The organism is Brucella ciceri, from assembly GCF_041930145.1.
In the GTDB taxonomy this organism is placed as follows: Bacteria; Pseudomonadota; Alphaproteobacteria; order Rhizobiales; family Rhizobiaceae; genus Brucella; species Brucella intermedia.
Window position 1 is genome coordinate 1 of sequence record NZ_JBHEEV010000016.1, and the last position, 54,885, is coordinate 54,885.

A 54,885-nucleotide genomic window follows, 5' to 3' on the forward strand; every position below is an offset into this window, starting at 1 on the left:
GGAAGTGCGGCAACGCATGCAGCTTACCGGTACTAATAGCTCGATCGACTTGATCACTCCCATTTACAATATCCATCGAACGAAGTTCGATGAAGGCAATATGGCAGTAGGGCAATAAGGCAATATGTTGCCTAAAGCCCTTAACCATCGCCTGCACAGAAAGACAAAGCACAAAGGCAAAGGACAGGCGCAGACCAAACATACTGCCCTATTCCCCTACTGCCTTACTCCTGAACCAGCTTCTCATTTGTGTTCTTCGCCGACCTGGTGGTTATGGCGGAGCGGCTGCACCCGATCCCATTCCGAACTCGGCCGTGAAACGCTCCAGCGCCAATGGTACTTCATCTTAAGATGCGGGAGAGTAGGTCGCTGCCAGGTCTGCTAAGCACACAAATCAATCCATCTTCTCAAACCCATGCAAAACAGACCAAATCACGCCCAAAGCGCCAAAAAATACCAAAACCGGTCATAATATCGCACCCATAACGCGGGGTGGAGCAGCCCGGTAGCTCGTCAGGCTCATAACCTGAAGGCCGCAGGTTCAAATCCTGCCCCCGCAACCAAAAATAAAACTCGTCGCACAAGCGGCGGGTTTTGGCGTTTAAAGGGGCAAAATAGCCGGATAATCGCTCGCATCCGCCGCAACCCAGAAAAGGAGCAGGGGCCGCAAAGCCCCACACAAACCTTGTTTGCACCGAAAATCACTTCTGTAAGTCCAGCCACTCATCCAAGCCGATATGGCTTATATGTTCGACGCGATGGTCATTCATGAACTGGTTGAACTGCTTCTCTTCCGTGTGGTGATGTTTAAAGCCACATTTCGCCTGGGCTTTGAAGGATTGCTCGTTTTCGGCGAAATAACCACACCACAGAGCCGCCATTTTCAGGTCTTCGAAGGCATGGCGCATCAGTTCCTTCACAGCTTCCGGAATAAGGCCCTTTCCCCAGAAGGGGACACCGATCCAGTAGGCAACCTCTGCTTCATTGGCGGCGATATCAAAATTACTGTCCTTGCCGATCAGTAATCCCACCATGCCGATGGCGACATTGTCCTCTTTCAGGGTGACGGCATAGACTTCCGGATGCGAAAACACGGTCCGGATAATTTCCAGACTTTCTTCCTCACTCTGGTGAACTGGCCAGCCGGCAATCGGTCCCACCCGATCATCGCTGGCATATTTATACAGGCTGGCTGCATCGCTATCTTGCCATGGCCGCATGATCAGACGTTCGGTTTCAAGCATGGTTCTTCTCATTTCTATCGAGGGTTGCTGTCCCCGGCTTTTAACGAAGGCAGGGAAAAGTTGACAATGGAAGGAACCGGGTGAAGTAGGTAATAATGAAAACAAACGGTCTTTATCTGAAGCGATTGCGCTGCAATGATGGACAAAATGAAAACAGGTTGCTCCTTGCGCCCCGCCGAAGGCGTCGAGTTCGGGATCGGGAAAGGTCGGCTCGAGGAAGACGATAACCAGCTATTGTCATTGAGCTATGTTGTGCTGCTCATTTGCCAGAATGGCTCGGCCGAATTCGAGGTGAATTTCCGAAGCTACCAGATGCAGAAAGACGATTTTCTGGTTCTTTATGACGATTCCATCGCTTCTGTGAGCAATAGATCATCTGATTTTTCCTGCTCTTATTATCTGATAGAGCGCTCCATAGCCTCGGATATTGCTTATGGATTGCCAAACGAGTTGTTTCTGTTTCTAAGCCGGCATCCGTTTTTTAAGGCCGATGAGCGTACCATTCGTTTTCTCTCGGTCTGGGAGAAGATGACCGCTTTCATTTACGAAGAGCCGCTGCAATATCAGAGAACCATTCTGGTCAATCAGTTTCAGAATCTGTTCTTGTGGCTTTCGCATAAGGCCGCCGGTTTCGATATTTCCGAGAAAAATGATTACAGCAGGCAGGAAGCGCTCTGCTGGAAATTCTGGGAGCTGATATTCCTGCATTGCAGACATCAGCGTGAAGTGTCCTTTTATGCGGGTCTCCTGAATGTGACACCTTATTATCTCTCGCAACTCACCAAGAGATTTTTTAATGATGCCCCGAAAACGTTGATCGATCGACAGGTAATACTGGAAATCAAGAAACAGTTGATGCAGCCAAAAAGGTCAATGCAGCAAATTGCACATGATCTTGAATTTGCAGATGCGTCTTACTTAAGTAAATATTTCAAACGCCATACGGGACTAGGCCCTACAGAATACCGAAAGAAGATTTCTTGAGGCCGGAGCGCATCCCGAAAACTGTGAAACGGTTCTCGAAACGCGCCCTAGAGCATTTCCAGCAAAAGTGTGAAACGTTTACGCGGGGAAATCAGTTCACTGGACTGATTTCTTATCCCGCTCCGATGCGTTGGATAATGCGACAAAACAAATAGTTAGAGCGGTTCCGGCGATTCTGTTAGAATAGGAACCGCTCTAATGGCACAGATTTCTTGTCCCTGCCGGTAGCGATGATGGAGCGAGCGCCAACTTCGATCCGCCGTTGAAACCTATTCGCGCCCTTTTGAATGCTCGCCAAGAAGCTCTTCGATATCATCGAAGATCGACTGCCATTCTTTCTGTGTCAGCTCGAACAGGTTGAAGCTTCTCAGCCAGAATGCGCCCTCATTGGCAATGAATGCCAAGCGCGCCCGCCGTCCTTCCGGCGTCGAAACATCTAGCCCGTCCCATTGCCTGCGATACCAGGCGCGGGTTTCCTCGAGATAATGGGAGTTGGGTATCAGGCTCGCCATCATGGCTGCAAACCGCGAATCGTCGTCTGCGTCGCTTTCGCGCGTCACCGCTATATGGGCCGCTATGTGTGAGATCGCGTCATTCTTATGCCGCTTGCGTGCCGCCACCTGATCGTCGAACCGGTCGCCCAGCCGTTCGATCATGGCTTTCATCAGCCCGTCTTTGTTGCCGAAGCAATATTGCACGCCGCCCTTGGTTACACCGGCGGCCTGCGCCACCGCGTCCATGGTCAGCGCAAGGATGCCGCCTTCCTCAACCAGCTTCTCGGCCATGTCGAGCACATGATCGCGGTCGATCGAGCGCGGGCGACCCGTTTTTTGCAATTTCTTACTTTCCATACGGACGGATTTATATTACGTCGGCACCTCTGACAAGTTTGAATACGACCGTATTGAAAAGGTATGAACCGATGTTGCCGCAAAATCGCTGGCTCGTTCTCGCAATTGTTTCCAGCGCGTTGTTCCTGATCGTCGTGGATATGACGGTGCTTTACACAGCCCTGCCGCGTCTTACCCATGATCTGGCGGCCAGCGCTTCGGAAAAGCTCTGGATCATGAACATCTACCCTCTGGTGGTAGCAGGTCTGCTGCCGGGCCTCGGCACGCTCGGTGACAAGCTCGGCCACAAGCGCATGTTCATGAACGGGCTGGCGGTGTTTGGCCTTGCCTCGCTCTGTGCAGCCTATTCGCCAAATCCGGAAATTCTGATTGCGGCGCGCGCATTCCTTGCCTGCGGTGCGGCCATGATGATGCCTGCCACACTTTCGATCATCCGCCTCACGTTCACCGATGAGAAAGAACGCTCGCTTGCCATCGGCATATGGGCGGCAATCGCTTCGGGTGGCGCTGCCATCGGTCCGGTCGCGGGCGGCATTCTGCTGGAATATTTCTGGTGGGGTTCGGTCTTTCTGATCAATGTGCCGGTCGTTCTGGTTGCGCTCGGGCTTTCGGCCTTCCACCTTGAAAACCGTCCGCTCGGCTCACAGCGCAAATGGGACCTGGTCGGGTCGATCCAGATCATGGTGGGGCTGATCGCGCTCACCTATGCCGTCAAGGAACTTGCAAAGCGCGATGCTTCCATGTCCATTTTTGCGGCAGCGCTCGTCATCGGCCTTGCTGCCACGACGATCTTCGTCCGCAGACAGTTTGCAAGCGCTGAACCACTGATCGATTTCTCGCTGTTCAGGACGAGACTGTTCTCGTTGGGCGTGTTTGCAGCTCTGGTCGCGTCGGGCTCGATGACCGGCATGGAACTGGTTTTCAGCCAGCGCATGCAGCTGATCGAAGGCATGACACCGCTCCAGGCGGGCCTGACCATTCTGCCTATCCCGCTGGCAGCTTTCGTTGCGGGGCCGCTTGCGGGCGCAATGTTGCCGCGCTTCGGTGCGGGCAAGGTGCTCTGGATATCGCTCGGCGTTACGGCGCTCGGGGTGATGATCTACATCCTCACCTACCGGATCTCGGCGCACTTCTATCTGGCGGGGCTTGCCGTCCTTGGCTTTGGCGTCGGCTGTGCGATGACCGGCGCATCATCCTCGATCATGGGAAGCGCGCCTGCCGAAAAAGCGGGGATGGCCGCTTCGGTGGAGGAAGTCTCGTTCGAGCTTGGCAATGCTCTGGGCGTAACGATCTTCGGCAGTATCCTGTCAGCGTTCTATACGGCGAGCCTCGTTCTGCCAGCCGGTTCAGGCATTCCTCCTGTTGTCCGCGACAGCCTTGATGAGGCGCTGCTTGCAGCGCAATCGATGGCCGCCGCTGACGCCCGTGCGTTGACCACGCTCGCTTCGCAGGCGTTCGAGAATGCCTATGTCGCTGTCGTGGTGGCAACGGCATTGCTGCTGTTCGCTGCTACCGTTGCTACCTATCTGGTTCAGCGTCGCACCAGACAGAAAAGCCTTTGCTGATTGAAGCATTCATCAGCCCGGGCGCGGAGAGCCGCCTCTTCACGCAATCACATTTCTGCACTATTCATGCGTGCAACGGTGGTTGGGAGGCGGCCCTTCATGAACACAGCAAGCGATGCGCGTTTCTGGGATCGGACATCGCGGAAATATGCCATGGGCAAGATCGCGGATCAGATCGGCTATGAGCGCACGCTGGACCGGACCCGGGCTTTGCTTGGTGCAAGCGACAAGGTGGTGGAACTGGGCTGCGGAACAGGAACGACAGCGCTTAAGCTTGCCGGTGCTGTTCAGCATTATCTAGCGACAGATTTTTCTGCCGGAATGATCGCGATTGCCAACGAAAAGCTTGCCGCTGCCCCGGTCCCGGCTCTCTCCTTCCGAACGGCGACTGCGCAGGCGCTTGCCTCAGAGGCGGCACGGTTCAACGTGGTTCTTGGTTTCAACTATCTCCATCTGGTTCGTGACCTGTCGGACACGCTGCGCTCGATCCACACTTTGCTTGAGCCGGGAGGCTTGTTCATTTCCAAGACGCCTTGCGTGGGCGACATGAACCCGCTCATCCGGCTGGCATTGCCCGCGATGCGCCTGATCGGCAAGGCGCCCTATGCGGGCGTCTTCCCGGCGACGGAACTGAGCCAGCAAATATCTGCGGCGGGCTTCGATATCCTTGCCGTTGAACGCCACGCCGCGAGGGGCAACGATAATCGCCCCTATATCGTGGCGCGCAAGAGGTGACATGAGCGGACGAGACTGCTGGAAGCCAGCCACGCCCGGCATTCCATGTCCAGCATTTGCCGAGCCCATGTCCCTCGTTCCCCGGCTTATGGTTGCGTTTCAGCAGAGAGCTCAACGGCATGTGACTGAAGCGAAATCAGCCATGTGACCGCGAGAAATGCGACCATCGCCCAGGGAAGATAGCCTGCGCCCAAACCGCCGAGAACAAGGCCGCCGATCAGTCCCCCTGCGGCAATGGCGAGATTCCAGAAGGTGACGAGCATTGCTTGCGCCACGTCCGCCGCGCTGCCGGCAGCTTTGGCGAGCGCTGTCTGAAGCAGCGTTGGAACGCCGCCAAAAATCAGTCCCCACAGGCCGGCGGTGGCAAGAACGATCAGCGGCGAGGTGTTCCAGACCCCGAAGGCGATGGCGCAGACGGCAACAACGATGATGCTGCCTTGCATCATTGGCCACAGCTTGCGGTCGATGTACGTGCCGACGACCCAGAGACCGGCAATTCCCGCAATGCCGAAGATGAAGAGCACCATGTCGGCGCGGGCCGACAGGCCGGAAAGGCTCAGGAACGGCGACACATAGGTGTAAAGGATATTATGTGCGATCACGAATGCCAGCGTCATGCCGAGTATCTTCAGCACGCCCGGTATGCGCAGTGTATCCGGCACGGAAAACCGCTGTTCCTGCTTCTGTCCGGGAAGGTCCGGCACGATGAAGTGGATCATGATGGCGAGGGCAAGCGCGAGAAGGCTCATCAATCCGAAAGCGAGCCGCCATCCGGCCAGCGCACCGATAAATGTGCCTGCCGGAACGCCGAAGGAAAATGCCAGCGGCGCGCTGATGCCGACAATGGCAATCGCACGTCCGGCAAGATGCGATGGCGCAAGCCGGGCTGCATAGCCAACAAGCCACGCCCACACCAGGCCGGCGGATATTCCGGCGCAGAACCGGGCGATGAGCATCAGCGCGAAGCTGTTGGAAAGGGCGGTTACGGCATTCACCACCGCGAAGCCGACGATCGCCATGAGCAGAAGCGGGCGACGGCGCAGTTTTTGCGTGAAAGTGATGAGCGGAATGGCGGTGAGAAACGAGCCTGCGGCGTAAACGGATATCATCTGCCCCGCCAGACTGTCGGTAATGCCGAGGCTGGGGCTGATCTGTTGAAGAAGGCCAGCGGGCATGACTTCGGTCATGAGCGTGATGACGCCCGCCATGGCGAGGGCCAGCAGCGCCCCGACGGGCAGCCTTTCCGTGCTTTGTCGAGGGGTGGAGGTGGATGTCATGGAGCAAAATCCTATTGGTAAATCGGGTTGGGGAAATTGCTCAATCTCGCCAATCAAGAAAAGTAGGCTATAATTCCAAATACTTTTGACATTTATGTCGGGCATGGAGGCTCAGAGGATGGACAGTCTTGGCGCATTGCGCGCTTTCGTGCAGGCAGCCGAAACCGGAGGTTTCACGGAGGCGGGGCGTCGGTTGAGCATTTCGCCGTCTGCTGTAAGCAAGGCAGTGGTGCGGCTGGAGGAACGGTTCGGCACAAGGCTGTTCCATCGTTCCACCCGCAGCATTTCGCTGACGCCGGAAGGCGTGAAGTTTCTCGACCGATGCCACCGCATCCTGTGTGAATTCGAGATGGCCGAAAGTGAATTGTCGCAGACCTGTCAGGAACTGAGCGGCAGGCTCCGCGTCAGCCTGCCGTCGCTGGGCGCATTGTTCCTGCCGGCCATTGCGGTTTTCGCGCGCCACCACCCGCAAATAGAACTGGAACTCGACTTTACCGATCGGCTTGTGGACGTGATCGAGGAGGGGTTCGATGCCGTGATCCGTACAGGCCATCAGGGCGATTCCCGTTTGATGGCCCGCAAGCTCGGCTCCTATCGCCGGGCGGTCGTTGCCTCTCCGGATTATCTGCGCAGGAATGGTGTGCCGGAAAAGCCGGAGGATCTGGCGCGCCATTCGTGCCTGGTTTACCGCTTCCCCACGACCGGCAAGCTCGACCGCTGGCGTTTCAGAAGGCAAGATGAAATCTTCGAAGCCGACCTGACCGCCCGCATGGTGCTGAATTCACTGGAGCCGCAAATATCCCTGGCGGAGCAAGGCATCGGCCTTGTTTCCATCCCGGATCTGAGCGTACGCCCCCAATTGGCGAACGGGACACTGGTCAGCGTTCTCGAGGATTATCTCGATATTCCCACGCCCTTGCAGGTCATGTGGCCGTCGAGCCGCCATCTCTCGCCGAAACTGCGGGCGTTCGTCGATTTTCTTGCCACGGACAACTCATGGCGAAGCGGTCCGGTCCCGAACGACGGGGCCAATGGAGCGGACAAAATGACAGGCAGAGAATGAACGCGAATGTTATTACCGCTGATATCCGATATACGGACTGGCTGATCAGCCATGACCCGCACGTGCCTGCGCACTGGGTGAAGCGCTGTCTTTCCGCTGGCGAGTATATCATTACTCTTACCGATGCGGAGCCTGCCGGATTTCTTCGCTACAGCTGGTTTTGGGGTGTTATCCCCTACATGGATATGATCTGGGTCATTCCCCAATACCGGCGGCGCGGCATTGGCGGATTGCTGTTCCAGCGCTGGGAAACCGCGATGCGGGAACAACAGGCCACGCAATTGATGACATCGAGTGTTGCCGACGAGAAGGAACCTCAGCAATTTCACCGGAGCAATGGCTTTCGCGAGGCCGGAGCCATTTCCTTTGGAAAGTTTCAGCCCCAATCCGAGGTCTTTCTGATCAAGGACCTCTGATTATGCGTTTTCCAGAGCAGTCCTGAGCCCAATGGCAGGTGAGTGAGCCTTTGCCTAACGTCGAACCTACCGGCGGAAGGACATTCGGTATTCGCGCGGGGACATGCCGCGCAACCGTCTGAACTGCCGGTTGAAATTGGCGAGGGAAGCGTAGCCGACTTCGGCGGCTATGTGCTGGATGGGCTGGTTCGTACCCGAAAGCCGCGAGCAGGATTCGCCGATCCGCAAGGCGATCACATATTCGGAGACGCTCATCTGAGTGTGCCGCTGGAACAGGCGATGCAGGCCCGAAATGCTGAGGAACGCGATTTCGGCAAGCTCCTCCATGCGCAGGGGCGCGTGATAGTGCTTATGGATATGCACGAGTACCCGGTCGATCCTTGAGCGGTCGCCCACATGCTGCTGGGGAATGACGGACGAAAGTGGCTGTCTCGTGCGCTCCTCCGCGAGCTTTGCCAGTATCGTCAGCAGGCCGATCAGCCGCTGCGCCGGCGGATGCAGGAACAGCGCCTCGAAATCCGCCGACAGGCGACGACCGAGCGCCGGATCAAACGCCAGAGCCGTGCCGGCGTCGGATATCAGGCGACGGATGGGAGCCAGCTCCACCGATCCCCCCGTCAGGCCATCTATCCATTCCCTTCGAAACCAGAAGACAAGCGCCACGTGCGGTTTTGTCTCGTCGAGTTTTTCGCGCGAGGCCCATGTGTGCGGCAGATCGGGGCCAATGAGGACGAGATCGCCATGGTCGTATTCGGCGACGTGGTTTCCGATGAAGCGCTGGCCGCGGGAATTGAGCGTCAGCGTCAATTCAAACTCGGGATGATGATGCCATTCGAAGGGGATCGCATCGTCGAGACGCCGATTGAGCATGCTCCAGGAAGCGTCCGGCGATGCGGGCAAATGTTCAAGAAGTGGCTTCATGTTGCCTTGGGGTACAGGTTCGACGCTGGAATAGTATCAGTTTTGTCCATTTGGGCGCAACATGGCGCGCGGGAAACCATTAGCTTTCCTGCATCCCCGGTTCCGGGCAAGCATATGATGGGAGAACGATATGCAGGACACCACAATGACCAAGCGCGACAGCCATCCGACCGCAGCCGCGACGATCCAGTTGAAGGACATCAGGAAGAACCTGCCGCTGCGCGTCCTGTCAAAGGCCGATTGGGAACATTGGACGACAAGGGGATATGTCATCGTCCGTCAGGCCGTCCCGGCGGCCAATGTTGCGCGTCTTGTCGATCTGCTCTGGGAATTCGACGAAAAGGACCCGAAAGACCCTTCAACCTGGTATGCGCCGCAGCGGCGCGAGCACAAGATGAAGGAGCTCAACAATACCGGGATGCTGGAAATCTACAATCACCAGTATCTTTGGGACAATCGTATGGAGCAGCGTGTCTATGACGTCTTTGTCGATATATGGGACAGGGAGGACCTCTGGGTCACCATCGACCGGGCCAACCTCAATCCGCCAAAGAAGATCAAGGGCAACCCGCACGGCTTCATTCATTGGGACGTGGACACTTCGATCCGGCCTCTGCCAATCGGCGTGCAGGGTGTGCTTAGCCTGCAGAAGCAGGATGGCGATGTGGGCGGTTTCCAGTGCGTGCCCTATCTGTTCGAGCATTTCGAGGAATGGGTGAAAACACAGCCGGACGACCGCGACCCCATGCATCCCGACATGACCGGGCTCGAAGTGGTCAATATCGACATGGAGCCAGGCGACCTGATGATCTTCAATTCGCTGCTGGCGCATGGCGTCAGGCCGAACCATTCCGACAACCGGGTGCGCATGGCGCAATATATCTCCATGCACCCTGCCGAATGGGAAAACGAGACCGAACGACTGGAACGCATCCGGCTCTGGCGGGAGCGCGATCATCCAAGGCGCGACGCTTTTCCCGGTGATCCGCGCGAATGGGAAAAACACAACGCCGAGACAGTCGCGCTGACCCTGCTTGGCGAGAAACTGCTGGGGTTGAAGCGCTGGTGAGAAAACCCGCACGTCAGCATCGCGCCCTCACGGCGCCTGCGACACTGGCTGAACCTGAAGCGCGGTGCCTGCGGGCGCCGCGCTTCTTCGCGCGGTTGCTTACAGCCGTGCGTCCCATTTCCAATCCCGGATTTCCGGCATGTCTTCGCCATGTTCCCGCACGTAACGTTTGTGAAGAACCAGCTTTTCCTCGAACGTGGCGATCAAAGGACCCGCCACGTCATTGCCGATTGGCAGCCGCCTGACAGCCGCCATGGCCAGATGAAACCGGTCCAGTTCGTTCAGCACCGTCATGTCGAAAGGCGTGGTCGTGGTTCCCTGTTCGATAAAGCCGTGCACGTGGAAATTGGAATGGTTGGTGCGTTTATAGACCAGCCGGTGAATGAGATAGGGATAACCGTGGTAAGCAAAGATGACGGGCCGGTTGGTCGTGAAGATGCGGTCGAACTCGTCGTCGGCAATGCCGTGCGGATGGTGTTGCGGTGATTGCAGAACCATCAGGTCCACGACATTGACGACGCGGATGCGCAGATGCGGCAGGGACTGGCGCAGGAGAGAAACAGCGGCGAGAACTTCCATCGTTGGCACATCACCCGCGCAGGCCATCACGATGTCGGGTTCCAGACCGTCCTCGGTTCCGGCCCAGTCCCATATGCCGAGACCGGCTTCGCAATGGCGCACGGCCTCGTCTATCGACAGCCATTGCGGTTCAGGCTGTTTTCCCGCCACGATGACGTTGATGCGATCCCAGGTTTTAAGGCAGTGATCGGCAACCCACAGCAGCGTGTTGGCGTCCGGGGGAAAATAGACGCGGATGATATCGGCGCTCTTATTGGCCACCAGATCGACAAAGCCCGGGTCCTGATGGGAAAAGCCGTTATGATCCTGACGCCAGACATGAGAGGTCAGAAGATAGTTGAGCGATGAAATCGGTTTTCGCCATTTCAGTTCGCGCGCGACCTGCAACCATTTTGCATGCTGGTTGAACATGGAATCGACAATATGGATGAAGGCTTCGTAGCAGGAGAAAAACCCGTGCCTTCCGGTCAGCAGATAGCCCTCCAGCCAGGCCTGACACAGATTCTCGCTCAATACTTCCATGATGCGGCCATCGGCCGACAGATGGTCGTCTATGTCTAAGGTTTCAGCCATCCACACGCGGTCGCTGGCATCGAAGACCGCGCCGAGACGGTTTGAAGCGGTCTCATCGGGACCGAAGACACGGAAATTCTTCTCCCGCTCGTTCAGCTTCAGCACGTCGCGCAGATATTCACCGAGTATTTTGGTGGATTGCCCTTCCAGCGCTCCCGGTTCGGTGACCTCGACGGCATATTGCCGGAAGTCGGGCGTGTGCAGTTCCTTGCGAAGCAAGCCGCCATTTGCATGCGGGCCGGCCCCCATGCGCCGTTCGCCCTGCGGCGCGAGCGCGCGCAGTTCGGGCTTCAGCGCACCTTTTTCGTCAAACAGGTCCTCCGGGTCATAGCTTTTCATCCAGTTTTCAAGAATTTTGCGATGCGCATCATTTTCGCGGCAATTAGCGACGGGAACCTGATGCGATCGCCAGTAATTCTCTACGATCAGCCCGTCGACCTCCTTCGGGCCGGTCCAACCTTTCGGGCTTCGCAGAATGATCATGGGCCAGCGGGGGCGCTCCGGTGATTTCACATCGGCACTTCGCTTTATCGTCTCGACCCGGGCGAAGATCGCATCGAGGGTTGCTGCCATCTGTTGGTGCATGGCCTCGGGTTCGCTGCCCTCGACGAAGAACGGCTCATAGCCATAGCCCCTGAAGAGACTGGTGAGGTCGTCATCGGAAAGGCGGGCGAGGATGGTGGGATTTGCGATTTTATAGCCGTTCAGATGAAGGATCGGCAGCACGGCGCCGTCGCGTGCGGGATTGAGAAACTTGTTGGAATGCCACGAGGCGGCAAGGGTTCCCGTTTCCGCCTCTCCATCGCCGACCACACAGGCGACCACCAGATCAGGATTGTCGAAAGCGGCGCCATAGGCGTGCACAAGCGCATATCCCAGCTCGCCGCCCTCATGGATCGAGCCCGGGGTTTCCGGCGCGACATGGCTTGGTATGCCGCCGGGAAAGGAAAACTGCCGGAACAGTTTGCGCATTCCTGCCTCATCCTCGCTCACGCCCGGATAGATTTCAGAATAGGAACCTTCCAGATAGGTGTTCGCTACCATGCCCGGTCCACCGTGCCCCGGCCCGCATATGTAGATTATGTTGGCATTTCTTTCCCGAATGATGCGATTGAGGTGCGCGTAAATGAAATTCAGGCCGGGCGTCGTCCCCCAGTGGCCGAGCAGTCGTGGCTTGATATGCTCAGGTTCCAGCGGTTTGCGCAGCAGGGGATTGTCCATCAGGTAGATCTGCCCCACCGAAAGATAGTTCGCCGCTTTCCAGTAGCGATCGATCAGCGCGAGCTGCTGAGGTGCCAGGGGGCCTTGGGCCGGTGCTTTGGTCATTCTCTGTCTCCTTCGCGGATGGTTACGCAGATGCGGCGGGCGCTGTAACTGCGGGGTTCCGAAGAGCGTCCAGCGTTTCGGCGGCGATAATCTGTTCCTCGTCGGTAGCAAACACGAAGGCCGCTGCCGGCGAGGTTGGGCGCGTGATCCGGAAAGCATTGTTTTTGTTGGCGGCAGCGTCGATTTCAAAACCAAGCCAGGAAAGACGCTCGCAGACCGCCTCTCGGATTGCGGGCTGGTGCTCCCCGATACCGGCGGTGAAGATCAAGGCATCCAGTCCGCCGAGCGTCGCGGCGAGCCTGCATATTTCACCGGCAATGCGCGCGGTGAAAATGTCGATGGCTTCCCGGGCACGGGCATCATCGCTTGCGAGCAGGTCGCGTGTATCGCTGCTTATCCCGGACAATCCGAGAAGGCCGGAGCGATGATAAAGCAGGTCGGCAAGCGCATCCGCCTGCATGTTTTCCTGCTGCAACAAATGAAGGAGAACGCCGGGATCGATGGTTCCGCAACGGGTCGCCATCGGAATGCCGTCAAGCGTGGAAAAGCTCATGCTGGTGTCGACGCTTTTGCCGCCGTCCATGGCGCACAGGCTTGCCCCGCTTCCCAGATGTGCGGCGACGATCCTCCCGCCAGCAAGCTCCGGCACTCGTCGGGAAAAGTTCGCGATGATGGATTTGTAGGACAAGCCGTGAAAGCCATATCGCTTTATTCCGCGTTCGTGGAGGGCGATGGGAACCGCAAAACGCCTGATCTTGTCCGGTATGGTCTGGTGGAAGGCGGTATCGAAGGAGGCCGCCTGCGGAAGATGGGGGAGGAGTTTCCGGACGGCCTTTATCAGAGCTGTGCTTTTGGGCTGGTGGAGCGGCGCGTAAATGGAAAGGCTCTCGATGGCTTCGATATGTTTGTCGTCTAACAAGACCGGCCCGGCGAATTGATCCCCGCCAAAGACGACGCGGTGACCGACGCCGAGAATGTTGCCGGGGCTGATATGATCGGACAATCGTGCGAACAGTTCTTCCAGAATGCTGACGATATTCCCGGCATCCGCAGATGCCAGGGCAATGTCGAGGTTCCCGCTTTCACCGCGCAATCGAAAGGTCACGGGAGATTCGTTCAGATCAATCTCGCCCCGCGCCCGTTTTCGGAGTTGCTGTCCGTCAAAGGCGAAGGTGCCGATCTTGACGGTCGACGAACCGGCATTGAACGTAACAAGCTGCTTGTGCACGCGCGGCCACTCCCTTGTTCGGGGCTGATGCGTAACAAGATAGGGGATTGTTTCGGGCTGGCGATATGTCCGGCGCAGAACATCAGGCTGATTCCGGCACGTCCGATCGGCACGCGCCTAGCTGCACAGATGCGCGATCAAGACACGCTGAAACTTTCTGTTACAACTTTATAGGGAACAAAACCGCTTCATCTTCATTTACTTCGAGCGTTTGTCCGGGAATCACCGGATGATTTGCTGTGTCCAGGTTTCCGATCGTCCTAAGTCGGGAGTTTGGGGGCATATCGATTTTTCAACGATTGGAGTTCGTGATGGGGATTTTCGACAAGATTAAGAACGCCATTTGGGGAGAGGCGCAGGCTGCAACGCCTTCCACGGAAACCGCTGCTTCGCCAGCGCCGACGCCAACCGCATCGCCGAGCGCTGCCGCTCCGGCACAGTCGGCACCCGCTGCTGCGGGCAGCGTCGACGTAGGCGCTATTCTTGATGCCGCCGTTGCCAAAAGCGGCCAGAAGCTCAACTGGAAGACTTCGATCGTCGATCTGATGAAGGCTCTTGGCCTCGACAGCAGCCTGGAGCACCGCAAGGAACTTGCCAAGGAACTGGGCTATACCGGTGACACGGGTGATTCCGCGACCATGAATGTCTGGCTGCACAAGCAGGTCATTCAGAAACTGAAGGATAACGGCGGCAAGGTGCCCGCCGGACTGTAATCAGGAGGGTTCTCGATGGGAAGCGCAGGAATAGGCTGGATTGCGGCAATCATCATCGGCGGTCTGGCCGGCTGGATTGCCTCCAATTTCATGAACAGCAATACCGGGATATTCATGAATATCATTCTCGGTATCATCGGCGCAGCCGTAGCGAGTTTTATCTTCGGATTGCTCGGTGTTTCGTTCGGCGGCTGGCTGGGCTATCTGATCGCGGGCTTCATCGGCGCCTGTATATTGATATGGGCTGGTCGATTGATAAGTTAGGAAAAAGGCGCCGAAAGGCGCCTTTTTCTTTCGCAGGCTGATGTGGTCACATCGATGATGCCGTCGACGGTGAAGCCGGTATCGCCATCTGAAGCTCGGCCTGACGGCCCAGCCTTGTCATCCATTCCGTAAATTGCGGGTTGCGTTCGATCTGGCGGCCGTAATGCCTGCGCAATGCGTCGGTCAGTTCGCCTTTACGCCCAAGCTGCTCGTCGGCAAAGCCGATCATCTGTGAATTCGGCCAGGCCTGCGGGCGAATGGCGACAAGGCGCGCAAAAAGGTTTTCAGCGTTTTCGTCGGGATTGCCCTGCGCCATGAGCGAAACCATGGCCGCCGTCGAACGCGACACGCCCATATGGCAATGGACCAGCAGGTGGCGCGGCGCTTCCCCGTTCTGTGCAGCGAGGAAGTCCGAGCCGAACTGGAGGATCGAGCTCATATGATCCGGCGTTGGCATTGTGTGATTGTCGGCGGCATTGATGATGTCGTGAAAGCGCAACGTCACGCGATGATGCTGCTCGAAAGTCTGAAACGCATCCAGTTCGGGAAGGTCTGGATCGACCAGCGACAGAACATGGGTGACCTTTCGCGCTCGCTGCCCGGCCAGTTCCTCAATCCCGCACACCGTCAGCTGCGGGGCAAATTGCACGCTCATGCCAGTCTCCTTGAATTCCATTTATGCCGCCTGCCTTGATGACCCTATGATGGTGTCAATCAGTCCACGGGATTGGAGCATTTTCTTGACGCTCAATCCAGCTTCTATCCGGGGCTCCCATGGCGTGAGCAGTAGCGGGGACAACCCCCCGGGCTTGCAGCTCGGGGCTTTTACAATTCTCGGCGGAGCCTAAAGCATGTCTCCCAAAAGTGGGAACCGGTTTTGGGATAAAGACATGCACGAAAGCTTAAAGCGTGTTTTGTGAATATGATAAATGCGACACGCTTTAGCTCGCTGAATCAGGAATTCCCCACGGGCAACTGGTTCAGCAAGGCAAACAGAATGGCCGACAGAATTGCGGCAGCGGGAACCGTTACCACCCAGGCTGCGGCAATCGTCAGCGCGTGAGAACGGCGAACCAGCTTGCGGCGGCGACGCTCTTCAACCGGGATGGATTCAAGCGGCAGGGCCTGGCGCGCCTTTTTCAGCCGGCGTTCCGTATCCCATTCGCGAAAGAATCCGACGCCGAAGATCGCACCAATGGCGATGTGGGTTGAACTGACCGGCAATCCCAGCCAACTGGCGAGAATGACGGTGATCGCGGCGGAAAGCGACACGCAATAGGCCCGCATCGGGTTCAGCTTGGTGATCTGATTGCCAACCATCCGGATGAGCTTCGGACCGAACAGGCACAGGCCGAACGAAATGCCACAAGCGCCGATCAGCATGACCCAGAGCGGAATCTCGACACCGTCAATCAACGTGCCCGTCTGCGATGTCTGAACAATCGCCGCAAGCGGACCGACCGCATTGGCCACGTCATTTGCACCATGGGCGAAGCTAAGCAACGCCGCCGAAACAACCAGCGGAATGCTGAACAGGACTTTCAGCGATTTGTTGCGGTTTTCGAGCCCCTGCGACTGGCGGCGAATGACCGGGATCAAGGTTAGCCAGCTTGCAAGCCCGAAAGCCAGCCCGATGGCGAGAGCGACCTCGATCGATACATCGACCAGCTGCTTCAGCCCCTTCATGATCAGATAGGTTGCAAAGGTGCCAGCCATCAGACCGACAAGAATGGGCACCCAAACGCGGGCAGCGGCAATCTTATCCGCGCGGTAGACGATACGGGCTTTGATCAGCCAGAGAAAACCGGCGGCTATGATCGCACCCAGCACCGGCGAGATAACCCAGCTTGCCGCGATTGCGGCCATCTGCGACCAGTTCACCGCTCCAAAGCCAGCCGCAACGATACCCGCCCCGACGACGCCTCCGACAACCGCATGGGTGGTTGAAACGGGAGCGCCGATCCAGGTGGCAAGATTGACCCAGAGCGCCGAGGCGAGCAACGCCGCCATCATCGCCCAGATGAACATGACCGGGGTTGCGAGCGTATCGGGCGCAATGATGCCGGTCGCCACCGTCGAGACGACATCGGCCCCGGCAATGAGCGCACCCGCACTTTCAAAAATGGCAGCAATCGCAATCGCACCGCCCATGCTCAGCGCATTGGCCCCGACAGCGGGTCCCATATTGTTGGCAACGTCATTGGCGCCGATATTCAACGCCATGTAAGCGCCGAAGACGGCTGCGGCGACAACGATGAACATCTGGCTGGAATGACCCAGCAGCATCGCCGCTCCAAGCCCGGCAAGCATGATGAATACAAGAGCGATGCCGGGCGCCACGAGCGGACGGGAGACGTAGCTCGCCGCCGTTTCCAGCTTGACGAAGCGGCCAAGGTCGCGATCAAGAGTCTCCAGATGCCGAGCTTCGAGATCTTCGTTTGCCATGATTTACTCTTGATTTCTTACGCAGCGCACCGGGTTACGCGGTCGCGGGGGGATTGATCCATTACAGGAATGTGACAGGTGTTTAAATGCGGCCATTTTCAAAAGTCAATGATTCGAGTCTGGGCCGTTTGCAAGGAATCCAGTCTCCCCAGGCTTCTGCCATCGGCGCTCGTTCGGTTTCCCAATCCTGTCACCCGTTCATTCAGATCAGCGGGGATAACGGCCCGGACGTTCCGCAGTGCGATGGCGATCGATAATCATGGAGGATGATGTGGACGGACGCAGACAGGTCGTTCGGGCATCCTGGGAACGATATGCTTCGGTCTTGCGCGGGAAGGGGAAGCCGGAACTAATTTGATGCACGACCTTGTTTTGAACAAGATGTGCGCCTATATGGCTGTCATAGGCATTGCTTAAGAGCGCTGGAACGCGTCTGTCGCTCGCAATAGCCTTCATCGCTTGATGCTTTTGACCACGGATGTACTGGCACTGGTAGTAAAGCGATGATCAGGAAGGTCGGTGCGTTTTCGCCCCGGCCTTTTTTGTTGTTTGCGGTTTTCCGAGAAACCCAACCACCGGCCCGCTGAATTCCTCCACCGGGCCGTTCGTCTGGAAATCAGGCAGCGAGTGCTTCGTCTTCCGAGGTCGGGACTTCAGAAATCGTCTTCAGGACCTGCGAAGCGATCTGGTATGGGCAGCCCTGTGAATTCGGGCGGCGATCTTCGAGATAACCGCGATATCCATCCCTCACGAAGGAGTGTGGAACGCGGATCGAGGCGCCGCGGTCGGCAACGCCATAGGAGAACTTGTTCCACGGAGCGGTTTCGTGCTTGCCGGTCAGGCGCATGTGGTTGTCCGGGCCGTAAACGTCGATATGGTCCTGCAAATTCTTCTCGAACTGCGCCATGAGGGCTTCGAAATAATCCTTGCCGCCCACTTCACGCATGTATCTGGTCGAGAAGTTGCAGTGCATGCCCGAGCCGTTCCAGTCGGTATCGCCGAGCGGCTTGCAGTGGAACTCGATGTCGATTTCGTACTGCTCGCAAAGACGAAGCAGGAGGTAACGGGCGATCCACATCTGGTCTGCGGCGTTTTTAGAACCCTTGCCGAAAATCTGGAATTCCCACTGGCCCTTGGCCACTTCCGCATTGATGCCTTCGTGATTGATGCCCGCATCCAGGCAGAGATCGAGATGCTCCTCGACGATCTTGCGGGCGATGGAACCGACATTCTTGTAGCCGACGCCGGTGTAATACGGTCCTTGCGGGGCGGGGAAACCCTGTTCCGGGAAGCCGAGCGGACGACCGTCCTTGTAGAAGAAATATTCCTGCTCGAAGCCGAACCATGCATCATCGTCTTCAAGGACGGTTGCACGGCTGTTGGACGGATGCGGCGTGATGCCATCCGGCATCATGACTTCGCACATCACGAGAGCGCCGTTCTTGCGGGCAGGATCGGGATAGATCGCGACCGGCTTCAACACGCAATCCGAGCTGCGGCCTTCAGCCTGCATCGTGGAAGAACCATCGAAACCCCAGAGCGGCAGTTGGTCGAGCGTCGGGAAAGCATCGAATTCCTTGATCTGCGTCTTGCCGCGCAGTCCGGCAGCAGGGGTGCATCCATCGAGCCAAATGTATTCGAGCTTGTACTTGGTCATCGGCTAGTCTCTCTGTCATCCTCGGTTGATCGATCACCACAAGTCATGCGGTGTCGCGCGGCTCGGTGTTCGATTTTAGAGAAGCAAGGACCGTGCCAGTCTTGCGATGCCGGTGGTTTCGAGGCGACAAAGGCATAAGGCAACGGGCGAATGGCTACCGCTCAGCGGGAATCTGCTCAAAAAACAGGCAATGGATCAGAATTTCATCACGTGCTGGATGCAGGTTTCATCAGACCAGTATCTTCGCCTGAAATGCAGGAGCAAAAGCTCCGAGTTTCAAAGGCATAAAGCAAAATCGAACAGGCGGACAGAATAAGTCGTTGGACGCTCCCGCCACCATTCTCCACCTTGTTCTCAAACAAAAGGGGAGTGACTGATGGCACGTCTGATCAACAGAAAATCGGCTTTTCTGGCGAGTTTAGCGTTGAGTGTTTCGGCTCTGACTGTTTTCGCAGCCAATGCTGCGGAAATTACCGTAATGGGTTATCGCGGCGCATTTCAGGACAATTACGTCAAGGCCGTCATCGAACCGTTCCAGAAGGAACATCCCGACATCAAGGTCACTTATTACGGGGTGCAGAATGCAGCGACATCGCTTGGCAACATGCGTGCCCAGAAGTCCTCGCCGCAGACGGATGCGGTAATCTACGATCTCTCGGTCGCCAAGATAGCCGATGAGGAAGGGCTGGTTGAAAAGCTCGACCCAGCGACGCTCAAAAATTATGCGGATGTGGCTAAGCTCGGCAAGGAACTCGCCGGCGCTGCAATTCCAATCACATATGACACGCTTTCGCTGCTTTATAATCATGATGCATTTGGGCAAGGTGCGCCGGATAGCTGGGAAGCGCTCTGGGACAAGCAGCAAAGCGGCAAGGTCATCATCCCGGCGCAGGGCGGTGGCGATATTCAGGCCATCCTGCTTACGATCATTGCAAACCGGCTTGCCGGTGAAGGCGATTATACGAAGACCGTAAAGCCCGGCGTAGACAAGCTGGTGGAACTGGCGCCTGCCGTACAGACGTGGGAACCGAAGCCCGATGCCTATACGCTGGTTGCAAACGGAACGGCGACCCTCTCCATCGGTTATAATGCGCGTGCGCAGTTCTATTATGATCAGACTGGCGGAAAGCTTCAGTCGGTCGGGCCGAAGGAAGGCACGGCTGCGCAGGTGAATGTGATCAGCGCCATTGCCAACGGCAAGAACATGGATGCAACCAGGACCTTCATCGATTACGCGATAAGCCCCGAGGCGCAGGCCCGTTTCGCCGAGATCATGTTCTATGCGCCATCGAACACGAAAGCGGCTGTGAACGACGCAACGAAAAAGCGCATCCCGTACATGGATACGGCTCAACGCGAGAAGCTCATTCCGGTCGACTGGATGACTATCGGCGATATGCGCGACAAGTTGCTCAATCCCTGGCGGCGCCAGATCATTCCGGCTGGTCGTTAAACCTACCTCACCCTGAAATTTACGCTTCCGCCCCGTTTTTTCGGGGCGGCACCGAACCCTTGCAGGTTTCGATATGGCAGCAGAAAGCTCATTTCTACAGTTGAAAGCCCTCACCAAGCTTTACGGTAACAATTACCGGGCAGTGGACGATCTTCATCTCGATCTTCCCCGCGGAAAACTGCTCGGTCTCCTCGGCCCGTCCGGTTGCGGCAAGACCACGACATTACGCATGATTGCGGGTCTCGCATCGATTTCGGACGGCAACATCCTGATCGATGGCAACGATATTTCGCATAGGCCGCCCCATCAGCGCGATATCGGTCTGGTTTTCCAGAACTATGCCCTGTTCCCGCATATGACGGTGGCCGAGAATGTCGCTTTCGGCCTCGATATGCGCAAGGTTGCCAAGGCTGAGGCGAAGAAGCGGGTGGAAGAAGCACTCGAAATGGTGCGGCTTCCCGGCTATGGCTCGCGCAAGCCCAAGGAAATGTCCGGCGGCCAGCAGCAGCGCGTGGCGCTTGCGCGCGCGCTGGTCATTCGTCCGCGTATTCTTCTGCTCGATGAGCCCCTGTCCAATCTGGATGCGAAGCTGCGCGACGACATGCGGATCGAAATCCGCGAGATTCAGAAACGCCTCGATATCACCACGGTCTTCGTCACGCATGATCAGGTAGAAGCGCTGACAATGTGCGATGTCGTGGGCGTTATGGATAGCGGCAGGCTGGCGCAACTTGGTTCGCCGGAAGAAATCTATGAAAAGCCATCCTCGCTGTTCGTCGCCAAATTCGTCGGTCGCGCCAATGTCCACAATTGCGAGATCCTCGACGAAAATGTCTGCCGTCTCGGCAGCGCCGCCTATCGCTGCAACACGCATGGAAAGTCACGCGGGTCCGGGCAGATCGCCATTCGTCCGCATCGCATCAATCTCACGCCCAACCGCGATCGCAATCTTGTTAGCGTCGTAACCAACAGCGCGCACGGCGTGGTTGAGCGTACGACCTATATCGGCGACATCGTTCAATACGACATCGAGATCGAGGGCGCCTGCCTGAAAGTTGAAGTGCCGACCGCCAGCGCGGGACATGCATTCCATACCGGTGACCGGCTGCTGTGCGAATGGAAACCAGAAGATATGCTGGTTTTCGGGAGCTGACGTCATGACAGCGATCACATCAACCGGCATCATCCCGGCAAAGCCGTCGAGACGCAGGCGTTACGGTCTCGTCGCCGTTGCGCTTCTTCTGCCGATGGCCTTGATCAATCTCATCGCCTTTATCGCGCCGGTTGCGCATCTGGCGCAGATATCTTTCCTGCAAAGCGAGAGCGGCGGTGTCCTGACAGACCGCTATACGTTCGAAAACTACATCAACTTCTTCACCGACAGCTTCAACTGGGGGCTTGTGTTCAACTCGCTCTGGCTGAGCGCATTCATCACGCTGGCAACGCTCGTCTGCGCCTATCCGATTGCGCTTTTCCTGCACCGTGTTTCACCCGTATGGCGCAACTTTCTTTTCGTGGTGACGGTCTCGCCGCTGCTCGTCAGCAGCGTGGTGCGCACCTATGGCTGGATGGTGCTTCTAGGGGATCAGGGGCTCGTCAACGGAGCCTTGATGAACCTCGGCGTCATTTCCTCCCCCATCAGGCTCGTCAACAATACGCTTGGTGTGTTCATCGGCATGGTGGAAATCCTGATCCCCTACATGGCGCTGTCGCTGATTGCCGGTTTCGGGCGCCTGAACGCTTCGCTTGAGGAGGCTGCGGCATCCCTCGGCGCCAATGCCTTCACCCGGTTTCGCCGCATCATCCTGCCGCTCACCTTGCCGGGTATCGCGCTTGGCTGCCTGCTTTGCTTCGTGCTGGCAATCAGTTCCTTCATCACGCCCAAACTGCTTGGCGGGGGGCGCGTGTTCCTGCTGGCGACGGAAATCTACGATCAGGCCGTGATCCAGCTTGAATGGCCGCGGGCCGCCGCAACCTCCGTCATTGTCCTGATCATCTTCGGCCTCGCTCTGATGGTCTATTCCCGTATCGCACGTCGCATCGACTGACCGGCAAGGAGAAATGAGATGATCGGTTCAACTTCATTGCCATTCCGCCTTCTGGTCGGCCTGCTTTACCTGTTCCTGCTGGCCCCCATTCTGGTGGTGGTGCCGTTATCGTTCAGCAACGATAACTATCTGACGTTTCCGCCGCAGAGCTGGGGCGTGCGGTGGTATGCGGAAATGCTGCACCATGAAACGCTCATCCAGGCGTTCTGGATCAGCCTTGGCATTGCATCGGTCGTTACCGTCCTGTCGCTTCTGGCGGGTATCCCGGCAGCCTATGCGATCCGCCGTTATCAGTTCCGTGGACGCGAAGCGGTGCTGAACCTCTTTACCGCGCCGCTGCTTCTGCCATCCATCGTGCTGGGCCTCGCCATTCTGTTGGTCTTCGTGCGGCTGGAACTTCTCGGCACATTTACAGGTCTTGTGATCGCCCATCTGATCGTGACGACCCCTTACGTCATCCGCATCATGATAACCGCGTTCTCCACCTTGCCTCCATCGGTCGAAGAGGCCGCCACGATGCTGGGTGCGTCCCCGTTCACGGTGTTCCGTCGCATCACACTGCCATTGATGATGCCGGGTCTGGTGGCAAGTGCGGCTTTGTCCTTCCTCCTGTCCTTCGATGAGGTGGTGATCTCGCTCTTCATCACCGGGCCACGCATGACGACGCTGCCGGTCGAAATCTTCAATTATGTCGAAAGCCGCACCGATCCGATGACCGCTTCCATCTCGGTCGTGCTGATCGCGGCGACGCTGCTCATCATCTTCGTCATCGAACGCACACTCGGATTGTCACGCACAATCGGCAAATAACCTCCCAACTGAAAGTGACTTCAAGCATGGAAAATATCGCCCTCTGGATGTCGCAACCGCATTTCAGCTATCTCGAAATTGCCCGGACCTGCGGCTTCTCGTCCTTCGTCCTCGAACTCGAGCACGGAACCTTCGACCTGTCGACACTGGACCAATTTCTGGCCTTTACCAAGGCGCAGGGTCTTTCCACCCTGACCAAGGTGCTGGCGCCGACGCCAGAAGCCATTCAGCAGGCGCTGGACTTCGGATCGGATGGCGTCATCGTTCCGCATATTCTGGGCGTGGAACATGCACAGCAGGTTACGAAAGCGGCAAAATATCCGCTGGTCGGCACGCGCTCTTATACTGGCGGCCGCATTTTCGGTTATGCCCGCCCGGCCACCGATGCCTTCGAGAAAGAGAACAAGCGCACCAAATGCTTCGCCATGATCGAGACGGCGGAAAGTCTTGCCGATGTCGAGAAGATCATTGCGCTCGATACGGTTGACGGCTTGTTTCCCGGCCCTTCGGATCTGGCGCTTGCGCGGGGGCGGGGAGCCTACGCTTTCAATGATGACGACAAGGCCGACCTGCGCCGCTGCGCGGCTGCTGCACGCGCTGCCGGGAAGCCGTGGATCATGCCCGCCTGGACCGAAGCCGAACGGCGCTTCGCGCAGGACGAGGGCGCCGCGATGCTGGTCGTCGCCACCCAGAACATGACGCTTCGCCAGGGCATGGTCTCGACCGTAAACATGCTGAAAAGCGAAGCCCTGGTTGCCTGACTGAACTGATTACTAACCCATTCGCTGGAGGAAAAAATGAAGATCACCCTGATCCAAACGAGCCCGCAGGCCGACAAGGCCGAAAACCTGCGCATTACGCGGGGATTGATGGAAGATGCCGTGCGCACGGATTCTCCGGACCTAATCGTGCTGCCCGAATATTTCGAATATTACGGCGGTACTTCGGAAGAAAAACTTGCGGCAGCCGAGAGCGTTCCCGGTGGTCCTGCCTACAAAATGGCGCAGGACTTTGCCCGTGAGCACAAAGTCTTTGTCCATGCCGGTACCCTGATGGAAAAGGTTCCGAACGAAAAGCGCATCTACAATTCCACTTTCGTATTCAATCGCGAAGGCCAGGAGATCGCGCATTATCGCAAGATCCATATGTTCGACATCGTCGGGCCGGACGGGACGGCCTATAAGGAATCCGCCACCGTCAAGCCGGGCGAGAATGTCGTCGTCTATGACCTCGACGGGTTCAAGATCGGCTGCGCGATCTGCTACGACATCCGCTTTGCCGAACTTTATCTGGAGCTGGAAAAGGCCGGTGCCGATGTGATCGTTCTTCCCGCCGCATTCACGTTGCAGACCGGCAAGGATCACTGGGAGGTGCTGGCGCGGGCCCGTGCCATCGAAACCCAGACCTATTTCGCGGCCTGCGGCCAGACCGGCAGCACCGTTTCCAACGGCGAACGGCGTCATACCTATGGTCACTCGCTGGTCTGCGATCCGTGGGGTCATGTGGTGGCGCGCGCCTCCGATGGTGTCGGCTTCGTGACGGCCCGCATCGAGCGTGCCCAGATCGAACGTGTGCGTTCACTCATCCCGATGGTCAGCCATCGCCGCATCGGCAAGCAGTTGCAGGCCTGCGCATAGGAGGCGCCTTATGTATACGATCAACCCCATGCCGGAGCAGATAGCTGAAAGCGATCTCAAGCTCCTGTCGGGCGTCGAAACAGCCACCGTCGGACACTGGCGTTTCTTCGGCTTCATGCACCGTTCCATCCAGCCGCTCCTCCCGAAGCGCCGCGTGGTGGGCACCGCCGTCACCATCGCCATACCGGGTCCGGATTCCACCTTGCTTCACCACGTAACCGGAATGCTTCGCCCCGGCGATATTCTGGTGGTGGACCGGATGGGGGACGACCGCTATGCGTGTTGGGGCGGCGGTGTGACCATCGCGGCGAAGGCGGCGGGGGCCGTCGCCGGCATTGTGGATGGCCCCTGCACGGACCTGACGGAAATCGAGGATTCCGATTTTCCGATGTGGGCCAGGGGCATCTCGCCCATCACCACCCGGCTCTATGATCTGGGTGGCGGCATCAACATTCCGGTCTCCTGCGGCGGTGTCGTCGTCAATCCGGGTGATGCCATTCTGGCCGATGAGAGCGGTGTTCTCGTCCTGCCGCGTGACGAAGTGAACGCGGTCGCCTCGCGTGCGCTGGACATACAGGACAAGGGCAAGGCACGCGAAGCTTCCGTAAAGACCGGTCTCAAGCTGGGTGACGTTTCAGGCGCAACCAGGAAAATCCTCGCTCACGCGGAAGGCTGATCTGACAGGGCCGGTTTTGGCCGGCCCTGTCGTTTGTGGGATTGAATATGACTATTTGCTTATTTTCATCCCGCAAGTGTCTTAGAAGGAAAGGACGAATCTGGCTGCCCGGAGCGCAATAAGGGACTTCAAGAAACGCGCGCGGGTAACTGAAATGGGAAGGGACATGCCGGTCCATGAATATCCGTTTTCTGGAAACGGTGATCTGGTTGTCGGAACTGCGTAATTTCCGGGCGACGGCGGCTCGCCTCAACATGACGCCGGCGGCAATATCCAATCGTATCGGCGCCATGGAACAGGAACTCGGTTTCCGGCTTTTCGACCGCGACGCGCGCGACGTCAACCTGACGGCGGAGGGCGAAGCTTTTGTCGAGGGCGCGCGCGATGTCGTGCGGCGTTACCATGATCTGGTGGAAAGCCTGAGCCCGCAAAACGGGCTCGAAGGAACGCTGAAGATCGGCATCGTTCCAAGCCTTGCCATGACCATATTGCCGGGTATTCTCGATATTGTGCGCCAGCGTTATCCGAAGATACGCATCTCGATCACAACCTCATCTTCGAAGGGGGTCGTGCAGAAGCTGGAGCAACGGGAGCTCGATATCGTTTTCGCGATCAAGCCCGAACCGACGCCCAATCTGCGTATTGTCGACATATGCACGTTCGGCATGTTCTGGATATCGCGCAGCAACCAGTTTCCGGGCGGTGCGGAAGATGTTCTGTCGCGCGATGATCTACTGGGCCGCAATCTCATTTCCTATGAGAGCGGCTCCTATAATTATCAGCAGATCATCAATTACTTCACCGAGGAGCGGTTGAAAGACGCAACTGTCCACTATTCCAACTCGCTCACCACGACGATCAACATGATTTCGGCGGGCGTCGGTATTTCCGTCATTCCCCCCGTGGTGATCCAGAAAGAGCTTCGGACGGGCGAGCTTCAGGTGTTGAATACCAACGCCGCTTTCCCCGCGACCAGCTATAGCGCTATCTATCTCGAAAGCGCGGCGACACGCCTGATCACGCTTGTGGCCAATATCGCCCGCGAAGCCGGGCGCAATTTCAGCGGCAATTTCAGCGATAGTCTCGCCTATCAGGATTAAACGCGCTTCGGCCCCAATGGATTTCATCCACGCAACAGAGGTTGACGGTTTATTCGGCGACCCGATGCTGCGTACTCGCATTCCGCATATCGTCCAGCTGCCGCAACGAGGAAAACAACGACTCCCGATCCCGGAGATGTTCTTCATAGAGTGACAGGAAAATGGAGTTCGTCGTCACGTGCGGTCCGGGCGCGGACCGAGCGCGGCGCAGGCTGCTATTCGCCTTGCGCTTGGCGTCTTCGACTTTCGCTTGCAATTCCCGAAGCATGCCAGAATTGCCAAAAGCATGAAAACCGGCTTCCGGTGCGACTGTATTGGGTGTCGAGTGGATCATGGTCTGCATCTCCGATGGCAAGATATAGAGCTGATCGTGGCGTCCGTTTATGATAGAATCGTGGTGTAAACCGTACGAAATTACATTCTTGTCGTGGTATGTTTCGGGCGCAGTTTTTAAGACCAATTCCATTTCTTGCTGGAGAATTTTTAGCACCGCAAGCGTCCGGGAAACGAGGCATTTAATGCCAAAACCTCGGGGGAACAAGGAAAAAACTCACGGTCCAGCTGTAACCGAACAGATTTCAGGCCGTATGGCTCGAAGGGGTATCAATCAGCGTCGTGATTCATGAAAGGGAGCATATCGACCGTGTCGAGGGTCGTGGGCTCGACGGGTTCCCCGTCCGGCTTTGCAAAAACAATCACCCACAAGCAGTAGATTAGAAATACCGCCACACCAATCGCTAGCAGGCTGACAAATATGAGTGGCCAATCGAACATGCCTCATACCTTGACGCAGTTTGGGCGCTAACTCAACCGTGTTAAATTTGGCGCGCACGAACGGAGCTGCGTCCAAGGGGCACACTCTCGAAGCGATCCCGGTCAGCTGGTTCACTTCTTATGGGTTTCGATCCAGGTAATACCGAAAACGACAGCGCTGACGGCCAGGATCGCTACGATCTCAATCCAAAAAATCAACTGCATGGCCATGTCCTCCAGCATGGTTAACAAAAACCTAACGAAAAGGTTCATTCACGCTGAGTGACCGAGTCTACGCCGTCGTTGCCGGCGGGCGGCCCCGACAGGAGGCGCTGTGGGCGGAACCCGTGCGATCCCTGGACTATTCAGGCAAGAGCGGCTCATGGGAGCCGCTTTTTGATCGCTCTCGCCAACCGTCTTTTCGCACGGCTAGCGCACCTCAAGGACTTCGCCGGTGCGACGATCTATGACAACACGCATCTCGTCGTCGCGACGGTCCAGTCCTCGGACAACATAAACGTTTCTGCGCCTTGAGATGCTTTCAACTTCATCCATCCCTTCGCTGCGCGCGATCCGGGCGGCCCTGCGTTCGCTGATTTCCTCGCGACCGTAACGTCGATCTCCATCCGGATTGACCTGGATACCGTTTGGGCCGATTTCAATACTCTGCGCATGTGCGGGAACAGTTGGAATGAAAGCCGATAGTACCAAAGCTGCGATTGCCGGGAACTTGTACATGGCAGTTATCCTTGCTCGTTTCACGCCCGCCGTCGACATCAACCGATAAGTGCGTCACCAGTTCCCGTGGTGGCGGTCAACTCCTTCTAACACTGCGAAGATATCGTGATGAGAAGTGCAATCGGTTTTGCTGTGTCAGGTCTGTCATGGGGCCAGAACCGTGAACGCTTCCCTCTATCTTGCCGTCTTGACAGTACTGCATACACAGCACTACGCTGCAGTAACACGGCAGATTTTTACTGAAGTGAGGGGAGGAATTCATGAATAAAAGTTCAATTATTACAGGACTGGGTCGGGTTTCAATTTCACGGCGCCAGTTTATAACATCGAGCGCACTGGGCACCGGTGCTCTGCTTCTACCGTCCTTGCCGTCTTTTGCCGCGGACAAGCCCAAAGTGGGTCTGGTCATGAAGTCGCTCGCCAATGAGTTCTTCAAGCAGATGCAGGCAGGTGCCGAGGACTATGCCGCCAAAAACACCGACAAGTTCTCTTTCGCCGCTGTCGGAATGAAGGATGAACGGGATTTCGCCGCACAGGTCGATGCAGTCGAGAATTTCGTCACGCAGCAGTTCAATGTGATCGTGCTGGCTCCGGCGGATTCCAAGGCGATGGTAACGCCGGTCAAAAAGGCTCTGGAAGCCGGCATCAAGGTCATCAACATCGACGTGGCGCTGGATGAGGAGGCGAAAAAGCAGGCCGGTGTCGATCTTGCCTTTTTCGGTCCCGATAACCGCGAGGGTGCAAAGCTCGCAGGCTTGGCGCTTGCCAAGGAACTGGGCAAGGGCGGCAAGGTGGTTATCCTCGAAGGCAATCCCGAGGCCGACAACGCCAAGGAACGCAAGAAGGGGTTTGACGATGCCGTGGCCGAGGGCGGCCTGACGCTGCTCGATTCCAAGACGGCGCATTGGGAAACGGAAGAAGCCAACACGCTGATGACCAATTTCCTGACGCAATATCAGGACATTCAAGGCGTGATGGCAGCCAACGACTCCATGGCGCTCGGCGTGGTGAAGGCGCTGGATGCCGCTGGAAAATCGGGGCAGATCAAGGTGGTGGGCTTCGACAATATTCCCGCCGTCCAGCCGTTGATCAAGGATGGCAAGATGCTTGCCACTGTCGATCAGTTCGGGGCGCAGATGGCAGCCATGGGCATTGATTACGGTCTCAAGGAGCTGGCGGGCGAGAAATTTTCCGGCTGGGTCAAGACGGATATCAAACTCATCACCGCCAAGGATCTCTGAAACATGCCAATCATAGAGCGGCGCTCCAAGCGCCGCTCCGCTTCACCCGGCAGGCAGGAAAAGACATGCAGTCAGCCGACGCCATTTTAAGATTGGAAAATGTCGGCAAGACCTTTCCGGGTGTGGTTGCGTTGAACGGTATCACGCTGGAACTGCAGCGCGGCGAGACACATATCATCCTGGGCGAAAACGGCGCCGGAAAGTCCACCCTCATCAAGCTTCTCGCCGGCATATATCAGCCCGATTCCGGCGAGATTTTTCTGAACGGCCAGCCCTACAACCCAAAGACCCCGCACGACGCGCAGGTTCAGGGTATTCGCATCGTTCATCAGGAACTCAACTTGCTGTCGCATCTTTCCATCGCCGAAAACCTGATGCTGGAAAGCCTTCCGAGGCGCTTTGGGATCATGGATCGGGCAAGGCTGAACCGGCGCGCCGAAGAGCTTCTCGCCGAGGTAGGTCTGGCGGTCGATCCGCGGATGCCGGTCTCGGAGCTGGGCGTTGCGCAAATGCAGTTGGTCGAAATCGCCAAGGCGCTTGGTTATGACAGCAAACTACTGGTTCTGGACGAGCCGACGGCGACGTTGACGCCACCGGAAATTGAGCGGCTGTTTGCGATCATCAAGCGCCTGAAGGCGAAAGGCGTCACCATCATCTACATCTCACACCGTCTGCACGAGGTCTTCGAGATCGGTGACCGCGTAACGGTGTTGCGCAACGGGCGGCTGGTGGAGACACGCGACCTGCAGGGGTTGAGCGTGCCGCATCTGGTGCGCATGATGATCGGCCGCGACATCGCGGATGAATACGGCTTCAATGCTGATATCAAGCCTGGTACCGTCGCCTTGTCGGTGAGGAATGTCAGGCGCAACAACGGCGCCCCGCCGGTTTCGTTTTCGGTGCGCCATGGAGAAATTCTCGGCGTCGCCGGTTTGGTCGGATCAGGCCGCACCGAGGTGATGCGCGCAATCTTCGGCGCCGATCCAAGATCGGCAGGGGAAATCGATATCGATGGTAGGCCGGTAGACATCCGTGATCCGCGCGATGCGGTGCGCAACGGCCTTGGCTTCCTGACCGAAGATCGCAAGACCCAGGGGCTTCTGCTGGATATGCCCGTCTATATCAACGCCACGATCACCGACCTCAAAAAAATCTCGAATGGCGGTCTGCTGGACCGTAGCGTCGAGAAAGGTGCCGTGGCTGAGCTGGTCGAGCGGTTGCGCGTCAAGACGGCATCCATCGACACGCCGGTGCGTAATCTCTCCGGCGGCAATCAGCAAAAGGTGGTTCTGGCAAAATGGCTGTTTCGTGGGTCGTCCACGCTGATACTCGATGAACCGACACGCGGGGTTGATGTCGGCGCCAGGCGCGAGATTTATCAACTCCTGTGGATGCTTGCCGCCAACCAGAAGGCAATCATCATGATTTCCTCGGACCTGCCCGAGCTTATCGGCATGTGTCACCGCATCATCGTCTTCTCCAACGGCAAACTGGTGGGGGAACTTGACCGGTCGCAATTCGACCAGGAACGTATTCTCTCGCTCGCTTATCAGGAGCATGTTCACGCATGACGGAACCCACTTCTCCATCTGTCCAACAATCCGACGCTGTCGATCGCCAGAAACTGAAGCGCTTCCTGCTGCGTGATGCGGGTGTGTTTCTGGCGTTGATCCTGATAACGCTGGTATTTTCCTTCACCGCGCCCTATTTCGCAACGCCGGGCAACGCGCTCAAGATTTTCGTTCAGATCGCCATCAACACGGTTCTTGCGGCAGGCATGACCTTCGTTATTCTGACCGGCGGCATAGACCTTTCCGTTGGCTCGGTGCTTGCCTTATGCACGGTCGTGGGCGCACTTATCATGACCTCCGGTCTGGAGCCCGCCTTGTCGATCCCGCTCGCCGTTCTGGCATGCATTGCCGTCGGTGGGCTTTGCGGGTTCATCAACGGCAAGGTGTCGACCTACTGGAAAATCCCGTCGTTTATTGTCACGCTGGGCATGCTCAATATCGCCGCCGGTGCGGCACGTGTGGTGTCGAACAACTCCACCATTACCGGGCTTCCGCAAGGGTTTGTCGATTTCGGGAATCTGATAGTCGGTGGCTTCCTGCCTTCGATCTTCCTGATCGCGGTGGCAGTGATCGCTGTCGGCTGGTTCGTTCTCCGCTTTACGGTTTTCGGTCGCATGATCTATGCGGTCGGCGCCAATGACGAGGCGGTGCGCCTTTCGGGACATAATCCCGATGCATACAAGATCGCTGCGTTTGTCATTTCCGGCGTCACCGCCGGTATTGCTGCGATTGTCTATCTGCTGCGGCTGAACATTGGAAGCCCGATTGCTGGCGTCGGTTATGAACTCAACGCGATAGCAGCCGTCATCATCGGTGGGACGAGCCTGTTCGGCGGCAAGGGATCAATCGTGGGGACGCTGGCCGGTGCCTGCATCCTGCAGGTTTTGGCTACCGGCCTGCAATTGCTCGGCATCGGTGACAATTACAAACCGATCATTATCGGTACGGTGATCATCCTCGCGGTTATTGTCGATACCTATCGCGAAAGGTTGTTGCGGCGTATTCGCTGACCGCACCATGAAAGGCTTCAACCCGGCGTTTTGCGTTTCGCACCGCGCCGGGTTTTGGATTACGCCTATTTCTTTGTGGCGGTTGTCAGGGGGACAACGATCTTTTTCCAGAACTTGTCTTCGTCGATGTAGTTCTGAATGGCGGCCTTCTGAGTGCCTACCGGTCCCCGTCTTGCCTCACCATTGCCTCCAATATCGTTGTTGGTGAACGCAAGGCTTCGGCCATAGTCCAGGCCCATCTCAGTGTTCACGTCCACATAAACGCCGGTAGCAGGCGCAGATGTTCCATCCTTGGGACGAGGCGCATTGTTCCATGCGAGCACAATCGAGGGGTCGATGACATAAGCGGCTGCAAACAGGTCCCATACATTGTCGGGCCCGAAAGTGGTTCCGCCTTCCGCCTTGATCCGCTCCTCCCGGGCAAGCCAGAGTTTCTGAATGCCCGGAACGCTGCCGTCGACCATTTTTCGATAGAGGTCTTCCGGCATTCCGCCCGTATGTTCATTGGCCTCCAGACCCGAAATCACCTGATTTCCATACGCCTTGAAAGTTTCGGAATTTCGATCGCCCCATTTCGACCGGACGCTGATCTTGGCGGCTTCAGGGTCGGCCCACCAGTTGAACTCCGCCGATGCTGACGAATTTCCGGGTACATAGAAAGCACCGCCCATATAGACGATTTCGGCGACCTTCGACGGAAAGCTTGGGTCCTTGAGAATGGCGCGTGCGATATTGGTGAGTGGGCCGATGGCTACCAGTTTGACCTGGCCGGGATATTTATTGACTGTATCGACCAGAAAATCGACGGCGTCCCTGTTGCCATCCGGGTCGGGATTATCCAGGCCATAAACCCGCTTGTAGGATGGCGCTTCGCCATATTTGTGTTTGTAAACGTCGGACCATTTTGCCGTGGGGTCGGCATCGATCTCGTTGCCCGCATCCGGTCGCAGATAGCCGCCCCAACCGGTGATGGGGCTGATCTGCAATTCTGCCGCGAGCACTTCCGGCGTGGCTTTGTTCCCTCGCCAGTTGCGAATGCCGTATCGGCTGCCTTCATAGATAGGCACGTCGGAGCCAAGCGCCTCCAACTGTCGGACACCCGCGGCCACGCCGGCCGGCATGGGCGTGTTTCCGGACACGACCGTCACGCCGAGCAGGTCGATGTTGGGAGCCCGCTCAAGCAGAAGCATGGCGGTGCCATCGTCGAAGAGTTCGACCATGTCCGCGTCCAGAATAACTTTTGTGCGGGATTCCTGCGAGAATGCGACGCCGGATACTGCCAGCGAGCAAGTCAAAGTCCAGGCAAAGATAGACGGCCTGATATCCATTCTGTCCTCCCTCTATGGTAAGTCGCGTGGGTAAAACGCTGCATCAGAATAGGATATCATGCAGTTTTTCTTGTCAATGTAAGTATATTTAAAATTATATATCGTAAAGGACTGCAATTAAGTGGTTTGTGAAATAAGGGCCTAATCTTGAGACCCCATTACCGCGAAACAATCCGACGTGGGTCGCCGGTCGGCGTAACAGGCCGACCGATGAAGTTTTTTACCAGCCTTACTTTTGCCAGCTCTTGACCAGTTCATCGTAATTGACGGTGATTGGCTTTTCCTTCTCGTTTTCGATCTTCAGCTGCGGAGCGAGATTGCCCTTGGAAACGGCATCCTTGTTCCAGAACTCGATGTCATGTTCCTCGGCGAGCTTCGGTCCGATGTCACCCTGAACCCCGGCGCGCTCCAGACGAGAGAGGACTTTTTCCTGTTCGGCGCAAAGGGAATCCATCGCTTCCTGTGCCGTCTTTGCGCCGGAAGACGCATCGCCGATCGCCTGCCACCACAGCTGAGCCAGCTTCGGATAGTCGGGTACGTTAGTGCCGGTCGGCGACCATTGCACGCGGGCCGGAGAACGATAGAACTCGACCAGACCACCAAGTTTCGGTCCGCGATCCGTGAAGCTTTGATGATGGATCGTGGAATCGCGGATGAAGGTCAGTCCCACATGGCTCTTCTTCACATCGACTGTCTTCGACGTGACAAACTGCGCATAGAGCCACGCGGCCTTGGCGCGGTCATCTGGCGTGGACTTCATCAGCGTCCAGGAGCCAACGTCCTGATAGCCAAGCTTCATGCCGTCTTTCCAGTAAACACCGTGCGGCGAGGGGGCAACGCGCCACTTCGGCGTTCCGTCCTCATTCACGACGGGGAGACCTGGTTTGGCCATGTCCGCAGTGAATGCCGTGTACCAGAAAATCTGCTGGGCGATGTTGCCCTGCGAAGGAACGGGACCGGATTCGGAGAAGGTCATGCCTTGCGCTTCCGCTGGAGCATAGGCCTTGATCCAGTCCAGATATTTTTGGATCGCATAGACTGAAGCTGGTCCGTTGGTGTCGCCGCCGCGTGCGACGCACGAACCGACCGGACGCGACTGGTCATCGACCTTGATGCCCCATTCATCGACCGGCAGGCCGTTCGGCAAGCCCCGGTCACCGTTGCCGGCCATGGAAAGCCACGCATCGGTAAAGCGCCAGCCGAGTGACGGGTCCTTCTTGCCATAGTCCATATGGCCATAGACCTTCTTGCCATCGATTTCGCGACCGGTGAAGAACGCGGCAATATCCTCATATGCCGACCAGTTAACGGGAACGCCAAGGTCATAACCATACTTCGCCTTGAAGTCGGCCTTGTTCTTTTCATCGTTGAACCAGTCGTAACGGAACCAGTAGAGGTTCGCGAATTGCTGGTCGGGAAGCTGATAGAGCTTCTTGTCGGGAGCGGTGGTGAACTTGCTGCCGATGAAATCGTCCAGATCAAGGCCCGGATTGGTAACGTCCTTGCCCTCATTGGCCATGAAGTCGGTCAGGTTGCGGACCTGCTGGTACCGCCAGTGCGTGCCGATGAGGTCGGAGTCGTTGACCCAGCCGTCATAGAGATTCTGACCGGTCTGCATCTGCGTCTGGATTTTCTCGACGACATCCCCTTCCTGGATAATGTCGTGCGTGACCTTGATACCGGTAATGGCGGTAAAAGCGGGGGCCAGCACCTTGGATTCATAGTCGTGGGTGGTCAGGGATTCGGAAACGACCTTGATGTCCATGCCCTGGAAGGGCTTGGCTGCATCGATGAACCATTGCATTTCCTTTTCCTGGTCGGCGCGCGAAAGGGATGAAAGGTCACCGATTTCCTTGTCGAGAAACTGCTTTGCCTCATCCATTCCTGCTGAAGCTGCGCCTGTCATTGCCAGCACGATGAGTGCCGTAGTCGTCATTAGATGCCGTCGCATGTTGATCCTCCCAAAGCTTGCGAGTGCATATCGACTTTCGGGCGCGGTATGTCCCCCGGGCCCACTACTGCATGAAGCGGACGTATTCCGCTTCGGACACCTTAAACAAAGCGAAATACGCCAATGGCGTAGACCACCGAGAGGGCGACAGCCCACCACAGGTTCGGACCAACCAGTCCAAGCCATGCCAGATTGATGAATGCGCTGCCGAGTAACGAAATGAACAGACGGTCGCCGCGTGTGGTCTCGAACCCCAGGATGCCGTTGCGTGGTGCGCCTCCGGGGGAAGCATATTCCCAGACACCCATTCCAACGAGCAGGGCGGCGATACCGCAGAAAAAAGCGGCGGTCTGCCAGGTCCAGGCCATCCATGAGAAGTCGGGCAGATGAAACATGTCAGACCCTCCCCAGGGCGAAGCCCTTGGCGATGTAATTGCGGACAAACCAGATCACGAGTGCGCCGGGTATCAGCGTCAGAACGCCAGCGGCAGCGAGCAATCCCCAGTCCATTCCGGCAGCCGAAACAGTGCGTGTCATTGTGGCCGCGATGGGTTTCGCGTCCGTGGTCGTGAGGGTTCGTGCAATCAGCAGCTCGACCCATGAGAACATGAAACAGAAGAAGGCTGCCACGCCGATGCCTGATGCGATCAGCGGCATGAAGATCTTCACGAAGAACTTTGGAAACGAATAGCCGTCGATATAGGCTGTCTCGTCGATTTCTTTCGGTACGCCGGACATGAAGCCCTCGAGAATCCAAACGGCCAGCGGCACGTTGAACAGGCAATGCGCCAGTGCGACCGCAATATGCGTATCGATGAGCCCGAATGCCGAATAGAGCTGGAAGAACGGCAGGGCGAACACTGCCGGAGGCGCCATGCGGTTGGTCAGGAGCCAGAAGAAAAGATGTTTGTCTCCCAGGAAATGGTAACGCGAGAAGGCATAGGCCGCCGGTAATGCCACCGAGACTGAAATCACCATGTTCATGACAACATAGATGATCGAGTTGATATAACCCGAGTACCAGGCGGAGTCGGTGAAGATGGCGCGATAGTTTTGCAGCGTCGGCTCATGCGGAAACAGCGTCAGCGACGTCAGGATTTCCTGATTGGTCTTGAAGCTCATATTGATGAGCCAATAGATCGGGATCAGAAGCAATATGATGTAGATTGTCGGTATAAGCCAGCCGAACCGCGACGTCTCGCGTCTGCTTACGTGCTGTCTGACGGCGCTGGCATCCGGTGCAATCGCATTCACGCGGCCCATAGAGGCTCCATGTACGGCGTTCATCTCATGCCTCCTGATCGTGGCTGGTCATGACGGTGTAGAACACCCATGACAGCAGCAGGATGATAAGGAAGTAGATCAACGACATGGCCGCCGCCGGTCCAAGATCGAACTGCCCCAGCGCCATCTTGACCAGATCGATCGACAGAAATGTCGTCGAATTGCCTGGTCCGCCGCCCGTCACCACGAACGGTTCGGTATAGATCATGAAGCTGTCCATGAAACGGAGCAGTACAGCAATCAGGAGAACGCGCTTCATCTTGGGCAGCTGGATGTAACGAAACACCGAGAACCGCGAGGCTCCGTCAATCCTTGCGGCCTGATAGTAGGCATCGGGAATGGATACGAGGCTTGCATAGCACAACAGCACCACGAGGCTGGTCCAGTGCCATACGTCCATGAGGATGATCGTCACCCAGGCATCGAACGGATCGTTGACGTAATTGTAATCCAGCCCCAGCCAGTTGGCGTAATAGCCGAGCAGGCCGATGTCACTGCGCCCGAAAACCTGCCAGATCGTGCCGACCACGTTCCATGGTATCAGCAGGGGCAGTGCCATGGTGACGAGGCACACCGGAACCCAGAAACCCTTTTTGGGCATGTTGAGCGCAATCAGGATGCCGAGAGGTATCTGGATAGCCAGAACGATGAACGAAAAAATGAGATTACGCCCGAGCGCATCCCAGAAGCGGCTGGAGTGAAGAATCTGTTCGAACCAGTCTGTTCCGGCCCAGAAGAACTGATTATTGCCAAATGTATCCTGCACCGAATAGTTCACTACCGTCATCAGCGGAATGACTGCGGAAAAGGCGACCAGCACCAGCACCGGCAGGACCATGAACCAGGCTTTGTTATTCCAGCTTTTCTCCATGGTCAGCCCTCCATCCCCACACGCCAGGAATCCGCGAATATGCCGATAGCCTTCGGATCGAAGGTCACACGCGGGTCTGCGGGTATGTCCTCATCCTCGCCGACCACCACTGCCAGTTTCTGCCCCTCGAAGCCCGCGCGCACGATGCGGTAACGCCCGATATCCTCGATCTTGTCGACACGGATTGGCATGCCTTCACGACCGAGCTTTACAAACTCCGGTCGGATGCCCAGCTCGATTTGTGTCGAATGGCCAATCTGAGGAATGCCAGAAAGTGAGATGGTTTGCGCGCCGACCCTGGCAGTTTGGCCGTCAATCCGGGCGGGCATGAGGTTCATGCCTGGAGAGCCGATGAAATAGCCGACGAATGTGTGCTTGGGGCGTTCGAACAGTTCAGCGGGCGTGCCGATCTGCACGATTTCTCCATTGTGCATCACCACTACCCTGTCGGCGAATGTCAGCGCCTCGGTCTGGTCATGCGTTACATAAACCATGGTGAAACCCGATTGACGGTGCAGCCGCTTCAGCTGCGAACGCAGGACCCATTTCATATGTGGATCGATAACCGTCAGCGGTTCATCGAACAGGATCGCGTTGACGTTTGCGCGTACCAGACCTCGACCCAGTGAGATCTTCTGCTTCTGATCCGCGGTCAGTCCGCGTGCCCGTCGCCCGGCAATGCCGCCGAGATCGGTCATTTCGAGAATGTCCTTCACGCGGCGCTCCACTTCCGCTTCCGGCATGCGACGGTTGCGCAGGGGAAAGGCGAGATTGTCGAAAACAGTCATCGTGTCGTACACGACGGGAAATTGGAAGACCTGCGCGATGTTACGGTCCTCGGTCGCCAGGCCGGTCACGTCCTGTCCATCGAAGAGAATGCGCCCCTCGGTCGGCTTCAGAAGACCGGAGATGATGTTGAGCAGGGTCGTCTTGCCGCAACCGGACGGGCCGAGCAGCGCATAGGCACTGCCGTCCTCCCACTCATGATTGACCATGTTCAGGGCGTATTCGCCTGCGGCCTGCGCCTTGGCATTATAGGCGTGGCGGATATGATCGAGAGTGATACGTGCCATCGCCGTCCTCCTATGCCGCCAAGCCGGCCGCGTGGCCGACGGCGCGACCGGTCTCATCGAATGCCATCAGATGCCGCGTGTCGAGGTAGACTTCGATTTCGCGGTCCGGTTCGATGATCTGGATACCGTGCGCCAGCATGACCCAACGGTCGCCTTCGTAATCGAGATGGATGAAGCTTTCCGATCCGGCGATTTCGGACACCAGCGTGCGGGCCCGAATGGGAACTGTAGCATTTTCCGCTGGACGGACGAGCAGATGATGCGGCTGGAACGCGATGGTCAGCGGACCGTCACTTATATGGGCCAGTTGGCCCGGCACGGCGATGGCCGGGCGATCCGCCCGCAGGAAACGATCGCCTGACTTGACCATGCGAGCCGTGTTCAAAGGCGGATCGGCAAATGTGCGTGCTGTGATGAGGTCGAGCGGGCGGCGATAGACGTCGATTGTTCTGCCAAACTGTGTGATGTGGCCTTCCGAAAGCGCAGCCGTATTGCCGCCGAGCAGCAGCGCCTCGGAAGGCTCGGTGGTTGCGTAGACGAAGATAGCGCCGGATTCGGCAAAGATGCGCGGCAGTTCCTCGCGTAGTTCCTCCCGCAATTTGTAGTCGAGATTGGCCAGCGGTTCATCGAGCAGGACGAGATCGGCCTTTTTCACGATGGCACGCGCAATCGCAGTGCGCTGTTGCTGGCCGCCGGAGAGGTTAAGCGGTGTTCGGTCAAGATAGGGCGTCAGCTTCAGAAGCTCTGCGGCCTTGCGAACCTCACTGTCGATTTCCGACTGGGACTTTCCTGCGATACGCATCGGCGAAGCGATGTTTTCATAAACGGTCAAGGCCGGGTAATTGATAAATTGCTGATAGACCATCGCCACATTGCGCTTCTGGACGGGCATGCCGGTAACATCCTGTCCGTCGAACAGAATTGAGCCTTCGCTTGGCTTGTCCAGTCCAGCCATGAGGCGCATGAGGGAGGTCTTGCCGGACAAGGTTGGTCCGAGCAGCACATTCAGGCTCCCGCGTGGCAGGACCAGATTTGTCGGATGGATGTGCGTGGCTCCTCCGACCGTCTTCGAGATATTTCGCAGTTCCAGCATATGTCCCGAGGCCTCCTCCAACCGTCGGAATTATTGCGCTTATTGGCATATCCTCTCAATATGGACTTCAAGGGGCTGTGCCTTATCCCTTATGAGCAACTTGTGTCCTGCAGGCCGTTTCCGTGCTTCTTCGGAAAACATGCATATTCCAGTGCCATTCCGAACGCTGCCGAAGATGTGTTTCGCCAAAGGCTCCGCCCACCTTACCACAACCCCGGGCCAGGTGCTCGATGCGCGCCAGTCAGCAGGCGCAACCATGGGGCCCCGGCCTATGCTCGAGCAAACTCGAGGCGGATTACTTGGATAAGCATATAGCTTGCAGCTTTTGTCTAAGAAGAGGGCATGCGCATTAGCAACTGACATGTTCCTCCACCTGATCACACGTTCAGCCTTTGCGAGTGTGAAAGCCAAACAATGAAAATCGAAAACAAAAGGAAAGTCAAATGAAGATAATTGTTGCGCTCATGAAGAGGGGCGACCATGGCCTCGCTTCGCGACTAATGAGCGACCAAAGCCGGTCGCAGACCCGCTGACGTCAGCCTATCGAGACAAGCTCGCGCGGAAGGGTATTCATCGTTTCCGCTCCGTCTGCGGTGATGAGGAATTGTTCCTCGATCATCAGCGCCCCCACGCCGTTTGCGTAGAACGGCGCTTCCACAGCCAGCACCATATTGGGTTCAAAGACCATGGTGTTGGCATGCGAAATAAAGGGCCATTCCTCTATTCCGAGCGCGGAGCCGACGGAATGCCCGAAATGGCCGCGATAATATTCGCTGAAACCATGACGCCGCATGGTGGAGAGCATTGTTTCGTGGACCTGTCCGAATGTATTGCCGGGCTTCAGCAAGGCGATACCGGCATGGAACGTTTCAAAAAGCGCGTCGTAAATCTGCTTGGCGAGCGGCGCAGGCTCACCGTAGACATAGGTGCGCGCGCCATCTGAAGAATAGCCGTTCACCAGTGTGCCGACATCGGCCTTGATGAGGCCGCCCTCCGCCAATTGCGCCGCCGGGTTCTGAAGGTCAGGTCCGGTCGAGATATAAGCCCAGTGACCTGACAGGCGCTCTCCGTTTGCTTCGGCGGCGCTTGTCGCTCCGGCCAGCCAGGCGTCGGAAAGCTCTGCCGCCGTGACGCCGGACCGCGCTGTCGCCGCCATTCTCTGCAAGCCGCCTTCCGCATAACGGGCGGCATTGCGCAGAAACTCGATCTCGCGGGCGCTCTTTATCAGGCGCAGTTGCTTGACGATGCGAGAGGCGTCGCGCCATTGCACCGAGGGCAGGACTGCTTTCAGGCGTTCAAAATCGGCAGCCGGTACGAATTCGAGGTCGATCCCGATGCTCGCCCGCCCGAGGCCCCGTTCGGCAATCACGTCGGCAAGTAGCTGAAAGGCTGCCTTCTGGTCGAAGGTTTCCGGGCGCGGGCCGATATTGCCGCTCTCGCGATAGGCTGCGTTAATGTCCTCGATCGTGCGCGCGCCATGAACCGTAACGGCATCGATCCAGATTCTGTGCGAGCGAAGGTCGATGGCATCAGTCGTGGTACCAGCTGCCGCCAGAGCCTGGTCGCTGATAATGGTGCTTGAACGTGTCGAGGCATCTGCCGGAACAAGCGCTATGGCAGAGCCGGCGCGCCCCCACATTGTCGCCACGCCCGCCGCAATCCCTGTTGCATAGCGAAAGTTTTCAGGCTGAAAAAGCACCAAAGCCTCCAGGCCTTCCGCAGTAAGCAGTTCCTGTGCGCGGTGCCGGTCCATATAGCTCATGGCTGATCTCTCGAGGTTGGTGCTTTGTCGGTGTGGCTTATATCGGATGGTCCGAGCTGGCGTCCGGATGGTTTATCCAATCGATTGACTCTTTATAGAATAAATTTCTAATAATTCTCACTATCTCATCGTGTCGCCGCTTACCGATGCTCTCTCCGTCGCGGTATAACCGTCGTCAAGGCATGTTTCTCGAAAGCGGTACCGGTTTCGAAATAAGACAGCGTAAAAACAAATGGATAGAGCATTCCCGATAAAACGGGAAATGCTCTGACGGAGAGCCCGGAAGGGCGCTTTCCACGCAGGAGAATAATATGGGCGGCTTCAACATTCGCAATCGCAAATCGGGATTGGCCTACTGGGGGCTGAGTGCGGCATTGGCCGTGGCCCTTGGTGCGGGTTCGTTCGGCCAGGCGCTGGCACAGGAAAGCGACCCCGACGCGACAATCAATATAGGTTCGCTCTATGAGCCGCAGAACCTCGATAATACGGCAGGCGCAGGGCAGGGCATCAACGAAGCGTTCAACGGCAATGTCTATGAAGCCCTCTTCCGGCTGGCCGATGACGGAAAGGTCGAGCCGGTCCTGTCGAAGGATTACAAGGTCAGCGATGACGGGCTTACCTATACGTTCAAGCTGCAACCGGGCGTGACGTTCCACTCGGGCGCGCCGCTGACTTCCAAGGATGTGAAGTTTTCCATCGAGCGCGTTGCCGCGCCGGAATCGAAAAGCTCGCGCAAAAGCAGCCTGAAATCCATTTCGGCTATCGAGACCCCTGACGATGAGACGGTTGTCGTCAAGCTGTCGTCGCGCTCGATCTCCCTGCCATACAATTTGAGCTATGTATGGGTGGTGAACGATGAAGCGAAGGACTTGCAGTCGAAGGAAGATGGAACCGGACCTTACGAGCTGGAAGACTGGCGTCGCGGTTCATCGCTGGCCATGAAGCGCTTCGATAAATATTGGGGAGCCAAGCCGAAAAACGGTGAGGTGGTGTTCCAGTATTTCACCGATGCGAGCGCGCTCAACAATGCATTGCTGACCGGGTCCGTCGATATCATCACGTCGGTCCAAAGTCCGGATTCGCTGGCACAGTTCAAGGACAATCCGGATTTCACCGTCAGTGAAGGGCAATCTACTACCAAGCTGCTTCTAGCCTTTAACGACCGCGTTGCGCCATTCGACAATGTGAAAGTACGCAAGGCACTTGCTCGCGCCATCGACGATCAAAAGCTGCTGAAGGCCGTATGGGGCGATTATGGCACGCTGATCGGCTCCTTCGTGCCGCCGACCGATCCGTGGTATGTCGATCTTACAAAGGTCGACGCCTATGATCCCGAAAGCGCCCGGGAGCTTTTGAAGGAGGCCGGTTATCCAGACGGCTTCACCTTCACCATCGACACGCCAAATTATGACCCGCACCCGATTGCCGCGCAGTTTATCCAGAGCGAACTGGCCAAGGTCGGCGTAACGGTCAAGATCAACGTCATTACCGCCAATGAATGGTACACGAAGGTCTACAAGGCCCATGATTTCCAGGCCACCTTGCAGGAGCATGTGAACCACCGCGACATCGTCTTCTACGGCAATCCCGATTTCTACTGGGGTTATAACAATCCGAAGGTTGTCGATCTCATCAAGGAAGCGGAGGCGAGCGCGACCACGGACGAACAGACTGCAAAACTGACTGAGGCCAACAAGATCATTGCCGAGGACGCGGCAAGCAACTGGTTCTACCTTTATCCGCAGATCGTCGTTTCAAAGAAATCGGTCAGCGGTTACCCCCTCAACGGCTTGAATTCGCAGTTCTTCGCCTATGACATCGTGAAGGCGGAATAGTAACCGCCTGTCGATATCGAGAACACGAACTCGACAGACCGCGCCGCCTGAATTATTTTCCGGCGGCGTTGTCGCATTTGCATGAGGGGCTGAGCGCTGCCCCTCACATCGGAGAGGTAATCCCTATTTTCGCCTATGTCATACGCCGCTCGGCCATACTGGTCCTGTCGGTTCTCATCGCATCGATCGTACTGTTTCTGCTGTTGCGCCTGTTGCCGGGTGATCCTGCCAATGCGCTCGTTTCCGTAGGCGCGGATGCAGCGCAGATCGAGGCCGCGCGCAAACAGGTCGGGTCGGACCTGCCTCTCTATGAACAATTCCTGCGCTTCATCGGCAGTCTTTTGCGCTTCGATCTCGGTAATTCCTTCGTGAGTGGAGCACCCGTTCTGAGCGAAATCGGCAAGCGTCTGATCGTGACCGTGCCTTTGACGCTGATGGCCTTTCTCGTTGCCATCATCGTCGCGGTACCGCTCGGTATCCTGTCGGTCGTGCGCCAGAACCGCTGGTATGGATCGCTTATATCTGTCGTTTCCCAGTTGGGTATCGCCGTGCCGGTTTTCTGGATCGGGATTCTCCTCGTCTGGATTTTTGCCGTCAAGCTGCGGTTGTTTCCCTCCGGCGGCTTTCCATCGCGCGGATGGCAGTCGGCGCCTGCTGCTTTTCAGGCGCTTGTCTTGCCGGTTGCGACCATTGCCATCGTCATGTCGGCATCATTGATCCGTTATGTTCGTTCCGCCACGCAGGATGTGCTTGGCAGCGATTATCTTCGCACCGCGCGGGCGCTTGGCGCGACGTTCTCACAGGCGCTCATCCGTCACGGTATTCGCAACGGCGCGGTGCCGGTGATCTCCATTCTGGGGATCGAACTTGCATCGACATTGCTGGGTGCGGTTGTGGTCGAGCGCGTATTTTCGCTTCCCGGCCTCGGCTCGATGCTTCTGCTGGGCATAGAGCAGCGCGACTATCCCAACGTTCAGGGTGTGCTGTTCGTCTCTACGCTTCTGGTGCTGCTGGTGGGCTTTGCCGCGGACCTGCTGCAACGGCTGATCGACCCGCGTCTGCGCCAGCGATCAGCGGGAGGCGGAGCATGACGGAACCTGTGCAAATGGAGCTTTCCCATCCCAAGCCAGCCTACCGGTTGCCGTGGCCGCTGGTCGCGGGAGGATTGCTGCTCGGAGTGCATCTGGTTGTCGCTCTCCTTACGCTGGTGTGGACCCCATACGGCGTTGGCGAAATGGTGGGCGGGCGACTGGAAGCGCCTTCATGGCTGCATTGGGCCGGTACGGATCGTCTGGGACGTGATCTGATGACCCAAATCATGATCGGTTCACGCATTGCGCTTGTCGTCGGCTGCGGAGCCATCGCGATCAGCGCCGTAATTGGCGTGACGCTTGGTGTCCTCGCAGCCTTTGCGACACAGACGCTCGATGACGTTCTGGCTGCAACGCTCGATATCCTGATAGCCTTCCCCACGCTGCTGCTGGCAATGCTGATCGTTGCTTCCAGCGATGGCGCCAGCCTCACGACAGCGATAGTGGCCATCGGCATTGCCGGTTCGGCCATCGTGGCGCGTCTGACCCGCATCCTTGCCAAGCGCGTTCTGGCGATGGATTACATCACCGCCTCGCGTATTTCCGGCACATCCTGGTTCGGATTGGTCCGCATCCACGTGCTGCCGAATATCTGGCCGACATTGATCGTGAATTTCGCGCTCCAGTTCGGGCTGGCGGTCATCGCCGAAGCATCGCTTTCCTATCTTGGTCTCGGCGCTCCGCCGCCCAACTCCTCCTGGGGGCGATTGCTTCAGGAAGCGCAGGCGTCGGTTTATACGGCGCCCTTTGGCGCTATAGCGCCGGGTCTGGCGCTCGTGTCGCTGGTGATCGGGCTCAATCTGTTCGCAGACGGGCTGCGCGATGTGGCGGACCCGACGCGGAGGAGGCGACGTTGAGTGCTTTGCTGCAAGTAGAGAATCTTCATATTGAAACCGGCGGCAAGCCGCTGGTCGCGGGCGTTTCGCTGTCTGTCGGCCAGGGTGAACGGGTCGGCCTGATCGGCGAATCCGGTTCAGGCAAGTCGCTGACGGCACTTGCAATCATGGGGCTTTTGCCGGACGGGATGCGTGCAAGCGGATCGGTCATGCTCGATGACCGTCAGGTCATCGGCGCGCGCGACCGTGATCTGGTTCCGTTACGCGGCCAGAGCGTCGCGACGGTGTTTCAGGAGCCGATGACGGCGCTCGATCCCCTGATGCGGATCGGCAAGCAGGTCGGTCTGGTCGTCCACCGGCGCGCCGCAAGAGATGGCCGCAGGCTGGGAAAGAGTGAATTGAACGCAAAGGTCCATGCACTTCTGGAACGCGTATCGCTGCCAGACCCGGAACGTATTGCCCGCTCCTGGCCGCATGAAATATCGGGCGGCCAGCGCCAGCGCGCAGCCATCGCCATGGCTCTTGCCTGCCGCCCCAAGCTTCTGATTGCAGACGAGCCGACGACAGCGCTTGATGTGACCACGCAGGCCGAGATTTTGAAACTGCTGGAACAGCTGGTGCGGGACGAGGGGATGGGGCTTCTGTTCATCAGCCACGATCTGCCGGTGGTCGCCACCGTTACCGAACGTGCGCTGGTTCTGCGGCAGGGACAGCTGATAGAAGAAGGCCCGGTCGCGGAACTCTTCACCAACCCGCAGCAACCCTATACGCAGGGGCTCGTGTCTGCTGCGCGGGCGTTCGATGCTGCGCTGGAGGTTGCGCGATGACGTTGATGGATCTTTCGCGCGTTTCCTTCGCTTATACAGGCGGCAAGACGGTCCTGCACGATGTCGATCTGAAGCTTGAGACCGGAAGCAATCTCGGCATTGTCGGTGAGTCCGGGTCGGGCAAGACGACCATGTTGAAATTGCTGCTCGGATTGCAGCGCGCCTCTTCTGGGGATGTTTCGTTTCGCGGCAATCCTCTGGATATCCGCAATCGCAGTTTCATGCGCGACTTCCGCCGTTCCGTCCAGGCGGTGTTTCAGGATCCCTATTCATCGCTCGATCCGCGTCAGCGCGTATTCGACATTATCGCGGAACCGCTGCGATCCCTGAAAATCCAGACCGATATTGCGCAGGCAGTTGCGCAGGCGCTTGCTTCCGTCGATCTGCCTGCGGATGCGGCTCGCCGCTATCCGCACGAGTTTTCCGGCGGCCAGCGCCAGCGCATCGCCATTGCCCGGGCGATCGTCTCGCAGCCCGACCTCATCATCGCCGACGAGGTGGTGAGCGCTCTCGACCTCACGACGCGCGCCCGCATTATCGAACTCATGCGCTCACTTTCAGAACGGACCACTTTCGTGGTGGTGTCGCACGATATTGCGCTGGTCGCCCTGCTATGTGAACGGCTGATCGTTCTGGAAAAGGGCCGGATCGTGGAGCAGGGCAATACGCGGGATATTCTTTCCGACCCGCAGCATAGCTACACCAGAAAGCTTCTGACGAGTTTGCCGCGGATGCCCGAGCAGGCTTTCTGAGCGCCAAAACTGGAAAGGAGCGGCATGACCGCTCCTTTCCAGACGACGCCCGCGGATCGTCAGGATGTTACTTGCGCAGTTCAGCCTCGATCTGATCGAGAACCTGATCCTTGCCGATGCCGGTCAGGAAGGGCAATCCTTTGATGACAGGCTTGTTCACCGAGGCTGAGATAGGCGTGGTGGAAACAATGAAATCCACATTGTCGGCCAGCGAAGCAACTTCGGTCGCTTTTGCCTGCTGGGCATTGAAGGTGAGCCCGCGCTTTTTCATTTCTTCGGTAACGGTCGCGTTCACCGCCGTGGATGTCGCTACACCCGTGCCGCAAGCGAAGAGAATTGTTTTTATTCTGGCCATGGGTTCCTCCAAGTTCATTCATTAAGAGCGGAGGCGGCCTGATTGAGTGCGACCGCGCTCCCCGTTTGTTTTGAACCACGCATCTTTTCCTAAAACTGTGAAACAGCTCTCGGGAGACGCTTCATTGCAGCGCGGTTTGAACGTCTTCCAGCGTGCGCGCCGCTTTCAACCTGTCGAGTGCATCAGCATCCTGTATGGTCGCCATGATCTGTTGCAGGGTTTCAATCTGTTTGTCCTTGTCGTTGATGGCAAGCAGAAAGACATATCCCACAGGAACAGCTTCTTCTGGGTCTTCCATATTGGCAAATTCAATCGGCGATTTCAGCGTCGCCAGGGCAATTCCGGCCTTGAGGACATGCTCGGGGTCCGTGTGAGGCACGGCAACATTCTCGTCGCGCTCAAGCGGCAGTCCCGTGGGCATCGACAGTTCACGACTGACAACGGCATCGGCATAGCTCGGCTTCACATAACCGAGCTTCTCCAGTTTACCCGCCAGGATGCGGATGATCTCTTCATTGGTTTTCGCTTCGCTCTGAAGCTCAATCGCTTGCGGGTCGAGAAAATCTATCAGGCCAGCTGCCATTGCATTCTCCGTTTTAGACAAGATCGCACGTCGATCTCGACGTGCGACTTTGATTTCTGCGCCGATCACCGCTGCCATCAGGCAGCAATTTCGTCCGCCGGTTCGTCCTCCGCACCTGCGGCGCGTTCCCATGCCAGCGTGTTGCGCCGATAGAGCATGAAAAGTGCTGCAATGACCACGGCGATCACAGCGATACCAATGGCACCGAGCCACTGGATGGCCGAGATGATGACATATGGCACCCACAGGAAACCGTCGACCACAGACGTAATCTGCAGGGCGTTTTCAGGCAGCTTGAAGCCCGATGAAACGGCAGCGCTGGTGAACAACGGTGCGAGAGCATTGGCGACATAGAAGCCGATGGCCAGCGTAATCGTTCCGACGACGACCATGCGAAACACGTTTCCTTTCAGGAGCGGTGCAGTCATGGCGACGATGAACGGAATGACGGCGAGGTCGGCAAACAGGATCACGCGGTTGCCCGGCAGGATGACCGACAGGATGATCGCAATCGGCACGAGAATGAGCGAGGACGAAATCGCCGCCGGATGCCCGATGAGGATAGCCGAGTCGAGGCCGACGAGAAGTTCGCGGTCGCCGGTGCGCTTGCGCACGAATTCCTGCGCCGCGTCCGATACCGGCAACAGTCCTTCCATCAGGATTTTGACCATGCGCGGCAGAAGCAGCATCACTGCGGCAAGCGTCATGCCGGTGCCGAGAACCTTTGCCAGGATAGTTCCGAAATCGCCCGCATTGTAAAATGCTATGAGGCCGAGCACCAGACCGATGATGAGGCCGAGCACGACCGGTTCACCGAACACGCCGAAGCGGCGTTCGATGGTTTCGGTGCTGATATTGATTTTGTTGATGCCGGGAATGCGGTCCATGATCCAGTTGAGGATGATCGCAATCGGCAGAATCTGCGCGGAAGCCAGATGCGGCACGGAAACGCCCGGCACGCCATAGAATTGCTGAACGGCGCGCGCTGACCAGTCTGCAAACAACAGCGATAGAGCGGCAACGAGCGCTGCAATGATGATGCCATAGGCAAGGTTGTCGGTTGCAGCGACGACCAGTGAGCCGACAAAGGCAAAGTGCCAGAAATTCCACACGTCCACATTCAGCGTGCGTGTCCAGCGTAGCAGCAGAAGCGCGATGTTGACGAGAATGCCGACCGGAATGACCCATAAGCCCACTGACGAGCCGAAGGCGATTGCAGCAGCCGAAGGCCACCCGACATCGACGATATCGCGCTTGATGCCGGTATTGGTGACGATTGCCTGCGCCACTTCACCGATAGAGGTGAACATCAGGCCCAGAACCAGATTGATACCGATGAAAGCCACGCCGATGGTCACGGCTGCACGGAAGGCCTTGCCCACTTTTGCGCCAAGTACGACGGCAATGATGAAGATGACAATCGGCAGCAGAACCGTTGCCCCCAATGTATCGATTGCCGATTTCAACCCGCTCAGAAATGCGTCCATTTATTTCTCCTCCCCCCGGGGCACTTTCCCAAAGTGCGCCGAGCTAACAGAACGCCATTATTAGCTCGCACGTATCGACGTTTCAAAAAGTGAACCGGGCGAAACGGCAGAACATTTGTATTCTATATCAAACCAAAGTTGAATAACAATATGGCATCTGGATGCTCCGGCTTGCGGCCCCTTAATGAACACTGGTATTGACTTAAAAACAAATGTTCATTAATCCATAGGGTATCAGAGGAGACTGCGAGAATTTTTGCAGGGAGGTTCAGGAGGAAACGATGGCAACCAATGTGGCGTTGACAGGTTTGGCGCGTGACATGCAGGCGCGTGCGGATAGTGGGCGGCCCATTCGCATCGGCCTGATCGGCTCGGGCGAGATGGGCACGGATATCGTCACGCGTGTCGCGCATATGCCCGGCATCGAAATCGGCGCCATCTCCGAACTGCGTATTCCCAATGCCCTGAAAGCGGTCGATATTGCTTTCCAGGAAGAAGGCCATGGCCGCGAGGTTTCGACCGCTTCCGATCTGACTGCCGCCATGGAGGCGCACAAGGTCGCCGTAACCGACAATGCCGATCTGATCCTTGAAAACGACCTTATTGATGTTGTGATCGATGCGACCGGAGTTCCGGCTGTCGGCGCCGAAATCGGCCTGCGCGCCATGGAGCACGGCAAGCATCTCGTCATGATGAATGTCGAAGCTGACGTCACGATCGGCGCTTACCTGAAAGCGGAAGCCGAACGTCTCGGCGTCACCTATTCACTGGGTGCCGGCGATGAGCCGTCGTCATGCATGGAACTGATCGAGTTTGTGACGGCGATGGGCCATCCGATTGTGGCTGCAGGAAAGGGCAAGAACAATCCCCTCAACATCGATGCTGTTCCCGACCAATATATTGAAGAAGCCACGCGCCGAAACATGAATGTGCGCATGTTGGTGGAATTCGTGGATGGTTCGAAAACCATGGTCGAAATGGCCGCCATTGCCAATGCCACGGGTCTTGTCCCGGATAAGGCTGGCATGCATGGCCCTGCTGCAACGCTGGATCAGCTCAACAAGACACTGATTCCTGAAAAGGACGGCGGCGTGCTGTCGAAGGTCGGCGTGGTCGATTATTCGATCGGCAAGGGCGTAGCTCCGGGCGTGTTTGTCGTGGCCGACATGTCGCATCCGCGTATTTCCGAGCGTATGGAAGATTTGAAGATGGGCAAGGGTCCATATTTCACATTCCATCGTCCATATCACCTGACTTCCCTCGAAGTGCCGCTCACCTGTGCCCGGGTGGTGCTCTACGGCAAGCCGGACATGGTGCCGCTTTCAAAGCCGGTCGCGGAAGTGGCTGCGGTTGCAAAGAAGGACATGCAGCCAGGCGAAAAGCTCGATGCGATTGGCGAATATTGCTACCGCGCGTGGATCATGACCTCAGGCGAAGCGCGTAGCGCGCATGCGATCCCCTGCGGGCTTCTGCAAGGTGGCAGCGTGACCAGGCCGATCAAAAAGGGCGAGCTCATCACCTACGATAACGCGGCTGTGGCTCCCGGTTCCAGGATTGCCGAGCTGCGCGCGCGTCAGGACAAGCTCGTTTACGGAGCGTAAGGACAAACATCATGGTTCAAGCCAAAAAAGTCGAACCGCAGGATACGGGCGACCGTCACAACTTGCCCTATGCCTTCCGCACCTATTCGCCGGATCAACTGAAAGAAGCGCTGCACAAGATGTATCTCATCAGGCGCTTTGAAGAGGGGGCGGAGGAAAGCTACACGCGCGGCCTCATTCACGGAACGATGCATCTTTCCATCGGGCAGGAAGCCAGTGCCATGGGTTCGTGCCTGCCGCTGAATGACGACGACATGATCACATCCACGCATCGCGGTCACGGCCACTGCATCGCCAAGGGCGCGGACGTGAAGCGCATGTTTGCCGAGTTTTTCGGCAAGGAAACCGGCTATTGCAAGGGCCGTGGCGGCTCCATGCACATCGCCGATGTTTCCAAGGGCAATCTTGGCGCAAACGGTATTGTGGGCGGCGGTATTCCGATTGCGGTAGGTGCTGCGCTTTCCGCCAAGAAACAGAAAAACGGCAAAGTTGTCGTGTCGTTCTTCGGTGATGGCGCGAACAATGAAGGTGCCTTCCACGAAGCTCTCAATATGGCTTCGGTGTGGAAGCTCCCGGTCGTTTTCGTCTGTGAAAACAACGGTTACGGCATGTCCACCTCCACCCGGCGATCGACGGCGGTTGCGAATGTCGCCGACCGCGCATCGGCCTACAACATGCCGGGCGTGATCGTGGATGGCAATAATCTGTCCGAAGTGGCGGAAGCCGTCAGCGAGGCCACCGAGCGCGCACGGCGCGGGGATGGGCCAACGCTGATCGAAAACAAGACTTACCGTATCAGAGGTCATTCCAAGAGCGACCGCAACCGGTATCGTACCAAGGAAGAAATCGAGCATTGGCAGAATGATCGCGATCCAATCGCGCATTTCGAGGCTGATCTGAAAGCCTATGGTTTCATCAACGACGCCGAGATCGAGGCAATCCGCGCCGAGGTCGAGAAGGAAATCGCCGAGGCGATTGAATTCGCCAAGAACAGCCCTGCGCCCGATCTTACCAATCTGACCCGCGACGTTTACACGGACGATATTTGAACATGGACACGACAATCCGTGAGTTGAGCTATTCGCAAGCCATTCAGGAAGCCATGGCGATTGCCATGGAGCGCGATGATCGCGTGTTTCTGATGGGCGAAGACATTGGCGTGTATGGCGGCGCATTTCAGGTGACCGGTGATCTTGTCCATCGCTTCGGTGAAGACCGCGTTATGGATACGCCGATTTCGGAACTGGGGGGCGCTGGCGTAGCGGTTGGTGCAGCATTGACCGGCATGCGTCCGATCTTTGAGTTCCAGTTTTCCGATTTTGCTGCCCTCGGTATGGAGCAGATCGTCAATCAGGCGGCAAAAATCCGCTACATGCTTGGCGGTGCTGTGTCCGTGCCGCTGGTCATGCGCTTTCCGGCAGGCTCTGGAACGGGCGCTGCGGCGCAGCATAGCCAGAGCCTCGAGGCATGGCTGGGGCATGTTCCGGGCCTGAAGGTCCTCCAGCCTTCCACCCCGCATGACGCCAAAGGCATGTTGCTGGCGGCCGTCGAAGATCCAGACCCTGTGATGATCTTTGAGCACAAGCTGCTTTACAAGATGAAAGGCCCTGTTCCCGAAGGCTTCTACACGGTTCCTATCGGCAAGGCGGAAGTGGTGCGCGAAGGTCGCGACCTGACTATTGTTGCAACCGCCATCATGGTGCACAAGGCGCTCGATGCGGCTGGCGAACTTGCGCGGGAAGGGATCGACGTTGAAGTGATCGACCTGCGCACGGTACGTCCGATCGATCGCGAAACCATCATCAAAAGCGTCAAGAAGACGTCCAGGCTGCTCTGCGTTTATGAAGCGGTGAAGACGCTTGGCATCGGTGCTGAAATCTCCGCAATCGTCGCGGAAAGCGATGCTTTCGACTATCTCGATGCACCAATCGTGCGCCTTGGCGGTGCCGAAACTCCAATTCCTTATAATCCCGACCTCGAGCGCGCGACCGTTCCACAGGTGCCCGACATTTTGAGAAGCGCTCGCGATCTGGTTAAGGGAGTGCGCTGACCATGGCCGTGGAAGTCATTCTCCCCAAGGTCGATATGGATATGGAAACGGGCCAGATTTCGCGATGGTACGCCAAGGATGGCGATATGGTCACGAAAGGCCAGCTTCTCTTTGAAATCGAGACCGACAAGGCTGCGATGGAAGTCGAGGCGCCTGCTTCGGGCGTCATCGCGGACATCAGCGCGGCGGAAGGGGCCGTTGTGCCTGTCGGCCAGGCTGTCGCCTGGATTTATGAAGAAGGCGAAGAGCGCAGCGGCAAGCCCGCAGCGGTTGCCCAAGAGCCGATTGCTGCTGCGCCCGTCGATAGGGCAATCGAAACAGCAACGCCGAAACAGCATGATCCCAAGTCCTCCCAAGACGACGAACGGGATTCAGCGGACAAGGTCCGGGCGACACCGCTCGCCCGGCGGCTTGCGCGTGATGCAGGCATCGACTTGGCTACCGTTCAGGGATCGGGTCCGAAGGGCCGCGTGCAGAAGAAGGACGTCGAAGGCGATATCGGCGTTGCGAACCTTGCGATACCGGCCAAATCGTTTGCAAGCAAAAATGCCGAACCGACCCCACTCGGCCAGCTCAATGCAATCTGGTTGCGTGAGGGGGAAGCAGGGCGTCTGCCGGTGGTTCTGCTCCATGGCTTTGCAGCCGATCTCAATTCCTGGCGCGGATTGTTTGCCGGCGCATCGCTGGGCCGTCCGATCCTGGCGCTTGATCTTCCCGGACATGGCAATTCGCCCCGCATCGTCCCCGAAAATATCGATGATATTGCTGCCGGGGTTGAAGCGACGCTCGGATCCCTGGGTGTTAGCTCGTGCCTTTTGGTCGGGCATTCGCTTGGTGGCGCTGTGGCGAGTGTCGTCGCGGCGCGGGGGCTCATCGATGTGCGCTCTTTGCTGCTGATTTCATCGGGCGGCTTGGGACCCCAGATCAACGGCGCCTTCATCAAGGGGCTTGTCGGCGCGAAAAGCGAAGCCAGCATCGTTCCCTGGCTGAAACTGCTCGTCGCCGACGAGACCCGTCTGACCAAGCCGTTCATTAATGCAACAGTTACGCAGGCTGCCGATACAGAACTGCGCAATACGCAGGAAGCGATTGGCGCCCGGTTCTTCGCAGATGGCACCCAAACCTTTGAGATTCGCTCAAGCATTGCAGCTCTTGCGATGCCGGTGCGGCTTATCTTCGGAGCGGAAGACCGGGTTATCCCCGTGGTTCACGCGCATGGTCTGCCGGGCAAAGTTGGCGTCCACATCTTCGCCGGTTGCGGACATATGCCACAGATCGAGGAGCGGACTGCCGTGCTGCAAATCCTGAAGGAGTGCGCAGCCGCTGCCGAAGCAATGTAATCAAGAACGGCACATCGCGTTGCAGCGATGTGCTGTCTTTCATTCCGGTTGCGCCATTTCACGGAGCATCTGCGCCGCACTTTCTTCATCGGTGATGAGAACGGTCGGCTTCAGAAGCTTTATCGCGCCAAGCAGGGCTGCAATCTTCTCTTTTCCGCCTGACGTGAGGATACGCTGCGGCGTCTTTTGTAGACTTTCGATCTTCGCCGACATGACACGATCATGGACCGGATCATCGACGATCTTGCCGTCCTTGTCATAGAAATGGAACAGCACGTCGCCAACGGCGCCGTTTTCGATGAGGGACAGTTTCTGCGCCTCATCGATCAGGCCCACACGATAGGACGTGCTGCTGGCGGTCTGAATATCGCCGACGCTGAGCAGGACCATGTCGAGTTCTTCGGCCATGTCGAGCACGGTGTTCAGCCCGCAGCGCTCGATGAGGGCAATGCGGGTTTCCTTGCTGTCGACCAGAGCCGGGGCGGGGATCAGGTAGCCTTCGCCCTGAAAAATCTGCGCAAACTGCCAAGCGAATTCCGGCGGATTTGAACGGCGCGGCTGTACGATGCCGCCGAGCAGGGAAATGACTTTCAGATCGTTGAGCGGGCGCGCCCCGATATGTTGCAGGGTGCTGGAAAGGGTACGTCCCCAGCCCACCCCGATCGTCATGCCGTGCTGCACCTTTTCGGAAAGATAGGCGCCCGTGGCGGCACTGATTGGCGGGATAGGATCGATGTCGGGTGAAGAGAGGGGGGCGACGATGGCGCGGTCCAGTCCGAAGGTTTTCTCAAGTTCGACTTCGAGGGATGTCAGACTTGC

52 protein-coding genes, 1 tRNA gene and 1 rRNA gene are annotated in these 54,885 nt (G+C 57.4%); 30 read left to right on the plus strand and 24 right to left on the minus strand.

The annotated features are described in order from the left end of the window. The coding region (locus tag JNC63_RS20535) for a hypothetical protein (RefSeq protein ID WP_374846730.1) at window positions 1-202 on the minus strand (202 nt) is incomplete at its 3' end. A gap of 61 nt (window positions 203-263) precedes the next feature. Here JNC63_RS20535 and rrf point away from each other — a divergent pair. Both rrf and JNC63_RS20545 read left to right on the plus strand, forming a co-directional pair. After that, window positions 264-378: ribosomal RNA gene (gene rrf / locus JNC63_RS20540) — 5S ribosomal RNA — on the plus strand. Between the two features lie 108 nt (window positions 379-486). Beyond that, window positions 487-563, plus strand: a tRNA-Met gene (locus tag JNC63_RS20545). A gap of 138 nt (window positions 564-701) precedes the next feature. Here the strand turns inward: JNC63_RS20545 and JNC63_RS20550 are convergent. Then, window positions 702-1,244 (minus strand): GNAT family N-acetyltransferase, encoded by a 543-nt coding sequence (locus JNC63_RS20550; RefSeq protein ID WP_006471833.1) that lies wholly within the window; start codon window positions 1,242-1,244, stop codon window positions 702-704. 135 nt (window positions 1,245-1,379) lie between these two features. Here JNC63_RS20550 and JNC63_RS20555 point away from each other — a divergent pair, with 135 nt between their 5' ends. Beyond that, the gene (locus tag JNC63_RS20555) at window positions 1,380-2,228 is read left to right on the plus strand and encodes a helix-turn-helix domain-containing protein (RefSeq protein WP_006470042.1); all 849 of its coding nucleotides are present in this window, start codon (window positions 1,380-1,382) and stop codon (window positions 2,226-2,228) included. 269 nt (window positions 2,229-2,497) lie between these two features. On the opposite strand, the gene JNC63_RS20560 is transcribed toward JNC63_RS20555, so the two are convergent. Continuing rightward, a complete protein-coding gene (locus JNC63_RS20560) occupies window positions 2,498-3,064 on the minus strand; it encodes a TetR/AcrR family transcriptional regulator (protein WP_006471834.1) in 567 nt (188 codons plus the stop codon). A gap of 86 nt (window positions 3,065-3,150) precedes the next feature. Here JNC63_RS20560 and JNC63_RS20565 point away from each other — a divergent pair, with 86 nt between their 5' ends. Together JNC63_RS20565 and JNC63_RS20570 are read left to right on the plus strand one after the other, a co-directional pair. Further along, on the plus strand, window positions 3,151-4,644 hold the full coding sequence (locus JNC63_RS20565) for an MFS transporter (protein ID WP_021585687.1): 1,494 nt from the start codon (window positions 3,151-3,153) through the stop codon (window positions 4,642-4,644). Window positions 4,645-4,743: 99 nt separating this feature from the next. After that, on the plus strand, window positions 4,744-5,379 hold the full coding sequence (locus JNC63_RS20570; protein ID WP_006471837.1) for a class I SAM-dependent methyltransferase: 636 nt from the start codon (window positions 4,744-4,746) through the stop codon (window positions 5,377-5,379). 86 nt (window positions 5,380-5,465) lie between these two features. Here the strand turns inward: JNC63_RS20570 and JNC63_RS20575 are convergent, their stop codons facing one another. Next, entirely contained in the window at window positions 5,466-6,656 is a 1,191-nt protein-coding gene (locus JNC63_RS20575; RefSeq protein ID WP_100652508.1) for an MFS transporter, read from the minus strand. A 118-nt stretch (window positions 6,657-6,774) separates the two neighbouring features. Between JNC63_RS20575 and JNC63_RS20580 the strand changes: the two genes are divergently transcribed. Together JNC63_RS20580 and JNC63_RS20585 are read left to right on the plus strand one after the other, a co-directional pair. Beyond that, window positions 6,775-7,719, plus strand: a complete 945-nt coding sequence (locus tag JNC63_RS20580; RefSeq protein ID WP_006471840.1) for a LysR family transcriptional regulator — start codon at window positions 6,775-6,777, stop codon at window positions 7,717-7,719. After that, window positions 7,716-8,135 carry a GNAT family N-acetyltransferase gene (locus JNC63_RS20585; RefSeq protein ID WP_006470047.1) on the plus strand — a complete coding sequence of 140 codons (420 nt, stop codon included), beginning with the start codon at window positions 7,716-7,718 and terminating at the stop codon, window positions 8,133-8,135. Before JNC63_RS20580 ends, JNC63_RS20585 begins: the two co-directional genes overlap by 4 nt. A 66-nt stretch (window positions 8,136-8,201) precedes the next feature. Here JNC63_RS20585 and JNC63_RS20590 read toward each other — a convergent pair whose 3' ends face one another. After that, complete coding sequence (locus tag JNC63_RS20590) at window positions 8,202-9,056, minus strand: helix-turn-helix domain-containing protein (RefSeq protein WP_006471841.1); 855 nt, start codon at window positions 9,054-9,056, stop codon at window positions 8,202-8,204. Between the two features lie 130 nt (window positions 9,057-9,186). Here JNC63_RS20590 and JNC63_RS20595 point away from each other — a divergent pair, with 130 nt between their 5' ends. Continuing rightward, window positions 9,187-10,125, plus strand: coding sequence for a phytanoyl-CoA dioxygenase family protein (locus JNC63_RS20595; protein ID WP_006470048.1), 939 nt, complete (start codon window positions 9,187-9,189; stop codon window positions 10,123-10,125). A 99-nt stretch (window positions 10,126-10,224) separates the two neighbouring features. Here the strand turns inward: JNC63_RS20595 and JNC63_RS20600 are convergent, their stop codons facing one another. Together JNC63_RS20600 and JNC63_RS20605 are read right to left on the minus strand one after the other, a co-directional pair. Further along, window positions 10,225-12,603, minus strand: a complete 2,379-nt coding sequence (locus tag JNC63_RS20600; protein WP_374846732.1) for a phosphoketolase family protein — start codon at window positions 12,601-12,603, stop codon at window positions 10,225-10,227. A gap of 22 nt (window positions 12,604-12,625) precedes the next feature. After that, a complete protein-coding gene (locus tag JNC63_RS20605; protein WP_006470050.1) occupies window positions 12,626-13,831 on the minus strand; it encodes an acetate/propionate family kinase in 1,206 nt (401 codons plus the stop codon). 311 nt (window positions 13,832-14,142) lie between these two features. Here JNC63_RS20605 and JNC63_RS20610 point away from each other — a divergent pair, with 311 nt between their 5' ends. Next, a complete protein-coding gene (locus tag JNC63_RS20610) occupies window positions 14,143-14,544 on the plus strand; it encodes a DUF3597 domain-containing protein (RefSeq protein ID WP_006471843.1) in 402 nt (133 codons plus the stop codon). Window positions 14,545-14,559: 15 nt separating this feature from the next. Next, window positions 14,560-14,808, plus strand: a complete 249-nt coding sequence (locus JNC63_RS20615; protein WP_006470053.1) for a GlsB/YeaQ/YmgE family stress response membrane protein — start codon at window positions 14,560-14,562, stop codon at window positions 14,806-14,808. Window positions 14,809-14,854: 46 nt separating this feature from the next. On the opposite strand, the gene JNC63_RS20620 is transcribed toward JNC63_RS20615, so the two are convergent. The 3 genes from JNC63_RS20620 to JNC63_RS20630 form a co-directional block, all read right to left on the minus strand. Then, window positions 14,855-15,463, minus strand: coding sequence for a tyrosine phosphatase family protein (locus JNC63_RS20620; protein ID WP_031346241.1), 609 nt, complete (start codon window positions 15,461-15,463; stop codon window positions 14,855-14,857). Between the two features lie 299 nt (window positions 15,464-15,762). Next, window positions 15,763-17,253, minus strand: coding sequence for an inorganic phosphate transporter (locus tag JNC63_RS20625; RefSeq protein ID WP_006470055.1), 1,491 nt, complete (start codon window positions 17,251-17,253; stop codon window positions 15,763-15,765). Between the two features lie 616 nt (window positions 17,254-17,869). Continuing rightward, entirely contained in the window at window positions 17,870-18,910 is a 1,041-nt protein-coding gene (locus JNC63_RS20630) for a glutamine synthetase beta-grasp domain-containing protein (protein ID WP_006470057.1), read from the minus strand. A 376-nt stretch (window positions 18,911-19,286) separates the two neighbouring features. On the opposite strand from JNC63_RS20630, the gene JNC63_RS20635 reads away from it, so the two are divergent. From JNC63_RS20635 to JNC63_RS20670, 8 genes are all read left to right on the plus strand, one after another. Beyond that, window positions 19,287-20,363, plus strand: coding sequence for an extracellular solute-binding protein (locus JNC63_RS20635; RefSeq protein WP_006470059.1), 1,077 nt, complete (start codon window positions 19,287-19,289; stop codon window positions 20,361-20,363). Between the two features lie 73 nt (window positions 20,364-20,436). Then, window positions 20,437-21,516 (plus strand): ABC transporter ATP-binding protein, encoded by a 1,080-nt coding sequence (locus tag JNC63_RS20640; protein ID WP_006470060.1) that lies wholly within the window; start codon window positions 20,437-20,439, stop codon window positions 21,514-21,516. A 4-nt stretch (window positions 21,517-21,520) separates the two neighbouring features. Beyond that, window positions 21,521-22,411, plus strand: a complete 891-nt coding sequence (locus JNC63_RS20645) for an ABC transporter permease (RefSeq protein ID WP_006471844.1) — start codon at window positions 21,521-21,523, stop codon at window positions 22,409-22,411. An 18-nt stretch (window positions 22,412-22,429) separates the two neighbouring features. Continuing rightward, window positions 22,430-23,221: an ABC transporter permease gene (locus JNC63_RS20650; protein ID WP_006470062.1), complete on the plus strand. Its 792-nt coding sequence runs from the start codon at window positions 22,430-22,432 to the stop codon at window positions 23,219-23,221. 26 nt (window positions 23,222-23,247) lie between these two features. Next, complete coding sequence (locus JNC63_RS20655) at window positions 23,248-23,982, plus strand: HpcH/HpaI aldolase family protein (RefSeq protein WP_006471845.1); 735 nt, start codon at window positions 23,248-23,250, stop codon at window positions 23,980-23,982. Between the two features lie 36 nt (window positions 23,983-24,018). Further along, window positions 24,019-24,858: a carbon-nitrogen hydrolase family protein gene (locus tag JNC63_RS20660; RefSeq protein ID WP_006471846.1), complete on the plus strand. Its 840-nt coding sequence runs from the start codon at window positions 24,019-24,021 to the stop codon at window positions 24,856-24,858. Between the two features lie 10 nt (window positions 24,859-24,868). Next, window positions 24,869-25,534, plus strand: a complete 666-nt coding sequence (locus JNC63_RS20665) for an RraA family protein (protein WP_006470064.1) — start codon at window positions 24,869-24,871, stop codon at window positions 25,532-25,534. Between the two features lie 176 nt (window positions 25,535-25,710). Further along, window positions 25,711-26,634 (plus strand): LysR family transcriptional regulator, encoded by a 924-nt coding sequence (locus JNC63_RS20670; RefSeq protein ID WP_006470065.1) that lies wholly within the window; start codon window positions 25,711-25,713, stop codon window positions 26,632-26,634. Between the two features lie 49 nt (window positions 26,635-26,683). On the opposite strand, the gene JNC63_RS20675 is transcribed toward JNC63_RS20670, so the two are convergent. Beyond that, complete coding sequence (locus JNC63_RS20675; protein ID WP_235691723.1) at window positions 26,684-27,124, minus strand: hypothetical protein; 441 nt, start codon at window positions 27,122-27,124, stop codon at window positions 26,684-26,686. A 692-nt stretch (window positions 27,125-27,816) separates the two neighbouring features. Continuing rightward, on the minus strand, window positions 27,817-28,125 hold the full coding sequence (locus JNC63_RS20680; protein WP_006471848.1) for a PepSY domain-containing protein: 309 nt from the start codon (window positions 28,123-28,125) through the stop codon (window positions 27,817-27,819). Between the two features lie 260 nt (window positions 28,126-28,385). Here JNC63_RS20680 and JNC63_RS20685 point away from each other — a divergent pair, with 260 nt between their 5' ends. From JNC63_RS20685 to JNC63_RS20695, 3 genes are all read left to right on the plus strand, one after another. Continuing rightward, on the plus strand, window positions 28,386-29,366 hold the full coding sequence (locus JNC63_RS20685; RefSeq protein ID WP_374846737.1) for a sugar ABC transporter substrate-binding protein: 981 nt from the start codon (window positions 28,386-28,388) through the stop codon (window positions 29,364-29,366). 65 nt (window positions 29,367-29,431) lie between these two features. Further along, the gene (locus JNC63_RS20690) at window positions 29,432-30,937 is read left to right on the plus strand and encodes a sugar ABC transporter ATP-binding protein (protein WP_006470071.1); all 1,506 of its coding nucleotides are present in this window, start codon (window positions 29,432-29,434) and stop codon (window positions 30,935-30,937) included. Then, a complete protein-coding gene (locus JNC63_RS20695) occupies window positions 30,934-31,947 on the plus strand; it encodes an ABC transporter permease (RefSeq protein ID WP_006470072.1) in 1,014 nt (337 codons plus the stop codon). The genes JNC63_RS20690 and JNC63_RS20695 overlap by 4 nt, the downstream gene beginning before the upstream one ends. Before the next feature lie 65 nt (window positions 31,948-32,012). Here the strand turns inward: JNC63_RS20695 and JNC63_RS20700 are convergent, their stop codons facing one another. From JNC63_RS20700 to JNC63_RS20735, 8 genes are all read right to left on the minus strand, one after another. Then, the gene (locus tag JNC63_RS20700) at window positions 32,013-33,275 is read right to left on the minus strand and encodes a nucleoside hydrolase (RefSeq protein ID WP_374846739.1); all 1,263 of its coding nucleotides are present in this window, start codon (window positions 33,273-33,275) and stop codon (window positions 32,013-32,015) included. Between the two features lie 229 nt (window positions 33,276-33,504). Beyond that, complete coding sequence (locus JNC63_RS20705; RefSeq protein WP_006470074.1) at window positions 33,505-35,226, minus strand: ABC transporter substrate-binding protein; 1,722 nt, start codon at window positions 35,224-35,226, stop codon at window positions 33,505-33,507. A 101-nt stretch (window positions 35,227-35,327) separates the two neighbouring features. Next, complete coding sequence (locus tag JNC63_RS20710) at window positions 35,328-35,621, minus strand: DUF2160 domain-containing protein (RefSeq protein ID WP_006470075.1); 294 nt, start codon at window positions 35,619-35,621, stop codon at window positions 35,328-35,330. A gap of 1 nt (window position 35,622) precedes the next feature. Beyond that, a complete protein-coding gene (locus JNC63_RS20715; RefSeq protein WP_006471850.1) occupies window positions 35,623-36,489 on the minus strand; it encodes a carbohydrate ABC transporter permease in 867 nt (288 codons plus the stop codon). A 25-nt stretch (window positions 36,490-36,514) separates the two neighbouring features. Further along, window positions 36,515-37,381 (minus strand): carbohydrate ABC transporter permease, encoded by an 867-nt coding sequence (locus JNC63_RS20720; RefSeq protein WP_006470077.1) that lies wholly within the window; start codon window positions 37,379-37,381, stop codon window positions 36,515-36,517. A gap of 2 nt (window positions 37,382-37,383) precedes the next feature. Then, complete coding sequence (locus tag JNC63_RS20725; RefSeq protein ID WP_006471851.1) at window positions 37,384-38,454, minus strand: ABC transporter ATP-binding protein; 1,071 nt, start codon at window positions 38,452-38,454, stop codon at window positions 37,384-37,386. 10 nt (window positions 38,455-38,464) lie between these two features. Beyond that, complete coding sequence (locus tag JNC63_RS20730) at window positions 38,465-39,547, minus strand: ABC transporter ATP-binding protein (RefSeq protein ID WP_006471852.1); 1,083 nt, start codon at window positions 39,545-39,547, stop codon at window positions 38,465-38,467. 535 nt (window positions 39,548-40,082) lie between these two features. After that, entirely contained in the window at window positions 40,083-41,309 is a 1,227-nt protein-coding gene (locus JNC63_RS20735) for a M24 family metallopeptidase (RefSeq protein ID WP_006470080.1), read from the minus strand. Window positions 41,310-41,620: 311 nt separating this feature from the next. Between JNC63_RS20735 and JNC63_RS20740 the strand changes: the two genes are divergently transcribed. The 5 genes from JNC63_RS20740 to JNC63_RS20760 all read left to right on the plus strand — a co-directional run bounded on the left by JNC63_RS20740 (window position 41,621) and on the right by JNC63_RS20760 (window position 46,650). Beyond that, window positions 41,621-43,144 carry an ABC transporter substrate-binding protein gene (locus JNC63_RS20740; RefSeq protein WP_006470081.1) on the plus strand — a complete coding sequence of 508 codons (1,524 nt, stop codon included), beginning with the start codon at window positions 41,621-41,623 and terminating at the stop codon, window positions 43,142-43,144. Between the two features lie 125 nt (window positions 43,145-43,269). After that, the gene (locus JNC63_RS20745) at window positions 43,270-44,235 is read left to right on the plus strand and encodes an ABC transporter permease (protein ID WP_085979591.1); all 966 of its coding nucleotides are present in this window, start codon (window positions 43,270-43,272) and stop codon (window positions 44,233-44,235) included. After that, window positions 44,232-45,092, plus strand: coding sequence for an ABC transporter permease (locus JNC63_RS20750; RefSeq protein ID WP_006470083.1), 861 nt, complete (start codon window positions 44,232-44,234; stop codon window positions 45,090-45,092). The genes JNC63_RS20745 and JNC63_RS20750 overlap by 4 nt, the downstream gene beginning before the upstream one ends. Then, a complete protein-coding gene (locus JNC63_RS20755) occupies window positions 45,089-45,898 on the plus strand; it encodes an ATP-binding cassette domain-containing protein (RefSeq protein WP_006470084.1) in 810 nt (269 codons plus the stop codon). Before JNC63_RS20750 ends, JNC63_RS20755 begins: the two co-directional genes overlap by 4 nt. Further along, window positions 45,895-46,650, plus strand: a complete 756-nt coding sequence (locus JNC63_RS20760) for an ABC transporter ATP-binding protein (RefSeq protein WP_006470085.1) — start codon at window positions 45,895-45,897, stop codon at window positions 46,648-46,650. The genes JNC63_RS20755 and JNC63_RS20760 overlap by 4 nt, the downstream gene beginning before the upstream one ends. Window positions 46,651-46,717: 67 nt before the next feature. Here JNC63_RS20760 and JNC63_RS20765 read toward each other — a convergent pair whose 3' ends face one another. The 3 genes from JNC63_RS20765 to JNC63_RS20775 all read right to left on the minus strand — a co-directional run bounded on the left by JNC63_RS20765 (window position 46,718) and on the right by JNC63_RS20775 (window position 49,075). Further along, window positions 46,718-47,005: a PTS sugar transporter subunit IIB gene (locus tag JNC63_RS20765; protein WP_006471854.1), complete on the minus strand. Its 288-nt coding sequence runs from the start codon at window positions 47,003-47,005 to the stop codon at window positions 46,718-46,720. A gap of 121 nt (window positions 47,006-47,126) precedes the next feature. Next, window positions 47,127-47,588 (minus strand): PTS sugar transporter subunit IIA, encoded by a 462-nt coding sequence (locus JNC63_RS20770; RefSeq protein WP_036565264.1) that lies wholly within the window; start codon window positions 47,586-47,588, stop codon window positions 47,127-47,129. Window positions 47,589-47,665: 77 nt separating this feature from the next. Continuing rightward, entirely contained in the window at window positions 47,666-49,075 is a 1,410-nt protein-coding gene (locus JNC63_RS20775) for a PTS galactitol transporter subunit IIC (protein WP_006471856.1), read from the minus strand. A 281-nt stretch (window positions 49,076-49,356) separates the two neighbouring features. On the opposite strand from JNC63_RS20775, the gene JNC63_RS20780 reads away from it, so the two are divergent. The 4 genes from JNC63_RS20780 to JNC63_RS20795 are packed head-to-tail and all read left to right on the plus strand — an operon-like array spanning window position 49,357 to window position 54,066. After that, complete coding sequence (locus JNC63_RS20780; protein WP_006470088.1) at window positions 49,357-50,676, plus strand: NAD(P)H-dependent oxidoreductase; 1,320 nt, start codon at window positions 49,357-49,359, stop codon at window positions 50,674-50,676. Window positions 50,677-50,687: 11 nt separating this feature from the next. Beyond that, the gene (locus JNC63_RS20785) at window positions 50,688-51,725 is read left to right on the plus strand and encodes a thiamine pyrophosphate-dependent dehydrogenase E1 component subunit alpha (RefSeq protein ID WP_006470089.1); all 1,038 of its coding nucleotides are present in this window, start codon (window positions 50,688-50,690) and stop codon (window positions 51,723-51,725) included. Window positions 51,726-51,727: 2 nt separating this feature from the next. Next, window positions 51,728-52,726 carry an alpha-ketoacid dehydrogenase subunit beta gene (locus tag JNC63_RS20790; protein ID WP_025091127.1) on the plus strand — a complete coding sequence of 333 codons (999 nt, stop codon included), beginning with the start codon at window positions 51,728-51,730 and terminating at the stop codon, window positions 52,724-52,726. A 2-nt stretch (window positions 52,727-52,728) separates the two neighbouring features. Then, the gene (locus JNC63_RS20795) at window positions 52,729-54,066 is read left to right on the plus strand and encodes an acetoin dehydrogenase dihydrolipoyllysine-residue acetyltransferase subunit (protein ID WP_006470091.1); all 1,338 of its coding nucleotides are present in this window, start codon (window positions 52,729-52,731) and stop codon (window positions 54,064-54,066) included. Window positions 54,067-54,105: 39 nt separating this feature from the next. Here the strand turns inward: JNC63_RS20795 and JNC63_RS20800 are convergent. Next, window positions 54,106-54,885, minus strand: a 780-nt coding sequence (locus JNC63_RS20800) for a sugar-binding transcriptional regulator (protein WP_374846741.1), incomplete at its 5' end; no start/stop codon positions are given.

Coding starts and splice junctions, on each gene's coding strand:
- JNC63_RS20550 (WP_006471833.1), bottom strand. CDS start 1,244: ATGCTTGAAACCGAACGTCTGATCATGCGGCCATGGCAAGATAGCGAT.
- JNC63_RS20555 (WP_006470042.1), top strand. CDS start 1,380: ATGATGGACAAAATGAAAACAGGTTGCTCCTTGCGCCCCGCCGAAGGC.
- JNC63_RS20565 (WP_021585687.1), top strand. CDS start 3,151: ATGTTGCCGCAAAATCGCTGGCTCGTTCTCGCAATTGTTTCCAGCGCG.
- JNC63_RS20570 (WP_006471837.1), top strand. CDS start 4,744: ATGAACACAGCAAGCGATGCGCGTTTCTGGGATCGGACATCGCGGAAA.
- JNC63_RS20575 (WP_100652508.1), bottom strand. CDS start 6,656: ATGACATCCACCTCCACCCCTCGACAAAGCACGGAAAGGCTGCCCGTC.
- JNC63_RS20580 (WP_006471840.1), top strand. CDS start 6,775: ATGGACAGTCTTGGCGCATTGCGCGCTTTCGTGCAGGCAGCCGAAACC.
- JNC63_RS20585 (WP_006470047.1), top strand. CDS start 7,716: ATGAACGCGAATGTTATTACCGCTGATATCCGATATACGGACTGGCTG.
- JNC63_RS20590 (WP_006471841.1), bottom strand. CDS start 9,056: ATGAAGCCACTTCTTGAACATTTGCCCGCATCGCCGGACGCTTCCTGG.
- JNC63_RS20595 (WP_006470048.1), top strand. CDS start 9,187: ATGCAGGACACCACAATGACCAAGCGCGACAGCCATCCGACCGCAGCC.
- JNC63_RS20600 (WP_374846732.1), bottom strand. CDS start 12,603: ATGACCAAAGCACCGGCCCAAGGCCCCCTGGCACCTCAGCAGCTCGCG.
- JNC63_RS20610 (WP_006471843.1), top strand. CDS start 14,143: ATGGGGATTTTCGACAAGATTAAGAACGCCATTTGGGGAGAGGCGCAG.
- JNC63_RS20615 (WP_006470053.1), top strand. CDS start 14,560: ATGGGAAGCGCAGGAATAGGCTGGATTGCGGCAATCATCATCGGCGGT.
- JNC63_RS20620 (WP_031346241.1), bottom strand. CDS start 15,463: ATGAGCGTGCAATTTGCCCCGCAGCTGACGGTGTGCGGGATTGAGGAA.
- JNC63_RS20625 (WP_006470055.1), bottom strand. CDS start 17,253: ATGGCAAACGAAGATCTCGAAGCTCGGCATCTGGAGACTCTTGATCGC.
- JNC63_RS20630 (WP_006470057.1), bottom strand. CDS start 18,910: ATGACCAAGTACAAGCTCGAATACATTTGGCTCGATGGATGCACCCCT.
- JNC63_RS20635 (WP_006470059.1), top strand. CDS start 19,287: ATGGCACGTCTGATCAACAGAAAATCGGCTTTTCTGGCGAGTTTAGCG.
- JNC63_RS20640 (WP_006470060.1), top strand. CDS start 20,437: ATGGCAGCAGAAAGCTCATTTCTACAGTTGAAAGCCCTCACCAAGCTT.
- JNC63_RS20645 (WP_006471844.1), top strand. CDS start 21,521: ATGACAGCGATCACATCAACCGGCATCATCCCGGCAAAGCCGTCGAGA.
- JNC63_RS20650 (WP_006470062.1), top strand. CDS start 22,430: ATGATCGGTTCAACTTCATTGCCATTCCGCCTTCTGGTCGGCCTGCTT.
- JNC63_RS20655 (WP_006471845.1), top strand. CDS start 23,248: ATGGAAAATATCGCCCTCTGGATGTCGCAACCGCATTTCAGCTATCTC.
- JNC63_RS20660 (WP_006471846.1), top strand. CDS start 24,019: ATGAAGATCACCCTGATCCAAACGAGCCCGCAGGCCGACAAGGCCGAA.
- JNC63_RS20665 (WP_006470064.1), top strand. CDS start 24,869: ATGTATACGATCAACCCCATGCCGGAGCAGATAGCTGAAAGCGATCTC.
- JNC63_RS20670 (WP_006470065.1), top strand. CDS start 25,711: ATGAATATCCGTTTTCTGGAAACGGTGATCTGGTTGTCGGAACTGCGT.
- JNC63_RS20680 (WP_006471848.1), bottom strand. CDS start 28,125: ATGTACAAGTTCCCGGCAATCGCAGCTTTGGTACTATCGGCTTTCATT.
- JNC63_RS20685 (WP_374846737.1), top strand. CDS start 28,386: ATGAATAAAAGTTCAATTATTACAGGACTGGGTCGGGTTTCAATTTCA.
- JNC63_RS20690 (WP_006470071.1), top strand. CDS start 29,432: ATGCAGTCAGCCGACGCCATTTTAAGATTGGAAAATGTCGGCAAGACC.
- JNC63_RS20695 (WP_006470072.1), top strand. CDS start 30,934: ATGACGGAACCCACTTCTCCATCTGTCCAACAATCCGACGCTGTCGAT.
- JNC63_RS20700 (WP_374846739.1), bottom strand. CDS start 33,275: ATGGATATCAGGCCGTCTATCTTTGCCTGGACTTTGACTTGCTCGCTG.
- JNC63_RS20705 (WP_006470074.1), bottom strand. CDS start 35,226: ATGCGACGGCATCTAATGACGACTACGGCACTCATCGTGCTGGCAATG.
- JNC63_RS20710 (WP_006470075.1), bottom strand. CDS start 35,621: ATGTTTCATCTGCCCGACTTCTCATGGATGGCCTGGACCTGGCAGACC.
- JNC63_RS20715 (WP_006471850.1), bottom strand. CDS start 36,489: ATGGGCCGCGTGAATGCGATTGCACCGGATGCCAGCGCCGTCAGACAG.
- JNC63_RS20720 (WP_006470077.1), bottom strand. CDS start 37,381: ATGGAGAAAAGCTGGAATAACAAAGCCTGGTTCATGGTCCTGCCGGTG.
- JNC63_RS20725 (WP_006471851.1), bottom strand. CDS start 38,454: ATGGCACGTATCACTCTCGATCATATCCGCCACGCCTATAATGCCAAG.
- JNC63_RS20730 (WP_006471852.1), bottom strand. CDS start 39,547: ATGCTGGAACTGCGAAATATCTCGAAGACGGTCGGAGGAGCCACGCAC.
- JNC63_RS20735 (WP_006470080.1), bottom strand. CDS start 41,309: ATGAGCTATATGGACCGGCACCGCGCACAGGAACTGCTTACTGCGGAA.
- JNC63_RS20740 (WP_006470081.1), top strand. CDS start 41,621: ATGGGCGGCTTCAACATTCGCAATCGCAAATCGGGATTGGCCTACTGG.
- JNC63_RS20750 (WP_006470083.1), top strand. CDS start 44,232: ATGACGGAACCTGTGCAAATGGAGCTTTCCCATCCCAAGCCAGCCTAC.
- JNC63_RS20760 (WP_006470085.1), top strand. CDS start 45,895: ATGACGTTGATGGATCTTTCGCGCGTTTCCTTCGCTTATACAGGCGGC.
- JNC63_RS20765 (WP_006471854.1), bottom strand. CDS start 47,005: ATGGCCAGAATAAAAACAATTCTCTTCGCTTGCGGCACGGGTGTAGCG.
- JNC63_RS20770 (WP_036565264.1), bottom strand. CDS start 47,588: ATGGCAGCTGGCCTGATAGATTTTCTCGACCCGCAAGCGATTGAGCTT.
- JNC63_RS20775 (WP_006471856.1), bottom strand. CDS start 49,075: ATGGACGCATTTCTGAGCGGGTTGAAATCGGCAATCGATACATTGGGG.
- JNC63_RS20780 (WP_006470088.1), top strand. CDS start 49,357: ATGGCAACCAATGTGGCGTTGACAGGTTTGGCGCGTGACATGCAGGCG.
- JNC63_RS20785 (WP_006470089.1), top strand. CDS start 50,688: ATGGTTCAAGCCAAAAAAGTCGAACCGCAGGATACGGGCGACCGTCAC.
- JNC63_RS20790 (WP_025091127.1), top strand. CDS start 51,728: ATGGACACGACAATCCGTGAGTTGAGCTATTCGCAAGCCATTCAGGAA.
- JNC63_RS20795 (WP_006470091.1), top strand. CDS start 52,729: ATGGCCGTGGAAGTCATTCTCCCCAAGGTCGATATGGATATGGAAACG.